The organism is Kosakonia sp. SMBL-WEM22 (assembly GCF_014490785.1).
Taxonomy (GTDB): domain Bacteria; phylum Pseudomonadota; class Gammaproteobacteria; order Enterobacterales; family Enterobacteriaceae; genus Kosakonia.
Genome location: NZ_CP051488.1, coordinates 1,553,489 through 1,609,867, shown reverse-complemented (window position 1 = coordinate 1,609,867; position 56,379 = coordinate 1,553,489). Strand labels below are relative to the sequence as shown.

The following is a 56,379-nucleotide window of genomic DNA, read 5'->3' as shown; positions in this document are numbered from 1 at the left end:
AGCAGGTTCAAGCGCCGCATCGCTGCGGGCAAAGAGTACGCGCTCACCTGCGGGATCGATAAGGTTCATCTGCGGGCAGCGCTGCGGGTTGGCATACACCTCCCCTTCGGTGCCCTGCATCAACAGGCCGCGCCCACCGATATCAGCAAAGAATTTCCCCACGCGGGTGAGGTACTCCGGGTGCGACACGCTGGAGAGGCGCAGCGCCGCCTCTTCGGCAAAGGGGGTCGCCAGCTTTGCCAGCGTATGCGCGCTGTTGCGCACGCCCATGCGCCAGCGCAGCCCCAATTGATCTTCCAGCGGTGGGCAGAGGGCGCTTACCGGAATATAGACCGGCTGATGCCCTTCCAGCTTCGCCTGCGCCTGTCCGGCAAGCGTCGTCGCTTCAATACCTAACAGGGCAAAAATGGTTTCGCTGACAACGCGGGTCGGATCTTCGCTAACGCCGTGCACCACCACCGGAAAACCCAGTTTGTTGAGCAGGATCGCCAGCAGCGGCGTCAGGTTTGCCTGCTTGCGCGCGCCGTTATAGCTCGGGATAACAACCGGCATCGGTTTCGCCACCGGCGGCGTTAGCTTCATGGTGCGATCCTGCATCGCCGCGTAGAAGCCACGCATTTCAGCCTCCCCCTCCCCTTTAATGCGCAGCGCAATCAGGATCGCGCCCATCTCCAGTTCCGGTACCTCGCCGTTGAGCATCCTCGCGTAGAGGCTGCGGGCGGTGTCAATATCAAGGTCGCGAGCGTGATTTTTCCCCCGGCCAACCTCTTTAATGATGGTGCGGTAATCCATGGACTCTCCTTGCGTGCTCACATCGTTAACGGCGCTTGCGGCGCTTCTGTTCTGGTTTCTTCACTATAACGTCAGGCATCGGCGGTTGGGAAATTGGAAATATTGGCAGTGCATCAAGCAGGCGTTTCCCATAACTCTTGGTCAATAGCCGCTTATCGTAGATCACCACTTCACCGCGACACTCATGGCTGCGGATCAGGCGCCCCACCTGCTGAATGAGGTTGAACGAGGCGCTTGGCAGGCTCTGCACTTCAAAGGGATAACGCTTAAGGCTTTTGAGCCACTCGCCTTCGGTGATCACCACCGGGCTGTCGATGGGCGGGAAGGCAATCTTATGGATATGTACCTGCGTGAGGTAATCCCCCTTCAGATCCAGCCCCTCGGCAAAGGATTGCAGGCCCACCAGCACGCTGCGCTCGCCGCCATCGATACGTTTTCGGTGCAGCTCCACCAGCCGGTAACGGGGCTGATCGCCCTGCACCAGCAGCAGCAGACGCAGGTCCGGCACGTAGGTGAGAAAGAGCTGCATCGCACGCTGGCTGGCGAAAAGCACCAGCATCCCGCGGTGCGCTTTGCTCTCCACCTGCTCACGAAACCAGGTCGCCATCTCGGCGATATGCTGCTCTTCGTTCTCCATCAGCGGCTCGTAGCGCATCTGCGGAATAGTGATCTTCCCCTGCTCGACATGGTTGAAAGGCGAGTCGAGGCTGACAAAGCGGTCGCCCGCTTTCTCTTTCAGGCCGCTCATCTCCTGCAGACGGTTGAAGCTATTGAGCGAGCGCAGGGTCGCCGAGGTGACGACGATATGCGGCACGCTGCGCCAGAGCAGTTTTTCCAGCTGGTCGCTGACACGAATGCCGACGCAGTGAAACTGCAGGTGCAACTGCCCGTCACGCACCTCGCGGGTGACCCATTTGGAGACCGGCGCGCCGGAGGCCTGCGCCATCGACGCCAGCCGCCAGAGCTTGCTCTGGCTCTCAAACATCCCCAGCGCCCGGTTCATCTGCAAAATCACCCGGTGCAGACGCACAACGTCATGGCTGCCGGTTTTCTCACTGAGATCGTTGAGAAACAGCTCCGCCAGCCCGCGCAGCATCTCGGTCAGTTTCGCTAGCCGCTGGCAGATCTCCATCACTTCATCCGGCAGTTCGCCCATTGTAAAGCGGTGCTCCGCCTCCTGCCCAGCGGGGAGGTAGAGATTGAGAATCGCATTGAGCGAAGAGATCAGCTCAAACAGCTCTTCGCAGTGGGCGTTAAGCCGCTCGGGGGTTGCCAGCGGCGGCAGGGTTTTCGGGCGAAACTGCTCCAGGCAGGTTGCGACCAGTTTGGTAAAGAGATCGAGTTGCAGCTGATACCAGCCGGCGGTGATCTCCGCTGACATCTCCAGCGCATCGCGGGCAACATCCGGCAGATGGTGGCCCTCATCAAGCACCAGCAGCAGGTTTTTCGGCTCCGGCAACACCGCTTCGCTCTCCATCGCCGCCATCACCAGCGCGTGGTTGGCAACCACCACTTCCGCTTCCTGGATCTCCCGACGCGCCACAAAGAAGGGACATTCGCGGTAGTAGTGGCAGTTGCGGTTCAGGCAGCCCGCTTTATCGGTGCTCAGGCGTCGCCAGAGATCGTCGCTGATGGCTTTATCGGTGTGATCGCGCAGGCCATCCCACTTGTAGCTGTCGAGATCGGCTTTCAGCGATGCGCAGCGCGTCTGCTCCTCTTTGTTGCCGGGCGTCAGTTCATCATCGAGAAAGGCCAGCAGATCCTGTTGATTGGGATCGCTGCTGGCGAGCGCGGCGAGATTGCGCGGGCAGACATAGCGCCCGCGGCCAAAAGCGGCGGTAAAGCGTAAATCGGGGATAATTTTGCGCAGCAGCGGCAGATCTTTACTGAAGATCTGATCCTGTAGCGCGACGTTGGCGGTGCTGACCACCAGCGTTTTCTGCTCTTCACGGGCAATCGCAATGCCCGGAATAAGGTAAGAGAGGGTTTTTCCGACCCCGGTCGGCGCTTCAATCGCCAGATGGCGGCCCTCATCGCCCGCCAGCGTTTTTGCCACGTCAGCAATCATCTGACGCTGCGGCGCGCGGGGGATAAAGTCCGGGATCTGTTGTTGCAACGCCTTATACCAGGCGGCAATTTGCGCTTTTAACGCGGCGGTAAGGGCCATTCGATAACCTGAAACACTGTATAAACGGCCACTATTGTGGCACTTTTTCACCCGCAGGGGCGAACGCTTTTTGCCGTTATGGAAGCCTGCTCGTAAATCGCGCGATAGGGTTCAACCGCTCACCAGGCTTACGGGCAGCGCTGCGCGTCAGGCAGACGATACTTTTCGCAAAGCCGATCACAAATTGGCAGATCCATTTATGAAACCGCTTCCCGACGCGTTGAACATTTATATGGTCAATGCTAGCTTTTTATCTGCATTACGCTTGTTACCGAATATCGGGCAAAACCTAAATGCAGACTGAGGGGATTGATCCGTCCCGGGCTGTATTTACGTTTTGCCCGTTTTTGTTTGCAGGAGTTGGCGATGCTGGTCAAACAAATATTAAATAATAACGTTGTCAGCGCCCTCGATGAGCACGGCTTTGAGGTAATTCTCACCGGGCGCGGCCTCGGGTTTAATACCCAAAGCGGTGACCGCGTCAATATGGACGCCATCGAGAAGATATTCCACCTGAAAGACTCCCAGCTCTCGGCCCGTTTTAAAGATCTGGTGAGCGAAGTGCCGGTGGAAATTGTCCAGTTAACGGCGGATATTGTCGCCCTCGCGCGCGAAACGCTGCCGCATAAATTGAGCGACGGGCTGTATGTCACCCTTGCCGATCACCTCCATTTTGCCCTCCAGCGCAGTGAAAAAGGCGAGAGTTTAGCCAACCCGCTGGAGTGGGAAGTGCGCCACTTCTACACCGCAGAGTACGCTCTCGGCCGCCAGGCGCTGGGGATGGTGGTGGCGCGCACCGGCACATTATTACCAGACAGCGAAGCGTGCAGTATCGCCCTGCATATTGTGAACGCCGGGCTGAACGATACGATGGGAAAAACCACGCAGATCACCCGGCTTATTTATCAGCTGCAGAATATCGTCAGATACTTTTTTACCCTGCCGCCCGATGAGCACACCCTTAATTACCAGCGCTTTATTACCCACTTAAAATTTTTCGCGCAGCGGGTGATTGCCGGGGAGGTATTAAACAACGATGACGAGGAGTTATTTGCCATGGTTGAGCGCCGCTACCAGACAACGCTGAAGTGCGTTAACGCCATCAGCGAGTTTGTCGGCAAACATTATCACCACACCATGAGCAACTCCGAGAAGCTTTATCTGACCGTGCATATCGAAAACGTGGTGCAGCGGTCGGCGTAATTCACCCGGCAGGCAGATATGCCTGCTACGTGAAAAAATGAATTCCATCCAGGCTTGTTACTGTTAAATCAGGCAAACCCCAGAGGAAACAAGGTATCGGCCATGGCCGGTGTTTGTTGATGACGCCAGAAAATCGGGCGTCTGTCTGGAGGAATGAGCATGAACTACCCGCAAACCGCGCAGAAGATCATTGCGCACATCGGCGGCAAGGAGAATATCCTGTCGCTGTTTCACTGCATCACCCGCCTGCGTTTTCTCCTTCATGACCATGACAAGGTCGACCGCGCGGCGCTGGAAGCGCTGGATGGCGTGATCGGCGTGAATATCTCCGGCGATCAGTACCAGTTGATTATCGGTAATGAGGTCGCCCCGCTCTGCGAAGCGCTGCTCGCGCAACTCCCCGGCGTCTCCTCCAGCGCCAGCAGCAGCAAACGGCGTAACCCGGTGTCGGTGGTGCTGGAGGGGTTATCGAGCATCTTCTCACCGATCATTCCGGCGATTGCCGGGGCCGGGATCCTGAAAGGGGTGCTGGCACTGATGGTCGCCATGCAGTGGCTTCAGACCAGTAATCAGACTTACCAGATCCTGCTCGCCATCAGCGATGGGGTCTTCTACTTTATGCCGCTGGCGCTGGCCTTCAGCGCCGGGAATAAGTTTGGTGCTAACCCCTATGTTGCCGTGGCACTCGCTGCTACCCTCTTCCACCCGGCGATCCAGACGCTGTTTAAATCCGGTGTGCCGGTGAGCTTTCTCGGCCTGCCGGTGCCGACGGTCAATTATGCCTCGACGGTGATCCCGATTCTGCTGGCGGTGTGGCTGTTAAGCCGGGTGGAGAAGCTGATTGACCGCATCATGCCCGGCGTGCTGAAAACGATGTTTGTCCCGCTGCTAAGCCTGGTGATTGTCGCGCCGATTACGCTGATGGTTATAGGGCCGCTGGGTATTTTCGCTGGCAATGCGCTCTCCGGCGGCATTATCTGGCTGGTGGAGAATATGGGCATCGTCGCGGGCGTGGTGGTGGGCGGCACGCTGTCGATGATTATCATTACCGGCATGCACTATGTGCTGGTGCCGATCATGATCAACAACATTAGCACCATGGGCTTCGACCCGTTCAAAATCCTCTTTTATGTCGCCAACCTCGGCCAGGCGGGTGCCGCTTTCGGCGTGTTTATCCGCGCACGTGATAAGAAGCTGAAGTCGCTGGCGCTCTCCACCAGCTTCAGCGCGATGATGGGCATCACCGAACCGGCGATGTATGGCGTCAATATCCGCTACAAACGCCCCTTTGCCGCCGCGCTGCTGGGCGGCGCGATTGGCGGCGGCTTTGCCATGGCGATGGGGGTGAAAACCTACGCCTTTGCCCTCAGCGGCTTGCCCGGCCTGCCAGCGCTGGTCGGCCCGACCTTTCTCTGGGCGGTGGTCAGTATCGCGCTCTCCTTTGTCTCCGCCGCCGTGCTGACGGTGATCCTCGGTTTTGAAGAGAAGGTGGTGGCGGGCGTCAGCCCGGTGAAGATCGCGCGCGAGGAGGAGCGGCTCTTCGCCCCGGTCAGCGGCACGCTAAAACCCCTCAATACCCTGAGCGACCCGGTCTTTGCCGATGAGATTTTCGGCAAAGGTCTGGCTATCGACCCGAGTAACGGCGAGCTGCGTTCCCCGGTCAACGGCAAGGTCGAGTCGCTGTTTGAAACCCACCACGCGCTGGCGCTGGAGAGTGACACCGGTGCCGAGATCCTCATCCACATCGGTATTGATACCGTGAAGCTCGGCGGCAAGCACTTCACCAGCCATATTGAGGCCGGACAGAACGTCGAAGTGGGCGATCTGCTGGTCAGCTTCGATCTCGCCGCCCTGCGGGCAGAGGGGATCGATCCGAGCGTGATCGTGGTAGTCACCAACAGCGAACAGTACGGCGATATCAGCCCGGTAAAAACAGATGGCGATGTCGCCAGCCGGGACGCATTTCTCACATTGACCGCAAGCGCGGCATAAGGAGCACACCAGTGGCTTATTCGAAATCATTTCCGGAAGGGTTTTTATGGGGCGGCGCAACGGCGGCCAATCAGCTTGAAGGGGCATGGAACGTCGATGGCAAAGGGCTCTCCGTCTCCGATGTCTACACCTTCGATATCAACACCCCGCGCGAGCGCTGGCTCGATCAGTGGCTCGGCATGACCCACGCGCAGGTGCGCGAAGCGCAGGATCCTGACAGCAAAAAATACTACCCGAAGCGCAAAGGCAACGACTTCTACCACCACTTCAAAGAGGACATCGCGCTGTTCGCCGGTATGGGCTTTACGTGTTTTCGTATGTCGATTGCCTGGACGCGCATCTTCCCGCGCGGCGATGAGACCACGCCCAACGAAGCAGGCCTGGCGTTTTATGATGAGGTGTTCGACACACTACGCGCGCACGGCATCGAGCCGATTGTCTCGCTCTCCCACTACGAGATGCCGCTGGCGCTGGTTACCGATTACGGCGGCTGGCCGAACCGCCAACTGGTCGATTTTTATGTCCGCTTCGCCACCACCGTCTTTACGCGCTATCGCAAAAAGGTGAAGTACTGGATGACCTTTAACGAGATCAACTGTGTGAAGCATCACCCCTATGTCAGCGTCGGGGTGATTGAGGAGGACAACCCGCATCTCGAGCAGGATAAGTACCAGGGCGCGCACCACCAGTTTGTTGCCAGCGCGCTCGCCACCAAAGCGTGCCACGCCATTATTCCCGGCTCGCAGATGGGCTGCATGATCAGCTACCAGATGCTCTATCCGCACACCTGCCACCCCGATGATTTGCAGGCCTGCGAAGAGATGCAGCGCGTCTCCCTTTTCTTCAGCGACGTGCAGGCGCGCGGTTACTACCCCGCCTACACCGATCGGATGCTGGCGGAAAAAGGGGTGACACTGCAAAAAGTGGTGGGTGATGATGAGATCCTGCGCCAGCACCCGGTCGATTTCGTCTCGTTCAGTTACTACATGTCGAGCACCGTCAGCGCCAACCCGGCATTGCATGACGGTGCAGAAGGCAACCTGATCACCGGGGGTATTCGTAACCCGCACCTCACTACCAGCGAATGGGGCTGGCAGATCGATCCGAAAGGGCTGCGGCTGGCGCTCAATCAGCTCTATGACCGCTACCAGAAGCCGCTGTTTATTGCCGAGAACGGTCTTGGCGCGGTGGATACCGTCAACCCCGATGGCTCTATTGATGACGATTACCGTATCGACTACCTGCGCCAGCACGTGGTGCAGATGCAGGAGGCGATTGCCGACGGCGTCGATCTCTTCGGTTACACCTGGTGGGGGCCGATTGATGTGGTGAGCGCCGGGACGGCGCAAATCTCCAAGCGCTACGGCTTTATCTATGTCGATCAGGATGATATGGGCAACGGCAGCCAGGCGCGCTCGCTGAAGAAAAGCTACCACTGGTATAAAAAACTGATCGCCTCCAACGGCGAAGACTTAGCGGATTAAGGAGCGGATATGTCTGTTTTTCCAAACGACTTTTTATGGGGCGGCGCGATTGCCGCCAATCAGGCAGAAGGCGCGTGGGATGAAGATGGCAAAGGGCCCTCTATCGCCGACGTGGTGCGCGGCGGGATCGCCTCCGGTAAACATGATGCGGTGATCGACCCGAACCTCTACTACGCCAGCCACCAGGCGGTCGACTTTTACCATCACTACAAAGAAGATGTGGCGCTCTTCGCCGAGATGGGATTCAAATGCTTTCGCACCTCGATTGCCTGGTCGCGCATCTTCCCGCGCGGGGATGAGACCACGCCCAACGAGGCGGGGCTGCAATTTTACGACAACCTGTTTGATGAGCTGCTGAAGTACGGCATTGAGCCAGTGATCACGCTCTCCCATTACGAAACGCCGCTGGCGCTCTACCAGGAGTATGGCGGCTGGAAAAACCGCCAGCTTATCGACTTCTTCACCCGCTACTGCGAGACGGTGTTCCGCCGTTATCAGGGTAAGGTCAAATACTGGATGACCTTTAATGAGCTGAACAACATGAACCGCATGCCGTTCGCCACCGGCGCGGTGGATGTTGACGCCAGCCCGCAGGAAATTTGGCAGGCGAACCACCATCAGTTCGTTGCCAATGCGCTGGCAAATAAGCTCTGCCACGAGATCATGCCCAATGCGCTTATCGGCTGTATGTTGTCGCTGAGCACCGTCTACCCGGCGAGCTGCAACCCGGAGGATATCTTCTCGACCATGCAGCTGCGCCGCCGCTCGCTGCTCTTTTCCGATGTGATGATGCTGGGCGAGTATCCGGCTTACGCTAAACGGCTGCTGAACGATCTGGGGGTGAAGCTGGAGACGGCAGAGGGCGATATGCAACTGCTGAAGGCGTACCCTTCTGATTACCTCGGCTTTAGCTACTACCGCAGCGTGCTGCACCAGGCGGGCGGGCAGTTCCGCGTCGATACCGGCGGCACCGCCGGGCTGGATAACCCATTCCTTGAGAAGACCGAGTGGGGCTGGCCTATCGATCCCCTTGGTTTTCGTATCGTCTGTAATGAGCTGGCGGATCGCTACCGCAAGCCGCTGTTTATCGTTGAAAACGGCTATGGCGGCGTTGATGAGGTGGAGACCAACGGCGAGATTAATGACCAGGCGCGCATCGATTATGGCCGACGCCATATTCAGGCGATGGCCGAGGCGATCGCGGATGGCTGCGAGATTATGGGCTACACCTGGTGGGGACCGATTGATATTGTCAGCGCCGGCACCGGCGAGATGAAAAAGCGCTACGGCTTTATCTATGTCGATAAAGATAATGAGGGCAACGGTACGCTCAAGCGCAGCAAGAAGCGCAGCTTTAGTTGGTATCAGCAGGTTATCGCCAGTAATGGGGAGGTGTTGTAGGCCGGATAAGCGTGTAACGCGCCATCCGGCAATCGTTGCGGCACGTTGCCTCGGTGGACGGGGTTCTGTAGGCCGGATAAGGCGTAGCCGCCATCCGGCAATGGGTCTGGCATTTGGCATTTTGTGGAACGGTTCCGTTCACCAGGCGCTGGGGAGTTTCATTAACCTCTTATGCGGTGAACGGGACAAGGGGGGAACCGCTCCCCCCTTGTCAATCCCCGCGGCCCCGCGAGGAAATCGGTGCTGCGCACTGCGCTCACCTCCCGCGTGCCTGACTGCGGCCGGCTCGACTCGACCTGCTCGCCCGTTCCTGGGCTCGCTCCCTGTCTCGGTTCGCCTCTGTCCGCCATCCATGGCGTCCAGACCTTGTCATTCACGCTTCGGTTCGCCGATTTCAGCGGGGGTCAACACCGCCGCTGTAATACCGCAGGTAAAAGCAAAAACGGTGTCGCTGGAACTGCGTTTTGGTAGGCCGGATAAGGCGTAGCCGCCATCCGGCAATTGGTGCCGCGGGGAGAATGCCGGATGGCGCGTAAACGCTTATCCGGCCTACGCCGTTTCAGCGGCACCATAAAAAAACCGCCATCCGGCGTAATGCCCGATGGCGGCTTTGGGTGCCGGATATCCTAAACTTACCCGGCCTGAACGAAAACAGATTTACGCAGAAGCGGGTTTACGCGGACGGCGACGACGCGCGCCGTTGTTTGCCGGTTTCGCTGCCCCGCCATCAAGACGGCGATTGCCCACGGGCTTCGCGGCACCGCCTTCCGATTTCGCGGCTCCGCCGTCGTTACTGCGACGCGGATGACGCGCTTTCTGCCCTTCACCTTCGCTGCGGCGCGGCGCAGACTGGCTGCGACCGCCGCCACCGCCCTGCCCGCGTCCACCGCCGCCCTGACGGCCGCCGTTCTGACCACGGCCATTCTGGATCGGCTCCGCTTTAATTGATGGATCCGGCTCATAGCCTGCAACGGCAATTCGCGGGATCTCTTTTTTCAGCAGACGCTCAATGTCGCGCAGCAGTTTGTGCTCATCGACACAGACCAGCGACAGCGCTTCGCCGGTGGCGGCAGCGCGACCGGTACGCCCGATGCGGTGTACATAATCTTCCGGCACGTTCGGCAACTCATAGTTGACGACATGCGGCAACTCTTCGATATCCAGGCCACGCGCGGCGATATCCGTTGCTACCAGCACACGAATCGAACCAGATTTAAAGTCTGCCAGCGCGCGGGTACGTGCGCCCTGGCTCTTATTACCGTGGATCGCCGCACTGGTGATGCCATCTTTGTTCAGCTGTTCGGCCAGATGGTTAGCGCCATGCTTGGTACGGGTAAAGACCAGCACCTGCTGCCAGTTACCTTCGCCAATCATCTGCGACAGCAGTTCCCGCTTGCGTTTCTTATCCACAAAGTGAACGTGCTGCGTCACCTGCTCGGAAGCGGTGTTACGGCGCGCAACTTCGATTTCCAGCGGGTTGTGCAACAGTTTTTCTGCCAGCTGTTTGATCTCATCCGAGAAGGTCGCGGAGAAGAGCAGGTTCTGGCGTTTCGCCGGCAGCTTCGCCAGCACGCGGCGAATATCGTGGATAAAGCCCATATCCAGCATACGGTCAGCTTCATCCAGCACGAGAATTTCCACGCTGTCGAGCTTCAGGGCATTTTGGTGTTCAAGATCGAGCAGACGACCCGGGGTAGCCACCAGGATGTCAACGCCGCCGCGCAGTTTCATCATCTGCGGGTTGATGCTGACGCCGCCGAAGACGACCATCGAACGAATATTGAGGTACTGGCTATACTCCTGCACGTTCTCGCCCACCTGCGCCGCGAGTTCACGGGTTGGGGTCAGGATTAGGGCGCGTACCGGACGGCGGCCTTTCGCGTGAGGCTGGCTCTGCACCAGACGTTGCAGCAGGGGCAGCGTAAAACCAGCGGTTTTACCGGTGCCGGTCTGGGCGCTGGCCATCAGATCGCGGCCTTGCAGCACCGCAGGGATCGCCTGCTGTTGAATAGGGGTCGGCTGGTGGTAACCCTGCTCCGCAACTGCGCGCAGGATATCCGGATTCAGGCCAAGGGCATCAAATGACATAACAACTCCGCACCGCCCCGACCTGTCACAGGTGTAGTTTTCGAGGAGATAATAGGTAGACTGATGACAAAAACCACAATGTCATGAAGGTGCTGAGTGTATCAGCTTTTGTGATCCGGCGCATAAAATATCCCACGTCAATGTCTCAGCAAGATATCTTCCCGCTTCATTCTCTGAAAAAGGGATAAATTTAGCCCCCCTCACATTTCCTGCGCAAAAATTGGACAACTTTTTTTCTCCGTCGTAGAGTTAATCAATCGATTGATTAATTTTATAACCCCTATGAATAACACACCGACCACCACTAAAGGCGAACAGGCCAAAAATCAGTTGATTGCCGCCGCCCTTGCGCAGTTTGGCGAGTATGGCCTGCATGCCACCACGCGGGATATCGCCGCCCAGGCCGGGCAGAATATCGCTGCAATCCCCTACTACTTCGGCTCGAAAGAGGATCTCTACCTCGCCTGCGCGCAGTGGATTGCCGACTTTATCAGTCACCATTTTCAGCCCCACGTACAGGCCGCCGAGGCGCTGTTCGCCGAGCCTGAGCCAGACCGCCCGGCTATTCGTGCGCTTATACATCGCGCCAGTAAAGAGATGCTCACGCTGCTGACCCATGATGAAACGCTCAATCTGAGCAAATTTATCTCCCGCGAGCAGCTCTCCCCAACTCGCGCATATCAGATCGTGCATGAGCAGGTGATCGACCCGATGCACCAGCATTTGACGCGCCTGCTCGCCGCCTACACTGGCCAGGATGCTGACAGCACGCAGATGGTGCTGCATGCCCACGCCTTAATCGGCGAGATCCTCGCTTTCCGCCTGGTGCGGGAAACCATTTTGCTGCGTGCAGGCTGGACGCAGTTCGACGAAGAGAAAACGGAAATGATCTTTCAAGTCATCACCTGCCATATCGATTTTATTTTGCAGGGATTAACGCACAGGAGTCCGGAGTGATGAAAAAGCGTAGCGTTGTGGTGTTACTCAGCGTATTGCTGGTGGCGATGCTCGCCGGCGGTTGGTACTGGTATCAAAGCAGGCAGGACGACAGCCTGACGCTGTATGGCAATGTTGATATCCGCACCGTGAATTTAAGTTTTCGCGTCGGCGGGCGGCTGGCGGCGCTGCAGGTGGATGAGGGCGACAGCGTAAAGGCCGGGCAGAAGCTCGGCGAAATCGACCGCGCGCCTTATGAAAATGCCTTGTTGCAGGCCAAAGCCAACGTCTCTACTGCCGAAGCCAAATATGCGTTAGCTACCGAAGGCTACCGCGCCGAGGAGATCGCCCAGGCCGCCTCTGCCGTCAGCCAGGCGCAGGCGGCGTATGATTACGCGCAGAACTTCTACCAGCGCCAGCAGGGGCTATGGAAAACAAAAGTGATTTCGGCAAACGATCTGGAGAACGCCCGCTCGTCGCGCGACCAGGCGCAGGCGACGCTGAAATCGGCACAGGATAAGCTGCGCCAGTTCCGTGCCGGTAACCGCCCGCAAGAGATCGCCCAGGCGAAAGCGGGTCTCGAACAGGCGCAGGCCGCGCTGGCTCAGGCAGAGCTTGATCTCCAGGACACCACGCTTCTCGCGCCGGGCAACGGCACGGTGCTGACCCGCGCCGTCGAGCCGGGCAGCATGCTTAACGCTGGCAGCAGCGTATTAACGCTGTCGCTGACCCGCCCGGTGTGGGTGCGCGCCTATGTCGATGAGCGCAACTTACACCAGGCACGGCCTGGCGCTGAAATTCTGCTCTACACCGATGGCCGCCCGGATAAGCCCTATCACGGCAAAATCGGCTTCGTCTCGCCGACCGCCGAATTTACCCCGAAAACCGTTGAGACCCCGGATCTGCGTACCGACCTCGTCTATCGCCTGCGCATTATCGTCACCGATGCCGATGATAACCTGCGCCAGGGCATGCCCGTGACGCTGCGCTTTGACGGCGAGGCGCGTCATGAATGAGCGGACTATTCAGCTCGACGGGCTGGTAAAAGAGTTCCCCGGCATGGAGAAACCCGCGGTGGCGCGGCTGGATTGTGAAATCCAGGCCGGTTACGTTACCGGGCTGGTCGGCCCGGACGGGGCGGGCAAAACCACACTGATGCGCATTCTGGCCGGGCTGATGAAGCAGAACGCGGGACAGGTGCGCGTACTCGGCCTCGATCCCATCGACAACGACAGCGAGCTGCACGCCGTGCTCGGCTATATGCCGCAGAAATTTGGCCTCTATGAAGATCTGACGGTGATGGAGAACCTCATCCTCTATGCCGATCTGCGCAGCGTCACCGGCGAGAAGCGCCAGCAGATGTTTACCCGCCTGCTGGAGTTTACCTCCCTCGCCCCCTTTACCGAGCGGCTGGCGGGCAAACTCTCTGGCGGCATGAAACAGAAGCTGGGGCTGGCCTGTACACTGGTCGGCGATCCAAAGGTGTTGCTGCTTGATGAGCCGGGCGTCGGGGTCGACCCCATTTCGCGGCGTGAACTGTGGCAGATGGTGCATGAACTGGCGGGCGACGGGATGCTGATCCTCTGGAGCACCTCCTATCTTGATGAAGCGGAGCAGTGCCGGGATGTGCTGCTGATGAACGAAGGCGAGCTGCTCTACCACGGCGAGCCAAAAGCGTTAACCCAGAGCATGGCCGGGCGCAGCTTTCTGCTCACCAGCCGCGATGAGAATAACCGCCGCCTGCTGCGGCGCATTCTCAGGCTGCCGCAGGTGAGCGACGGCGTGATCCAGGGGCGCTCGGTGCGCATGATCCTGAAAAAAGGGGCCGATGTGCAGGCGATTAACGCCGCGCCAGAGATGCCGCCGCTACAGATTGAGGAGACCGCCCCGCGCTTTGAAGATGCTTTTATCGACCTGCTGGGCGGTGCGGGTGCCGCCGAGTCGCCGCTGGGTGCCATTCTCCACTCAGTAAAGGGAGACGCCGAAGAGACGGTGATTGAAGCGAGATCGCTTACCAAAAAGTTTGGCGATTTCGCCGCCACCAACGAAGTCAACTTTGCCGTGAAGCGCGGCGAGATCTTTGGCCTGCTCGGCCCGAACGGCGCGGGAAAATCCACCACCTTCAAGATGATGTGCGGCCTGCTGGTGCCGACCGCCGGCCAGGCGCTGGTGCTGAATATGGATCTCAAGGTCAGCTCGGGCAAAGCGCGCCAGCGCCTCGGCTATATGGCGCAGAAGTTCTCCCTCTATGGCAACCTGACGGTGGAGCAGAACCTGCGCTTCTTCTCCGGCGTCTACGGCCTGCGCGGCAGCGCGCAGCGGGAGAAGATGGCGCGGATGAGTGAAGCGTTTGGTCTGGAAACTATTGCCCGCCACGCCACTGATCAACTGCCGCTTGGCTATAAGCAGCGCCTGGCGCTGGCCTGCTCGCTGATGCACGAGCCGGACATTCTTTTTCTCGATGAACCCACCTCCGGCGTCGATCCCCTCACCCGCCGCGAGTTCTGGCTGCATATCAACAGCATGGTGGAAAAAGGGGTGACGGTAATGGTCACCACCCACTTTATGGATGAGGCGGAGTATTGCGACCGCATCGGGCTGGTCTACCGCGGCAAGCTGATTGCCAGCGGCACGCCGGACGAGCTGAAAGCGCAAACCGCCGATGACAACCACCCGGATCCGACCATGGAGCATGCGTTTATCACGCTGATTCAGAACTGGGATAAGGAGCATAGCAATGCGCATTAACGCCCTCTCCTGGCGGCGCGTACGGGCGCTGTGCGTCAAAGAGACGCGGCAGATCGTGCGCGACCCGAGCAGTTGGCTGATTGCGGTGGTGATCCCGCTGCTGCTGCTGTTTATTTTTGGCTACGGCATCAACCTCGACTCCAGCAAGCTGCGCGTCGGCGTGCTGCTTGAGCAGCGCAGCGAAGAGGCGCTCGACTTTACCCATGCGCTCACCGGCTCGCCCTATATTGATGCCACTATTAGTAGCGATCGCCAGCAGTTGATCGAGATGATGCAGGCCGGGCGCATCCGCGGCCTGGTGGTGATTCCAGTCAACTTCGATACGCAGATGACAAGGCCTGGCGAGGTGGCACCGATTCAGGTGATCACCGACGGCAGTGAACCGAATACCGCCAACTTTGTGCAGGGCTATTTACAAGGGATCTGGCAGCTCTGGCAGGCGCAGCGCGCGGAGGATCGCGGCGAGACCTTTACCCCGCTGATCGATGTGCAGACCCGCTACTGGTTCAACCCGGCGGCCATCAGCCAGCACTTTATTATTCCCGGCGCGGTGACCATTATTATGACGGTGATTGGCGCGATCCTTACCTCGCTGGTGGTGGCGCGCGAGTGGGAGCGCGGCACCATGGAGGCACTGCTCTCCACCGAAATCACCCGCGCCGAGCTGCTGCTCTGTAAGCTTATCCCCTACTACTTTCTCGGCATGCTGGCGATGCTGCTCTGTATGCTGGTGTCGGTCTTTATTCTCGGTGTGCCCTATCGCGGCTCGCTGCTGATCCTGTTTCTCTTAAGCAGCCTGTTTCTACTCAGTACGCTCGGCATGGGGTTACTCATTTCGACCACCACGCGCAACCAGTTTAACGCCGCACAGGTGGCGCTGAACGCCGCGTTTCTGCCGTCGATTATGCTCTCCGGCTTTATCTTTCAGATCGACAGTATGCCGGCAATCATTCGGGCGGTGACCTATATCATCCCGGCGCGTTACTTCGTCAGCACGCTGCAAAGCCTCTTTCTGGCGGGCAATATTCCGCTGGTATTGACCATTAACATGCTGTTTTTGGTGGCCTCCGCCGTGATGTTTATCGGCCTGACGTGGCTGAAAACCAAACGCAGGCTGGATTAAGGAGAAGCCATGTTTCACCGTTTATGGACGCTGATCCGCAAAGAGTTGCAGTCCCTGCTGCGCGAGCCGCAAACCCGCGCCATTTTGATCCTGCCGGTAGTTTTTCAGGTACTGCTTTTCCCGTTTGCCGCCACCCTTGAGGTGACCAACGCCACTATCGCTATCTATAACGAGGATAACGGCAGACACGCGGTGGAGCTGACCCAGCGCTTTGCGCGCGCAAAGGCCTTTACCAACGTGCTGCTGCTGCACAGCCCACAGGAGGTCCGCCCGACGCTGGATACGCAAAAAGCGCTGCTGCTGGTGCGCTTCCCGGCCGATTTTTCCCGCGATCTCGACAGCGGCAAACCGGCGCAGATGCAGCTGATCCTCGACGGACGTAACTCCAACAGCGCGCAGATTGCCGCCAACTATCTTCAGCAGGTGGTTAAGGATTATCAGCAGGAGCTACTGGCCGGGCAGCCGAAGCCGAACAACAGCGAGCTGGTGGTGCGCAACTGGTATAACCCGAATCTCGATTACAAATGGTTTATCGTGCCGTCGCTGGTGGCGATGATCACCACCATTGGTGTGATGATTGTCACTTCGCTGTCGGTAGCGCGTGAGCGGGAACAGGGCACCTTCGATCAGTTATTGGTTTCGCCACTCGCCACCTGGCAGATCTTTATCGGCAAAGCGGTACCGGCGCTGATTGTCGCCGCGTTTCAGGCCACGATTGTGCTGCTGTTCGGCATTCTCGCTTATCAGATCCCGTTTGCCGGATCGCTGCTGCTCTTCTACTTCGCGATGCTGGTTTATGGTCTCTCGCTGGTCGGTTTCGGGCTGCTGATCTCATCATTTTGCGAAACGCAGCAGCAGGCGTTTATCGGGGTATTTGTCTTTATGATGCCGGCGATCCTGCTCTCGGGGTATGTTTCGCCGGTGGAGAATATGCCGGTGTGGTTGCAGGATTTAACCTGGATTAACCCGATCCGCCACTTTACCGATATCACCAAGCAGGTCTATTTGAAGGATGCCAGCCTGGAGATTATCTGGGGAAGCCTCTGGCCGCTGATAGTGATTGCCCTCTCAACGGGCACTGCGGCCTACGCCATGTTTCGTTGCCACACGGCCTAACCGCTTCTCTTTGGTTAAGAGTGAGACCATCGCCGGGCCGCCAAGGATCGCCAGCCCGGCGAGGGCAAGCAGATAGTTATTTTGCAGCACCCGCGAGAGCAGCCAGATGGCAATAAGGGATGCGCCAAAATACCAGGTGGTGGTTAGCTCCTCCAGCACATCGCCGATACCGCGCCAGCCAGCATCATGGTGGCGCTGGAAAAAGAGCATCAGCAGCACGGTGACGCCATAAAGGACACACAGCCCTAAACCTACATGCACCAGTCTGCCGCTCATCCAGCCCATTATCAGTATCGCCACAATCATCAAATGCAACATAATCTGCCAGCAACTCAGGCCTGTTGCGACACGAACACGTTGTTGCCACTTCATGGCATCTCTCCGCAAGGATTTTACTCTTGTAGAAGAGTACCCCGATCTACGGAAAATTCTGTAACCCCGGCTTTTTTTGTGACAGGGACTACAATTTATTTCTATACAGGAGAGTGATGCTGGCAGGAGATTTATGACCCAACACGCGCGACCATTTTCATTAAAAGTATTGACGATTAACACACACAAAGGCTTCACCACTTTCAACCGGCGCTTTATTCTGCCCGAGTTGCGCGATGCCGTGCGCCTGGTGAGCGCCGATATCGTCTGCCTGCAAGAGGTGATGGGCGCCCACGAAGTGCACCCGCTGCGCGTTGAGAACTGGCCCGATACCACCCACTACGAATTTATTGCCGATACCATGTGGAGCGACTTCGCTTACGGGCGCAATGCAGTCTATCCTGAAGGGCACCACGGCAATGCGGTGCTCTCCCGCTATCCGATTGAACACTACGAAAACCTCGACGTCTCAGTAGACGGCAGCGAAAAACGCGGCCTGCTCTACTGCCGGATTGTGCCGCCCGATTATGGCGGCGCGGTACATGTCCTCAGTGTTCATCTTGGACTGAAAGAGGCGCACCGCCAGGCGCAGCTCAAGATGCTGGCGGAGTGGGTCAACTCCCTGCCGGAAGGCGAGCCGGTGCTGGTGGCGGGTGATTTCAACGACTGGCGGCAAAAAGCCAACCAGCCGCTTAAAGCGCAGGCCGGGCTTGAGGAGATCTTCACCCGCGCGCACGGTCGCCCGGCGCGCACCTTCCCGGTCAGCCTGCCGTTACTGCGCCTCGACAGGATTTATGTCAAAAACGCCAGCGCCAGTGCCCCTACCGCGCTGCCGCTGCGCAACTGGCGTCATCTGTCCGATCATGCCCCCCTGAGTGCGGAGATCCATTTATGAAATGTAGCTGGCGGGACGGTAACCGCATCCAGTTGCTGGAAAATGGTGATAACTACTATCCGGCGCTCTACGATGCGATTGATCACGCGCAACAGAAAGTGATTCTCGAAACCTTTATCTGGTTTGAAGACAAAGTAGGTAAAGAGCTGCACAGCGTGCTGCTGCGCGCGGCCCAGCGCGGCGTCAGTATTGAGGTGCTGCTCGACGGCTACGGCTCGCCCGACTTGAGCGAATCGTTTGTCAGCACCCTCACCTCGGCGGGCGTCATTTTCCGCTATTACGATCCGCGCCCACCGCTGCTCGGCATGCGTACCAACGTCTTTCGCCGCATGCACCGCAAAATCGTGGTGATCGACAATACCGTCGCCTTTGTCGGCGGCATTAACTACTCGGCTGAGCACCTCTCTGATTACGGTCCCGAGGCGAAACAGGATTACGCCGTGCGCGTCGAGGGGCCGATTGTCGAAGATATTCTGCAATTTGAGCTGGAAAATCTGCCCGATAACGCCCCGGCGAAACGGTGGTGGCAGCGCCGCCGCCACCGCCCGGAGGAGAACCGTAAGCCGGGTGAAGCGCAGGCGCTATTTGTCTGGCGCGATAACGACGATCACCGCGACGATATTGAACGTCACTACCTGAAGATGCTGGCTAACGCCCGCCGGGAAGTGATTATCGCCAATGCCTACTTCTTCCCCGGCTACCGTCTTTTGCACGCGATGCGTAACGCTGCTCAACGGGGCGTGACCGTGAAGCTGATAGTGCAGGGCGAGCCGGATATGCCGATTGTCAAAGTGGGCGCAGAGTTGCTCTATAACTACCTGCTGAAAGGCGGCGTGAAGGTGTATGAGTATCGCCGTCGCCCGCTGCACGGCAAAGTGGCGCTGATGGACGATCACTGGGCGACCGTTGGCTCCAGCAACCTCGACCCATTGAGCCTGTCGCTCAATCTTGAGGCGAACCTGATCATTCACGATCGCGCATTCAACCAGACGCTGCGCGATAATTTGCAAAATATTATTGAGCAGGATTGTAAGCAGGTGGATGAGTCAATGGCACCGAAGCGCACCTGGTGGAATCTCGGAAAAAGCGTGGTGGTGTTCCACTTCTTACGCCACTTCCCGGCGCTGGTCGGCTGGTTGCCTGCCCACACGCCAAAACTGGCTGAAGTGGGGCCGCCGGTACAGCCGGAGATGGAAACCCAGGACAGAAACGAAGCACAGCACTCGGGAGCAAAACCCTGATGTCAACATCACATCCGCGCTGGCGGTTGGCTAAAAAAATCCTCACGGTGGTCTTTTTTATCGCCGTTATTGTTCTGCTGGTGCTCTACGCGCAGAAGGTGAACTGGGAAGATGTCTGGAAGGTCATTCGTGATTATAACCGCACCGCCCTGCTGAGCGCGGTGGCGCTGGTGATCATCAGCTATGTGCTATATGGCTTTTACGATCTGCTGGGCCGCGCCTACTGCGGCCACAAGTTGGCGAAGCGCCAGGTGATGCTGGTATCGTTTATCTGTTACGCCTTTAACCTGACGCTCAGTACCTGGGTTGGCGGAATTGGTATGCGCTACCGCCTCTACTCGCGGCTCGGGCTGCCGGGCAGTACGATTACGCGCATCTTCTCGCTGAGTATCACCACCAACTGGCTGGGCTATATTCTGCTCGGTGGGCTGCTCTTTACCTTTGGCGTGGTTGAGATCCCGGCGCACTGGTATATCGACGCCTCGACGCTGCGCATTGTCGGCGTGGTGTTACTGCTGATTATCGCCGTCTATCTCTGGGGCTGCGCGTTTGCGAAACGCCGCCATGTCACCATCAAAGGGCACAAGCTGGTGCTGCCATCGTGGAAATTTGCCGTGGCGCAGATGGTGATCTCCAGCGCTAACTGGATTGCGATGGGGGCGATTATCTGGATCCTGCTCGGTATGCGCGCCGACTTCTTCTTTGTGCTTGGGGTGCTGCTGGTGAGCAGTATCGCCGGGGTGATTGTGCATATCCCGGCGGGCATCGGCGTGCTGGAGGCGGTGTTTATCGCCCTGCTCGCCAGCGAGCATGTGTCGCAAGGGATTATTATCGCCGCCCTGCTCGCCTACCGCGTGCTCTACTACTTCCTGCCGCTGCTGCTGGCGCTGATTGGTTATCTGCTGCTGGAGAGCCGCGCCAAGAAGCTGCGGGCGAAAAATGAGAAGGCGATGGCGCAGCAGTGATTGTGCCGTCCCGTGAAACGGCGTAGGCCGGATAAGGCGGAGCCGCCATCCGGCAATGGGCCTGGTATGTGGCATTGGTGGAAGGGTTCCGTTCACTATGCGTTCGCGAGTTTCATTCATCTCTTATGCGGTGAACGGGACAAGGGAAGCGGCCGCGCTCCCCTTGTCAATCCCCGCGGCCCCACGAGGAAATCGGTGCTGCGCACTGCGCTCACCTCCCGCGTGCCTGACTGCGGCCGGCTCGACTCGACATCCTGTCTCGGTTCGCCTCTGTCCGCCATCCATGGCGTCCAGACCTTGTCATTCCCGCTTCAGTTCGCCGATTTCAGCGGGGACACAACCCCTCGCTGTGAAATCGCAGGTAAAAGCAATCAAGGTATCGCTGTAAGCGCGTTTTGGTAGGCCGGATAAGGCGTAGCCGCCATCCGGCAATTGTATCGCGGAAAAAATGCCGGATGGCGCGTACCGCTTATCCGGCCTACGCGGTTTCAGCAGCCATGCTCTAGCGCGACGAGCTGGACGATCCTGATGTAACTAACCACACCAACATTTGCATTACGTCGAGAAAGGCGGTCGCAGCCCCAAGCCAGATGCTGAGCGCCCCACGAGTCGCGCAGTGCTGCACCGTGACAAATTGTTGGCGGTAAAGCCCACGCGCGCTGTCGAGCAGCTCCGGGCTTTTGCGCGCGCTCAACAGGCTAAACAGCGCCACCAGAAAGAGGCTCGCGCACCATTGTGCCGCGTCGCCCGCCAGCGCCAGATTGACCGCCACGGCAAGCGCGCCGCCTGCCGCGGCCAGCAGCCAGTAAAAGCGCCCATTGCGCAGCCGATCACCGAAAAAATGCGCAAGCAGCGCGCCAAGGGCAAACATCCCGCAGGCGATACCGTAGAGCACCAGACAGAACTGCAGCGGAAAGAGGCTTGCAGCCAGCAGACCGCCGCTGATGCTGAGCAGCAGCAGCGCGCCGATGGCGTGTAGCGCCTGCATACGCTTAAACAGTATGCTGAGGGCAAAGAGAGTGATAAGCCAGAAGATCGTTAGCAGGGCGATGATCGCACTGTGTTCAGTAAACTGCGGCAGTGCCAGCAGATCGAGCACCAGCCAGCAGAGCGCCGCGCTGAGCGCCATCCCCGCCGCCAGCCACAAACAACTCTTCACCTGTAACTCAACGGGCATGACCTGCACCGGGGCTATCCAGCCAAATACTTTCACCGCTCCTCCATGAAAAAGACAAAAAAATCCCGGCCCCAGCCGGGATGGGAAATAGCATTGCTTAACGGCGGTTGCCGAAGATACGCAGCAGCATCAGGAACAGGTTGATAAAGTCGAGGTAGAGCGTTAATGCGCCCAGAATCGAGTACCTGCGCAGCTCGGCGCTGTTGCTGACATCAATCTGCTCACCGATCGCTTTCAGCTTCTGCGTGTCATAGGCGGTCAGGCCGACGAAGACAATCACACCGATATAGGTGATGACCCACATCAGCGCTTCGCTCTTCAGCCAGAAGTTAACCAGCGAGGCGAGCACAATCCCAATCAGCCCCATAAACAGCATATTGCCAAAGCCGCTGAGATCGCGTTTGGTGGTGTAGCCATAGAGGCTCATCACGCCAAACATCCCGGCGGTGACCACAAAGGTGGCGGCAATCGACTGCGAGGTGTAGACCAGCAGAATGCTGGAGAGCGTCAGGCCGGTGAGCGCCGAATAGAGCATAAACAGGCCGGTCGCCAGCGCGGGGCTCAGTTTATGGATCATGCCGGAGATGACAAACACCAGCGCCAGCTGGGCGATGATCAACCCGAAGAAGGTGATCTGACTGGAGAAGACGAAGCTCATGATAGCTTCGCTACGCGCGGCGTACCAGGCGACAAAAGCCGTTAATAGCAGACCGCAGGTCATCCAGCCATAGACCTGCGCCATATAAGTTTGCAGCCCGCTACGGCTGCCCTGCACGATGGAATCGGAACGGGGGAAACGATCCATAATCACTCCTGATTGATGGGTTAACACAGCAGTAAGGTTAACACATCAATCGGCACCCTGCGTGCTACCAGCGTTTCGCTGCCTGCTGGTCGCTGTCACGCGCTTCTACCCAGCGTTCCCCTTCCGGCGTCGCTTCGCGCTTCCAGAAGGGCGCGCGGGTTTTCAGGTAGTCCATGATAAATTGCCCGGCTTCGAAAGCGCTGCTGCGGTGCGCGCTGCCCACGCCGACAAAAACAATCTCATCCCCCGGCCAGAGCTCGCCGATGCGGTGATAGACGCTTACCCGCCCGAGCGGCCAGCGGCTGCGCGCCTCGTCGACAATCGCGGCCAGCGATTTTTCCGTCATTCCCGGATAGTGCTCAAGGGTTAAGGCGCTGACGCTGTCGCCCAGGTTGTGGTTGCGCACTTTGCCGGTAAAGGTCACGACAGCGCCATCTTCATCGCGCGCTGCCAGCCAGCTGTACTCTTCGCCGACGTTAAACGCCGCGCGGTCGACACAAATTCGCGTTTCGCTCATCTCAGCCTCCGGTCACCGGCGGGAAAAAGGCCACTTCATCGCCGCTCGCCAGCGGATGATCGAAACTGACCAGCGTCTGATTGACCGCCGCCAGCAGTTTGCCCTCCTCCAGCGCCAGCGCCCAGCGGTCGCCCTGCGCGGCAAGATGCTGGCGCAGCGCTTCAACGGAGGGGAAAAGCGTCTCAACGTTGAGGGTGTCGCAGCCCACCAGCTCGCGCACCTGCGCGAAAAACAGTACTTTAAGCATCGCTCTCTACCTTGAAAACACCCGATTTGCCGCCGCTTTTCTCTAGCAGACGCAACGGGCCAATCACCATATCTTTCTGCACCGCTTTGCACATATCGTAAATCGTCAGCGCAGCGACCGAGGCAGCGGTTAAGGCTTCCATCTCAACGCCGGTCTTGCCGCTCAGGCGGCAGACGGACTCAATGCGCACGCGGTTATGCTCCGGCTGCGCCTGAAGCAGCACTTCCACTTTGCTCAATAACAGCGGATGGCAGAGCGGGATCAGCTCCCAGGTGCGTTTCGCCGCCTGGATACCGGCGATGCGCGCAGTGGCGAAGACATCACCTTTGTGGTGGCTGCCGTCGACAATCATTGCCAGCGTCTCTGGCAGCATGGTAACAAAGGCTTCGGCGCGCGCTTCGCGCACGGTTTCCGCTTTGGCGGAGACATCCACCATATGCGCTTCGCCATCGGCGTTAATGTGGGTCAGTTGCGACATAACTTACTTCTTCAAATGGGAGTAAAAATTACACGGGCGCGTGCGCGCATCGAGCTGCGGTTCAATAATGTTTTCCCACGCGGTGCGGCACGCTTTGGTCGAGCCGGGCATGGCGAAAATCAGCGTCTGATTGGCAACGCCTGCCAGCGCACGGGATTGCAGCGTCGAGGTGCCGATCTCTTCAAAGGAGAGCATGCGAAACAGCTCGCCAAAGCCCTCAATTTCGCGGTCAAACAGCGGCAGCAGCGCTTCTGGCGTCTGGTCACCTTCGGTGAAGCCCGTCCCGCCGTTAATCAGCACCGCCTGCACCTCATCGCTTGCGATCCACGCCGACACCTGGGCGCGAATGGCGTAGCGGTTCTCTTTAACGATCGCTTTATCAACCACCTGATGTCCGGCATCGTGCGCGGCGTCGCGCAGATAGTGACCGGAGGTGTCATCCTCTTCGCCACGACGGCTGGAGACCGTCAAAATAGCAAGCCTGACCGGGATAAACTCAGCGCTGACCTGGCTCATCTCTCTCTCCTTCCGGCGTTACCCGCCGATATATGAAAGGTTTTGCGTAATGCCCGTATTGCCCTGATGCAGGAAGTGGGTCTGCTTTTTCTGGCTGAGCGCCGTGGCGATACGATCTTCAAGCCGGCCCTGCTCCTCGTCCGCCTGTAGCAGATCGCGCAGATCGACGCCGCCATCGCCAAACAGGCAGAGGTGCAGTTTGCCGGTGGAGGAGACGCGCAGGCGGTTACAGCTGGCGCAGAAATCTTTTTCATAAGGCATGATAAGCCCGATCTCGCCTTCGTAATCCGGGTGGCAGAAGACCTGCGCCGGGCCGTCGCTACGCTGGCGCAGCTGGTGGATCCAGCCGCGTTTAAGCAGCTCGTCGCGCAGCACCATGCCGGAGAGGTGATGTTTGCGGAACAGATCGCTCCCCTCCCCCGTCTCCATCAGTTCAATAAAGCGTAGCTGGATTGGCCGCCTCTGGATCCAGTCCAGGAAGGTATCGAGCTGGTGATGGTTCACGTCGCGCATCAGCACGGTATTGACCTTCACCTTCGAAAAGCCGGCGCTAAAGGCGGCGTCGATGCCCGCCATCACCTGGCGAAATTTATCCTGCCCGGTAATGGCGTGAAACTGGCGAGCGTCGAGGCTGTCGACGCTGACGTTAATCGCCGTCAGACCGGCGTCACGCCACTGGGCAACGTCGCGGGCCATGCGGTAACCATTAGTAGTCACGGCAATCTGGCGAATGGCGGCGTTTTCCCGCACCGCGGCGATGATGTCGGTGAAATCGCGGCGCAGCGACGGCTCACCGCCCGTCAGGCGCACTTTTTCCGTGCCCATCGCGCTAAAGGCGCGGGTCACACGGCGAATTTCATCGAGGCTGAGAAAGCCGTTGTTATTGACGCCGCCGGGCTTGTAGCCATCCGGCAGGCAGTAGGTGCAACGAAAATTGCACACGTCGGTAATCGACAAGCGCAAGTAATAGAACTTGCGCGCGAACGCGTCAGTCAGTTGTGAGGCCATGTACACCTTTCCAGATTCGGGAGATGCAGTCATTTCTTCCTGCACCCTGGCAGCAAGAGCTATTGCTCTGCTACGGCCAAAGCACCATATCTTGCGGCATAGATCCCTAAGACACAGGTGCAGAGGCTTGAGTGTATCCTCTTCGTCTTTCGGGCTGCATCGGCGTTGGCTGCCTTCGCGCACCCCGGTCACATAGCGATCTATGCTCCCGGGGATTTGCTCAGTTGCCGCCTTGATGCAACCCGAAATACTTTGAGGAGTGTCCTCTCCGTCTTTCGGGCTGCATCGGTGAGAAGCAAGCCAAAATCCATTGAGGAGGGTTATGTTAGGCACGCTAACATGCTCTGGCGATAGTAGCGCGATCGCCCGGCTTTCGCCATTGTGAATATCGTTATATAAATCGTTACATAGCGACATAATCGTGCACAATGGCTACAGAGTACGTGAAAATCGCATTTTTGCTTTGATATGTGTCATTTTACGCGGTGCGCGGCATCGTCTTTTAGTGGTATTTACGCTAACGTAGCGCGATAAAAAATCATAAGGAACAATTATGCGTAATCGCACCCTCGCCGACCTGGATCGCGTTGTCGCGCTCGGCGGCGGGCATGGTCTTGGGCGGGTGATGTCTTCGCTTGCCTCACTGGGATCGCGCCTCACCGGCATTGTCACCACCACCGATAACGGCGGCTCCACCGGACGGATTCGCCGCTCGGAAGGCGGCATCGCCTGGGGCGATATGCGCAACTGCCTCAATCAGTTGATTACCGAACCAAGCGTCGCCTCGGCGATGTTTGAGTACCGTTTTAGCGGCAATGGCGAACTTTCCGGCCATAACCTTGGAAACCTGATGTTAAAGGCGCTGGATCACCTCAGCGTGCGCCCGCTTGAAGCAATAAATTTAATTCGTAATTTGTTGAAGGTGGATGCCTTTTTAATCCCGATGTCCGAGCAGCCGGTCGATCTGATGGCCACTGATAGCGAAGGCAACGTGGTGTATGGCGAGGTCAATATCGACCAACTGCATGCGCCGGTGCAGGAGCTGATGCTGTCGCCGAAAGTGCCCGCCACTCGCGAAGCGGTGCAGGCAATTGCTGAAGCGGATCTGATCCTGATTGGCCCCGGCAGTTTTTACACCAGCCTGCTGCCATTACTGCTGCTGGATGAGTTAGCCCAGGCGCTGCGCCGCACGCCTGCGCCCGTGGTCTATATCGGCAACCTCGGCAAAGAGCTTAGCCCCGCCGCCGCCCGCCTGACGCTGGCGGATAAGCTCTCGATCATGGAGCAGTACATCGGTAAGCGCATTATCGACGCCGCCGTGGTGGGGCCAAAAGTAGACGCAAGTTCGGTGACTGATCGGCTGATTATTCAGGAAGAGCTGGAGGCGAGCGACATTCCCTATCGCCACGACCGTGTTTTACTGCGCAACGCATTAGAGAAAGCGGTGCAACAGCTTGGCTAACGCACGGGCGGGGCAAAATTAGCTCCGCCCGAACCTTTGCTTAATTTCTTAAGGTTGTCTTAAAAATCCCCTGTCAGCATAGCGTTATCCTCATTATGGAATTTGGCTATGCGCACGCTTTCGCTCTACCGGCCCTCTTTAAGCCGCCTCTCCCTGCTTACCCTTGCGGCGCTCTATATCGCGCTGGTGCTCAATATTGTCTTTTACCGCCAGGCGTTTCATCTGCTTCCCGTCGACTCGCTGCATAACGCGCTGGTGTTCCTTACCCTGCCGCTGGTGGCCTTTAGCGTAATCAACATTGTGCTGACGCTGGCGTCGTTTCTGCGTCTCGACCGGCTGCTGCTAAGTGTGTTTATCCTCGTCTGCGCCGCCGCGCAATACTTTATCTCTACCTTCGGCGTGATTATCGACCGCTCAATGATCACCAATATTCTCGATACCACTCCGGCGGAGAGCTTCGCCCTGCTGTCGGGAAAAATGGTGATGACCCTGGTGCTGACCGCCCTGCTGCCGGTGCTCATCGCCTGGTGGATCACGATCAAACCGGCCAGCTCCCTGCTGCGCGGCATGACGCTGCGCCTGCTCAGCATAGCGATCTCCGCGCTGATTATCGTTGCCGTGGCGGTGCCGTTTTATAAGGATTACGCCTCGCTGTTTCGCAATAACAAAGAGCTGGTGAAATCTCTCGGCCCGTCGAACGCCATTGCCGCTTCGCTCTCCTGGTATGTGCATAACCGTATGGATAACCTGCCGCTGGTGCGTATCGGCGAGGATGCGCATCAACTCCCGCAGATGAAAAGCGGCGCGCGTAAAAACCTCACCATCCTGGTGCTGGGCGAAACCTCGCGCGCCGATGACTTCTCCCTCGGCGGATACGGGCGCGAAACCAACCCGCGGCTGAAGCAGGATAATGTTATCTACTTCCCCAACACCACCTCGTGCGGCACCGCGACAGCAGTCTCTGTGCCCTGTATGTTCTCCGGCATGGGCCGCGCCCATTATGACGATCAGCTGGCGCATCACCAGGAGGGGTTACTTGATGTGGTGCAGCGCGCCGGGATTCAGGTGCTGTGGAATGAGAATGATGGCGGCTGCAAAGGGGCGTGTGACCGCGTGCCGCACCAGGATATGACGCAGCTGAACCTGGCGGATTACTGCATCAAGGGCGAGTGTCAGGATGAGATCCTGTTTCGCGATCTGGCCCGCTATATCGATCAGCTGCCGGGCGATGGGCTGATTGTGCTGCACACCATTGGCAGCCACGGCCCGACCTACTACAACCGCTATCCGGCGCAGATGAGGAAATTTACCCCGACTTGCGACACCAATGAGATTCAGACCTGCTCGCGCGAACAGCTGGTCAACACCTATGACAACACCATCGTCTATGTCGACTATATTGTTGATAAAGCGATTAAATTACTGCAATCAAAACAGGAGAGGTTTACCACCAGCTTGGTTTACCTCTCCGATCATGGCGAATCGCTGGGTGAAAATGGCGTTTACCTGCACGGGCTGCCCTACTCCATCGCGCCCGCTACGCAGAAGCATGTACCGCTGCTGATCTGGCTGTCGCCGGATTACCAGACGCGTTACGGCATTAACAGCCAGTGTGTCGCGAAAAATGCACGGGAGAAGGCCTACTCGCAGGACAACCTCTTCCCGACCATGTTGGGTATACTGGGCGTCAGCACCAAGGTCTACCATCCTGAAGACGATATCCTTACGCCGTGCCGGGAGCAGGTGAAATGAAAATTCTGGTGATTGAAGATGATGCACTGCTGCAACAGGGGTTAATTCTCGCGATGCAGAGCGAAGGCTACGCCTGCGATGGCGTCTCGACCGCCCATGAAGCGGCGCTCTGCCTGGCGGGTGGTCACTACAGCCTGATTGTGCTCGATCTTGGCCTGCCTGATGAAGATGGCCTGCATCTGCTCAACCGGCTGCGCAAAGAGAAATATACCCTGCCGGTGCTGATCCTCACCGCCCGCGATACTCTCGACGATCGCGTGGCCGGGCTTGATACCGGCGCGGATGATTACCTGGTAAAACCCTTTGCGCTCGACGAGCTTAACGCCCGCATCCGCGCGCTGCTGCGCCGGCACCATAATCAGGGCGATAACGAGATCGTTCACGGCAACCTGACCCTGAATGTCACTCGCCGCCAGGCGTGGCTGGAGGGGCAACTGCTGGAGCTGACGCCAAAAGAGTACGCGCTCTTATCGCGCCTGATGCTGAAGGCCGAAAGCCCGGTGCACCGCGAAATCCTCTATAACGATATCTACAACTGGGATAACGAGCCGTCGACCAACACGCTGGAGGTGCACATCCATAACCTGCGCGACAAGATTGGCAAGTCACGCATCCGTACCGTGCGTGGCTTCGGCTATATGCTGGTCTCGCCGCAAGAGCGGTCGGCGTGATGGCGATGTTCGACATTCGTCACTGGAGCCTGCGCCGCCGGCTGTTGCTGACCATTGGCGGCATTCTGCTCTTCTGCCAGCTGGTCAGCGTCTTCTGGCTCTGGCATGAGAGTGAAGAGCAGATCCAGCTGCTGGTGCAGACGGCGATCCACAACCACAACAACCGCAAACATATTGAGCATGAGGTACGTGAAGCCGTAGCGAGCCTGCTGGTGCCAAGCCTGCTGATCATCGGCCTGGCGTTGCTGCTCTGCATGCAAGCGGTGAAAGCGATCACCCGCCCGCTCTCGGAACTTCAGCAGGAGCTGAATAAGCGCACGCCGAACAACTTGCAGCCCATCACCCTCGATCAGAGCGTCAGCGAAGTGGAGGCGGTCACCTCAGCGATTAACGAGCTGGTCTCACGCCTGACGCTAACCCTTGACCGCGAGCGACTCTTTACCGCCGATGTCGCCCACGAGCTGCGCACACCGCTGGCCGGGCTTCGTCTGCACCTTGAACTGATGGCAAAAAGCAGCGGTATGCAGGTCGAGCCGCTGGTACAGCGTCTCGATCAGATGACGGAAAATATCGCCCAGCTGCTGCTGCTGGCGCGCGTGGGACAATCTTTCTCAGCCGGGACCTATCAACAAGTGACGTTATTAAACGATGTGCTGCTGCCGATGGAAGAGGAGCTGCGCACCATGCTGGCGGCGCGCGATCAGCGTCTGGTAATGCCGGTTGAGGGTGAAGGAGTAGCGGTAGCGGGCGATGCCACCCTGCTGCGGCTGCTGGTACGTAACCTGGTGGAGAATGCCCATCGCTACAGCCCGGTTGGCAGCACGATCACCGTGCGCCTCGAACAGGCGGAAACGCCAGTGCTGGCGGTGGAAGATGAAGGTTCTGGAATTGATGAGAGCCGTAGCGGCGAGCTAAGCAAAGCGTTTGTCAGAATGGATAGCCGTTACGGCGGTGCGGGTCTCGGTTTAAGTATCGTCACGCGTATCGCGCAGCTGCATGAGGCGCAGTTTTTCCTGCACAATCGGCTAACGCAAAAGGGGGTGCGGGCGTGGGTTAAATTCAGCGCGCCCGACCGGGGGACGATCAGTAGCTCAGCAGCCAAAAATGGGTAAAGCCGAGCACCACTGCCAGCGCGCAGGCCACGGCAAAACACTCACGAACGGTAATTTGTTGCATCACACTCTCCTCCACGAAAACTGAGGAGAGTGTGACAGGGCTATGTTAAGTCAACATTAAGAGGCGACAATAAACAGCTCGCGCAGTTGATGGAGCTGATCGCGCACCTTCGCCGCCTCTTCAAACTCCAGATTCTGCGCATGCTGCATCATCTGCCCTTCCAGCTCATGAATTTTCTGTTGCAGCGCTTTTGGCGTCAGGCCCAGCTCAGGCGCATCCGCCTGTACTGGCGAGCGGGACTTGCCGCGCCCTTTGGCTTTGGTTTTCGCCAGCCCTTCGCCAAGGGCCAGAATATCCACCACTTTCTTGTTAAGCCCCTGCGGCGTAATGCCGTGCTCTTCGTTGTAGCTCTGCTGCTTCTCGCGGCGACGCTCCGTTTCGCCAATCGCTTTCGCCATCGACGGCGTGATCTTATCCCCGTAAAGGATCGCCTTGCCGTTGACGTTACGCGCCGCACGACCAATGGTCTGGATAAGCGAACGTTCGGAGCGCAGGAAGCCCTCTTTATCCGCATCGAGAATGGCAACCAGCGACACTTCAGGCATATCCAGCCCCTCACGCAGCAAGTTGATGCCGACCAGCACATCGAACTCGCCAAGGCGCAGGTCGCGGATAATCTCCATACGCTCGACGGTGTCGATATCGGAGTGCAGATAGCGTACCTTCGCGCCGTGCTCGACCAGATATTCGGTCAAATCTTCCGCCATCCGTTTGGTCAGCGTTGTCACCAGCACGCGCTCGTTGATCTCGACGCGCTTGCGGATCTCGGAGAGCAGATCGTCGACCTGGGTCGCAACCGGACGCACTTCGATAATCGGATCCAGCAGACCGGTCGGGCGCACGACCTGATCGATCACCTCTTCGCCCGACTTCTCCAGCTCATAGTTACCCGGCGTCGCGGAGACGTAGATGGTCTGCGGAGCCAGCGCTTCAAACTCTTCAAACTTCATCGGGCGGTTATCGAGCGCTGACGGCAGGCGGAAACCATACTCCACCAGCGTCTCTTTACGCGCCCGGTCGCCGCGATACATGCCGCCGATTTGCGGAATGGTGACGTGAGATTCATCAATCACCAGCAGCCCGTCGGCGGGCAGATAGTCAAACAGCGTCGGCGGCGCTTCGCCCGGCCCGCGCCCGGAGAGGTAGCGCGAATAGTTCTCAATGCCGGAGCAGTAGCCCAGCTCGTTCATCATCTCCAGATCGAACTGGGTGCGCTGGGTAATACGCTGCTCTTCCAGCAGCTTATTGTTCTCCAGCAGAAACTTCCGCCGCTCTGCCAGCTCGACTTTGATCTCTTCCATCGCCTGCACGATGCGCTCGCGTGGCGTCACGTAGTGCGTTTTCGGGTAGATGGTAAAACGCTGGATCACCGATTCAATATGGCCGGTCAGCGGATCGAAGAGCGAAAGGCGCTCAACCTCTTCGTCGAACAGCTCAACGCGCAGTGCCAGATCGTCCGACTCCGCCGGGAAGATGTCGATCACTTCGCCGCGCACGCGGAAGGTGCCGCGCTGGAACGCCTGGTCGTTACGGGTGTACTGCAACTCCGCCAGACGGCGCAGGATCGCGCGCTGATCGATGATCATGCCATTGGTAAGGTGCAGCATCATCTTCAGGTAGAGGTCAGGATCGCCCAGACCGTAAATCGCGGAGACCGAGGCGACTACCACCACATCACGTCGCTCCAGCAGCGCTTTGGTGGCGGAGAGACGCATCTGCTCAATATGTTCGTTAACCGACGCATCCTTCTCGATAAAAGTGTCCGAGCTCGGCACATAGGCTTCCGGCTGATAGTAGTCGTAGTAGGAGACGAAATACTCTACCGCGTTATCCGGGAAGAACTCTTTCATCTCGCCGTAGAGCTGCGCCGCCAGGGTCTTGTTAGGTGCCAGCACCATCGTCGGGCGTTGCAGATCGGCAATCACATTCGCCACGGTGAACGTCTTCCCTGAACCGGTTACCCCGAGCAACGTCTGGTGCGCGAGCCCGTCTTCCAGCCCTTCCTTGAGGCGACGGATTGCTTCAGGCTGATCGCCGGAGGGGCGAAAAGCGGAATTCAGTTTGAACGGTTTACTCATGAATGGCACCTGATGAGGAGTGGGGCAGGTAAGACAGTTTACTCACCATGCGCATTTTTGCCAACCGAATATACTGGATGAAAAAACAGTAGCAGGTAAAGCGATCTCATCTACCGCAGCGCAAAACATTGCTTTGTGGCTGCGATTAGGCGATCGATAAGCGATTAAACCGTGTATTAAAGGTTATCCCCAGAACTTTTGCCCTTTTAACATTTGTCAAGGTGATGTTTGACGCTTTTATGGCAGTCGGTGACACTTTTCTTACACCCATTGCTTTTATTTAATCCTTTGATTAAAAAAGAAAATATTAAAAAGACGGGTTTCGCACCAATTCATGCGCAAGCCGCGCCGCCTCTCGCTTGCCGCACGTTTTCTAACTCTAATGCACAAGGTTATCCACAGGAATAGTGGATAACTGCCGCCAGCCCATGTACCCCGCCTCTCGCCAAACTCCTGCTAGGCGCTGAAAACGGTGCGGGAAAATTTTTTTATCGACTCTTTTTGACAATTATCGGCTAACGATGCGCAAGATCCGCATGGGATCCCTCTCACAATTTCACCACATCTTGCACCACCAGCCGCTGCGGTAAGCACTGGCAAAGTGCAGAATTTTTACCTGGGTTTGCGCGCCATCACGTTTTTTTCGCATGCTTTCTCAGTCGTCTCCGAAAAAAAACCTCTTTTTGCGTTCTGGCAAGCCTTTTGCAGTTAACCACAGTGAAAAGCAGTCATACCTGACGGAAACAAGGAGCGGATCATGTTGAGCTTACATGCGGTGAACCACTATTACGGCGACCACCATACGTTATGGGATATCGATCTGGAGTTAGCCCCGGGTCTCTGCACTTCGCTGATCGGGCTGCCAGGTATGGGAAAAACCACGCTGGTGAACTGCATAACTGGCAACCTGCCAGTGGAGAGCGGCAGCATGATCTGGCAGGATGCGGGCGCGCCACCGCGCGATCTGCTGACACTCCAGGCCGAGCACCGCAGCGCGGTTGGGATTGGCTATGTGCCGCAAGACAGGCGCATCTTCTCGCAGCTCACCGTGGAGGAGAACCTGCATGTCGCAATGCGCGCCGCCGGTGATCCAGGCCAGAGCCTGAGCCGCGAGATCTTTGATCTCTTTCCAGAGCTGTATGGGCTGCGCCAGCAGCGCGGCGCGATGTTGTCAGAGGATAACCAGCAGCAATTGTCGATGGCGCGGGCGCTGGTGACGCGCCCGCGGTTGTTGATCCTTGATGAACCGACGCGCGGGCTCGGTCAGGCATTTATCCATAAACTGGGGAACTTGATCGTGCGGCTCAATCAGGAGTTTGGTATGTCGATCTTACTGGCGGAGCAGCAGCTGTCGCTGATCCGCCGGGTGGCGGATCGTTTCTGCCTGCTGCACCGCGGGCGACGCGTCGCCGGGGGGGATATCAGGCAGTTAGATGATCCCCTGCTGGCGCACTGGCTGTCGCCGGAGTCAGTACGCTGAGATCGAGATAGTGGCCGGTTACGGCGGTTTCCGGCGCATCCGCCAGCCACGGGATCTCGCCGATCAGCGGCGCAGGCAGCAGGCGTTGCAGCGTCGCCATATACTCCTGGTGGCGTTTACCCGGCTTGACCACGTCATTGGCGATCCAGCCTGCCAGCCTCAAACCCGCCTGCTGTACCGCCTGGGCAGTTAACATTGCATGGTTAATGCAGCCAAGCTTGACGCCAACGACCAGAATCACCGGCAGGCGCTCTGCGGTAGCCCAGTCGGCAAAGGTCAGCGTCGGCGAGAGCGGCGTAAACCAGCCCCCTGCCCCTTCCACCAGCAGCCAGTCGGCCTGCTGCTCCAGCTGGCGTAAACCGGCTGACATCACTTCCGCCTCTATCGGCTGATTCAGGTCAGCGCTGACAATGTGCGGTGAGGTTGGCTCGGCAAAGGTGTACGGATTAACCGCTTGATAGGTGAGCAGCACACTGCTGTGGCGTTGCAACGCCTGCGCATCGCTGTTGCGCAGCCCGTCGGGCGTCATCTCGCTGCCGGAGGCGACCGGTTTATAGCCCGCGCTGCGCAGCCCGCGCAGGTTCGCCGCCTGCAACAATGCGCAGCTCGCCACGGTTTTACCCACTTCGGTATCGGTACCGGTTATAAAATAGCGTTCACTCACGGGTCATCACTCCCCAAAAAAGTTGATAGGTCAGCGGGAATTTGCCCTGCTGTTGCGGCCAGGCTTGCTGTAAGCGCTGCAATTTGCCGCGCGTCAGCCCCTGCTGGCGTCCGGCATGCAGATGGGTCGCGCCAATCCCTTTCAGGGATCGCAGGGCGCTGGCTGCATCGGCAAACCAGAGGGTGACAGTGTCAATGCCGCAGCGCAGCGGCCAGCCGCGCAGCGCCTGCTCAATCTCTGCTGCGGGCAGAAAACGGTTGGCATGTGGAAGAGTGTCCAGCGCGCGCCAGGCCTGGTTCAGCTCCGGTAACGAGCCATCTGCCAGCGTGGTAAAGGCGATATGCCCGCCCGGTTCGGTGACCCGGCGCAGCTCGCTCACTGCCTGGCGCAGATCGTCGCACCACTGCACGGCGAGGTTGCTCCACGCCAGCGAAAAAGCGGCATCCGCCAGCGGCAGCGCTTCGATATCCCCGGTAACGTAGCGCGCGGCGCTCTGCTGCAGGCGGGCTTCAGCCAGCATTCCGGGCGAGAGATCCAGCGCCGTAACATCGCTGCCTTGCGCGCGCCAGTAGCGGCTCATCGCCCCTGGGCCGCAGCCGGCGTCAATCACCCGCGCAGGAGTCATATCCCCCAGCTGCGCCAGCAGAGAGTTGGCGCTAAGGCGCTGTAACTCATCATGGCGCGCGTAGCTCCGGGCGGCGCGACCAAAAGCGGCGGCCACCGCCGCTTTATTCACCGCCATGCAGCGCCTCCAGCAACCTGTCGATATCTTCTGGCTGATGCGCGGCGGTCAGGGTGAGACGCAAACGCGCCGTGCCCGGCGGCACCGTTGGCGGGCGAATGGCAGTCGCAAATAGCCCCTGCTGGCGCAGGCGTTGCGCAAGATGCAGCGCGCGGCTATTGTCGCCAACAATCAGTGGCTGAATGGCGCTATGCGACTCTGTGACCGCCAGATCCAGCCCGCGCACGCCGTCACGAAACCGGTCGATCAGCGCCGCCAGCTGCGCACGCCGCGCATCGCCTTCAGCGGAGCGGATCACCTTGAGAGCGGCGCTGAGCGCCACTGCCTGCGCAGGTGGCATCGCAGTGCTGTAGATAAGATGGCGGGCGAACTGCACCAGATAGTCAGCAACCGCTTCGCTGCACAGCACCGCCGCGCCGCTGACGCCGAAACCTTTGCCGAAGGTGACCACCAGAATGTCGGGCTTCACCCCCTGCAAGTGGCAACTGCCGCGCCCCTGCTCGCCGAGCACACCGATGCCATGGGCATCATCCACCATTAGCCACGCTTTTGCGTGATGCGTGTCCTCAGCAATCGCCACAAGCGGCGCGCTGTCGCCATCCATGCTGAAAATCCCTTCGGTGACCACCAGCTGCTGCCCGCTGAGCAGTTTACTCAACAGGCTCGCCAGCTGGGCGACATCGTTATGGGCAAAACGGCGCAATTGCGCCGGGCTGAGGGCGGCCGCTTCCAGCAGCGAGGCGTGACTCAGCTTGTCGGCAACGATGCGATCCTCTTTGCCGGTGAGCGCCGCAATGGTGGCCTGATTGGCGGCAAAACCGGAGATAAAGAGCAGCGCGCGGTCGTAACCGAGCCACTGCGCCAGCTCGCGCTCAAGGCGATGATGCGCAGCCGTATGACCAACAACATGGCCCGAGCCGCCGCTGCCGACGCCATAGTGCGCCGCGCCCTGCTGCCAGGCGGCAATCACCTGCGGATGCTGGCTTAAACCGAGGTAGTCATTACTGGCGAAGTTGCAAAAACGCTCGCCCTCCAGGGTTAACCAGCGTCCGGCACCCTGCTCAACGGTGATCCGGCGGCGCAGGGCATCTGCCTCGCGGCGTTCGCTGAGCGCGGCTTCGATTCGCTGCTGCCAGCTCATAGGGTCGCCGCGTTGTAGTACTGTTCCGTGTCGGCGTGAAGCAGCTGCTGCTCAATCTCCTGCTGCTGTTCGTTATCGCCATTCAGCACCTGGGTCTGCTGCGGGTTCAGCCCCAGCTTCTGGAACAGGAGCAGATCTTTGTCCTCTTCCGGGTTCGGCGTGGTCAGCAGTTTGCAGCCGTAGAAGATGGAGTTAGCGCCCGCCATAAAGCACATCGCCTGGGTCTGCTCATTCATCTGCTCGCGCCCGGCCGAGAGGCGAACGTAGGAGGTCGGCATCATGATGCGCGCCACGGCGATAGTGCGAATAAAATCAAAGGCATCAACGTCATCGTTGTCCGCCAGCGGGGTGCCTTTCACCTTCACCAGCATGTTGATCGGCACGCTCTCCGGCGGCGTCGGCAGATTGGCGAGCTGCATCAGCAGCCCGGCGCGATCGGTGACGGTTTCGCCCAGCCCGACAATGCCGCCGGAGCAGACTTTGATCCCGGCATCGCGCACTTTATCCAGCGTGTCGAGACGCTCCTGATAGGTACGGGTGGTGATGATATTGCCGTAGAACTCCGGCGAGGTGTCGAGGTTGTGGTTGTAGTAATCAAGCCCGGCGTGGGCCAGACGCTGCGCCTGGCTCTCATTGAGGGTGCCGAGGGTCATGCAGGCTTCCAGCCCCATCGCTTTCACCCCTTCCACCATCTGCTCCAGGTAGGGCATGTCGCGGTCGTTGGGGTTTTTCCACGCCGCACCCATGCAGAAGCGCGTTGAACCGGCGAGCTTCGCTTTGCGCGCCGACTCCAGCACCTGCTCAACTTCCATCAGCCGCTCTGACTCCAGCCCGGTTTTGTAGCGCGCACTTTGCGGGCAATATTTGCAATCTTCCGGGCAGGCGCCGGTTTTGATCGACAGCAGCGTGCTGACCTGCACCTGGCGCGGATCAAAATGCTGGCGGTGGATTTGCTGCGCTTCAAAAAGCAGATCCAGCAATGGTTTTTCAAATAAAGCAGTAACTTGCGACAGTGTCCAGCGTGTGTGGTGAGCCATCTGGCCTCTCCAAAAGTGTGATTAAATCGTTATTCGGTGTAGACTCGTAAACCTAAAACTTTTTAATTTGGTTTACAAGTCGATTATGACCCAGGACGATTTAGCTTTTGATCGCAGCCATATCTGGCATCCCTATACCTCCATGACCGCTCCCCTCCCCGTCTACCCGGTCGCCTCCGCGCAGGGTTGTGAACTGCATCTCGCTAGTGGCGAGCGGCTGGTGGACGGCATGTCCTCCTGGTGGGCGGCGATCCACGGTTACGGCCATCCGGCGCTGAACGCGGCGATGAAAACGCAGATTGATACCGTCTCTCATGTGATGTTTGGCGGTATTACCCATGCGCCCGCCGTGGCGCTATGCCGCAAACTGGTGGCGATGACGCCTGAGCCGCTGGAGTGCGTGTTTCTCGCCGACTCCGGTTCGGTGGCGGTGGAGGTGGCGATGAAGATGGCGCTGCAATACTGGCAGGCGAAGGGCGAATCCCGGCAGCGCTTCCTCACCTTCCGTAACGGCTACCATGGCGACACGTTCGGTGCGATGTCAGTGTGCGATCCCGATAACTCGATGCACAGTTTGTGGAAGGGTTACCTGCCGGAAAACCTCTTTGCACCCGCACCGCAGAGCCGTTTTGATGGCGAATGGGATGAGCACGATATGGTGGCGTTTGCCCGCACTCTGGCGGCCCATCGCCATGAGATCGCCGCTGTTATTCTGGAGCCGATTGTGCAGGGCGCGGGCGGCATGCGCATCTATCATCCCGAGTGGCTCAAACGCATCCGCAAGATGTGCGATCGGGAGGGGATCCTGCTGATCGCCGATGAGATTGCCACCGGCTTTGGCCGCACCGGTAAACTCTTCGCCTGTGAGCATGCGGGTATCACGCCGGATATTCTCTGCCTTGGCAAAGCGCTGACCGGCGGCACCATGACCCTCTCGGCGACGCTCACCACCCGCCAGGTGGCGGAGACCATCAGCAACGGCGAAGCGGGCTGCTTTATGCACGGCCCAACCTTTATGGGCAACCCGCTGGCCTGCGCGGCGGCAACCGCCAGCCTGGAGATTTTGCAGCGCGGCGAGTGGCAGCCGCAGGTTGCCGCCATCGAAGCGCAGCTGAAGGCGGAGCTGGCTCCCGCCACGCAGGCTGCAAGCGTCGCGGATGTACGGGTACTCGGGGCGATTGGCGTGGTCGAGACCCGCTCGACGGTGGATATGGCGGCGTTGCAGCGCTTCTTTGTTGAGCAGGGGGTGTGGATCCGCCCGTTTGGTCGCCTTATCTATCTGATGCCGCCCTATATCATCACCCCTGAGCAGCTTTCGCGCCTGACCCAGGCGGTGAATGCCGCCGTGCTGCGCGCGGATCTCTTCGCCGACGAAGCGTAAAAGATGCACTACACTTTTGGGTTACTGACCTGAAAAATGGAGGATATATGGCAATTCTGATGGTTCTGACCTCGCATGACACCCTCGGCGATACCGGCAAGAAAACCGGTTTCTGGCTCGAAGAGTTTGCCGCACCCTGGTATATCTTTCAGGATGCAGGCGTAGAGGTGGTGCTCGCTTCTCCGGCGGGCGGCCAGCCGCCGCTCGACCCGACCAGCGATGCGCCGGATGCGCAGACGCAGGACACCGAGCGTTTCCGGAAAGATGAAAAAGCGCAGCAGGCGCTGGCAAACACTCTGCCCCTGAGCAGCATCAACATCAGCGATTATGACGCGGTCTTTTTCCCGGGCGGCCACGGCCCGCTGTGGGACCTGGCTGAGCACCCCATCTCTATCGATCTGATTGAAAAATATTGGGCCGAGGGGAAACCGGTCGCGGCGGTCTGCCACGCGCCCGGCGTGCTGCGCCATGTGAAAAAACCGGACGGCACGCCGCTGGTGCAGGGTAAACGTGTTACCGGTTTTACCAACAGCGAAGAAGAGGCGGTTGGCCTGACGAAAGTGGTGCCGTTCCTGGTTGAAGATTCACTGAAACAGGCAGGCGGGCAGTTCGAGCGCACCGATGACTGGGGCGTCTATGTGGTGACCGACGGCCATCTGGTCACCGGCCAGAACCCGGCCTCCTCTGCGGCAACCGCCGAAGAGTTGCTGAAACTGCTGCACCGCTAAGCAAGGAGGCCGCATGAAGTTACTCAGCCATAATTTTCGTGACGGCGAGAAGCTGCCGCTGCGTCACGTGTTTAACGGCATGGGCTATGAGGGCGATAATATTTCGCCCCACCTGACATGGGATGAGGTGCCTGCGGGCACCAAAAGCTTTGTCGTTACCTGCTTTGATCCTGATGCCCCCACCGGCTCCGGCTGGTGGCACTGGATTGTGGCGAACTTGCCAGCGGACACCCGCGTGCTGCCGCAGGGCGCCGGTTCCGGCAGTGCCGCGTTGCCGGAAGGGAGCGTGCAGACGCGCACCGACTTCGGCAGCGACGGGTATGGCGGCGCAGCACCGCCGAAAGGCGAAACCCACCGCTATATCTTCACCGTTCACGCGCTGGACGTGGAGAAGCTGGATGTCGACGAGAACGCCAGCGGGGCAATGGTCGGCTTTAATGTCCATTTCCACACCCTCGGCAGCGCCACTCTCACCGCCCTTTTTAGCTAAAAGCCAGGGTTTTACAGCCGATTTAACAAATCGGCTTCCCGTTTCGCTCAACTTAGTATAAAAAAGCAGGCATTACGCTATCCCCTTTAACTTGCATAGTCTGGAGCACCCCTTGAACACATCATCGGTTTCCCGTCTGGCGCTGGCGCTCGCTTTTGGCGTGACACTGACCGCCTGTAGCTCGACGCCGCCCTCTGAGCGTCCGTCTGAACAAACTGCGCCGGGCACCTCCTCGCGCCCGATCCTAAGCGTTGATGAAGCGAAAAACTTCACCGCCGATCGCTACTTCACCCCGCTGGCCGCCAACAGCGCCGCGTGGAAGCCTTACGCGATCCGCGTGCCGGAAAAAGCAGATTTTGTGGTTGGACCGGCCGGTACGGCGGGTGTCACCCACACCACCATTCAGGCTGCGGTTGACGCTGCCATCAATAAACACGCCAGCGACCGCCAGTATATTGCGGTGATGCCGGGTGAATATGAAGGCACGGTCTATGTACCGGCGGCTTCAGGCAGCGTGACCATTTACGGTACCGGTGAGAAAGCGGCGGATGTGAAGATTGGTCAGGCGATCGATTCTGAAATGGATCCGACCAGCTGGCGTCGTCTGGTCAACCCATCGGGCAAATATATGCCGGGTAAACCGGCGTGGTATATGTTTGATGCCTGCCAGCGCAGCCGCGCCGCGACCGTCGGCGTGATGTGCTCCGCAGTGGTCTGGTCGCAGAACAACGGGCTGCAACTGCAAAACCTGACCATTCAGAATACACTCGGCGACAGCGTCGATGCCGGCAACCACCAGGCGGTGGCGCTGCGCAGCGATGGCGATAAAGTGCAGATCAACAACGTCAATATCCTGGGTCGCCAGAACACCTTCTTTGTGACTAACAGCGGCGTGGATAACACCCTGCGCAGCGATCGCCAGACCCGCACGCTGGTGACCAACAGCTATCTGGAAGGCGATGTGGATATCGTTTCCGGACGCGGCGCGGTGGTGTTTGATAACACCGATTTCCGCGTGGTCAACTCGCGCACTCAGCAGGCAGGCTATGTCTTCGCACCGTCTACCCTGGCGAATCTCTATTACGGTTTCCTCGCCGTCAACAGCCGCTTTACCGCTGCGGGTAACGGTGTCGCGCAACTAGGACGCTCGCTGGATGTCGACAGCAGCACCAACGGCCAGGCTGTGATCCGCGATAGCGTGATTAACGAAGGCTTTAATGTTGCGAAACCGTGGGGCGATGCCGCCGTATCGGGCCGCGCTTATGCTGGCAATACCGGCACTGCGGATGATAAAGGCAACATCCAACGCGATTTGAACGATGCGAAGTTCAACCGCTTCTGGGAGTTCAACAACCGCGGCCTCGGCAGCAAAGTGGTTGCTGAGCCGAAGAAGTAATTCGCATCTGAAAACAAAAAACCTCGCCGCGGCGAGGTTTTTTTATGCCCGGAGATTATTCCGGTGATTACATGGCGTTAATCACTACCCACATCGGGCCTTGGCCCACGGCGTAACGCGCTTTTTCTGCCAGCAGCCCCTGCGCACCGGCAATCTCATACAGCGCGATGTGATGAGATTTCTGTCCGGCGGCAATCAGGTATTTCCCGCTGTTATCGATATTGAAGCCGCGCGGCTGGGTTTCCGTCGGCTGGAAGCCCTCTACGGCGATAACGCTGCCATCTTCCGACACGCTGAAGATGGTCAGGGTGCTGGAGGTACGGTCGCAGGCATAGAGATGGCGGCCATCCGGCGTGATATGGATATCCGCCGCCCAGCGGGTATCGGTAAAGTCCGGCGGCATCATATCCACGGTCTGCACGCACTCGGTTTTGCCGTGCGGATCGCTAAGCTGCCAGACATCGACGCTGCTGTTGAGTTCGTTAACGCAGTAGGCGAAACGCTTATTGGGGTGGAAGGCCATATGGCGCGGGCCTGCGCCCTCAACGGTGGTCACTTCCGATGGCTCCTGCGCAGTCAGCGCGCCCGTTTCACCGAGGGTAAAGAGACAGATGCGATCCTGCTTCAGAGCCGGGACAAACAGCGTGCGGTTATCCGGCGAAATATTGGCCGAGTGGCACCCTTCCAGCCCCTCTTCAAGGTGTACGGTCTCGCCCGGAATGCCATCGTTGAGGCGCACGACGCTGACGCTGCCTGCATTGTAGGAGGCGCTAAACAGGAAACGACCGCTGTGATCGGTGGAGATATGGGTCGGGCTGCCGGAGAGCGGCGCTTCCGCGGCATAGCTCAGCGCGCCATCTTCAGGGGAGATACGGTACGCGAGAACGCGAAATTCAGGGCGAACGCCAACGTAGAGGTAACGTTTATCCGGGCTGACAACCATCGGCTGCACCTGGCCTGGCACATCGACAACCTGCACCAGCGTCAGGCTGCCTTCGGAATTCAAACGCCAGACGTGGATCTGCTGACTTTCGGGGCTGGCGGTATAAACGGTCTGTTTCATGAACACTCCTTTCCTCTAATTCTTCTCTGCGTTAAGTAACCAGGATAGCCGTTTTTGCGGCGTGATGCTGAATTTCGCCCTCAGATTTTGCGCATGCGGCAACGGGGTGTACCATCCCCGGACACGAAATTTCACCTTCAACTACGGGAAACGATATGACCTCGCGCGTAATAGCACTCGATTTAGACGGTACGCTTTTAACCCCGAAGAAGACGCTTCTGCCCTCTTCCCTTGAAGCGCTAGCACGCGCAAAAGCCGCCGGGCATCTGCCCATTATCGTGACCGGTCGGCACCATGTCGCTATCCACCCTTTTTATCAGGCGCTGGCGCTGGATACACCTGCAATTTGCTGTAATGGCACCTATTTGTATGATTATCATGCAAAAAAGGTGCTCGCCGCCGATCCGCTGCCGGTTAACCAGGCGCAACAGTTGATCGCCCTGCTGGAGGAGTACCAGGTACATGGCTTGATGTATGTCGATAACGCCATGCTCTATGAAAAGCCAACCGGCCATGTGCTGCGCACCACCGCCTGGGCCGAGGCACTGCCGCCCGAGCAGCGCCCGGTCTTTCAGCAAGTTGACTCCCTGCGCGCCGCGGCCGCCGAAGTGGAAGCTATCTGGAAATTCGCTCTCACTGATGAAGATACCGGCAAACTGAAGAACTTTGCTCACCATGTTGAGCAGACATTAGGGCTGGAGTGCGAGTGGTCATGGCACGATCAGGTAGATATCGCCCGCGCCGGTAACAGCAAAGGCAAACGGCTGGCCGAATGGGTCGCCGCGCAGGGGTTGTCGATGCAGGATGTGGTGGCTTTCGGCGACAACTATAACGATATCAGTATGCTACAGGCTGCAGGCACCGGTGTGGCAATGGGCAATGCCGACGATGCGGTGAAAGCCCACGCTAATGTGGTGATTGGTGATAACACCGTCGATAGCATCGCCCAATTTATCTATCAAGAGCTGCTCTAATCAGGCGGTTATCGACACGCTTTTTATTTGGCGAGGCGCAAAACCTCGCCGCTATCTGGCTTAACGATATCGACCTGATGGCACGGCAATATAGCAGAGCAGTGCAAACCCAACAGCGCCGAAGCGGATGGGTTCAGAGTAATCAATATCGTAATTGATGTGAAAAAAGCCTTTAAGAAAAGAGGTGCCATGGATCGCAAGGCAAAACTGGATGCCAACGATGCCAAAAACGAACAGGGTGTAAAAGATATGGAGAAACCGCGAATTTCTTGTATCTACAAATACTTTTCCAATCAGCAGGACGAAAAGCACCAGCAATGACACGAGGTAATATATAACTTCGGCCACCCATGTGTTGGTATTGAAAATAACACTATCCTCTGCCATCGCCCCTTCTCCTTTGAAATGATCATATCTTACGTCTGGCAATTGCTCTTCTTCCCGCTACGCTTGAGCGGCAATTGTGCCATAAGGCATTTCCTGTGTGGAAATCAGAAGCTTATGTCATGAAAAAATGGGGAGATGAAACGGGCGCAACGCCCGTTTTCTGACTATCAGGCGGTGATCGACACGCTTTTGATTTGGGCGTAGAGCCACTGGCCGGGTTTGATACTGAGTTCATCCCGTGCCCAGGGGCTGATACGTGCCCAGAGCGTTCTTCCGCCGACGTCGAGCTGCACTTCCACCTGCCCGTCGACATCGAAACACTGCACGATTTTGGCACGCAGTATATTGCGGATACTGGTGTTCATCGGCGGCTGCAGCACCAGCGACACATCGGTGGCCTGGATGCGGATGCGCAGCGCGCTTTTCAGCGGCCGGTCGATCTTATTGACCCAGATATGCTGATCGCCCAGCGCCAGCGCGGTCATTGCATAGTGCGGATGGTGTTCCAGCACCAGCACTCTCAGCACACTGCTCTGCTGCTCTGGCGGCAGCCACGGGTTCATTACGCTGCTGCCCCACACATCTTCGAGGCTGCCAAAAGCTTTCACTTCGCCCGCTTCCAGCACCATCACTTTATCTGCCAGATGCAGGATCTCATCCAGCGAGTGGCTGACATAGAGCATCGGGATATTGATCTCCTGCGCCAGCCGTTGCAGGTAGGGGAGCAGTTCCCGCTTGCGCGGAATATCCAGCGAGGCCAGCGGCTCATCCAGCAGCATCAGCTCCGGCGCGGTCAGTAATGCGCGACCGATTGCCACACGCTGCTTCTCACCGCCGGAGAGACCACCGGGCAGCCGGTCGAGCAGCGGCTCGATGCCGAGCAGCGTCACCAGCTTGTCAAACTGCCCGGCCATCGATTTCGCCATACCGTAGCGCAGATTGCCACGCACGCTGTAGTGCGGAAAGAGGCGCGCATCCTGAAAGACATAGCCGACGCGGCGCTTTTCGGGCGGCAGGCACACCTTGCGTTCGGTATCGAAGAGCACGCGATCGTTAAGCACGATGCGCCCCTCTTCTGGCTTTGTCAGGCCGCCGATGGCGTTAATCAGTGAGGTTTTTCCCGCGCCCGAGACGCCGAAAATCGCGGTGATGCCACTGGCGGGCAGCGTTTCGGCGATACGTAACCGGTGAGTGCCCAGCGTCTGGGTGAAATTAAGCTCCAGCATCGGTTATCTCCCGGTCCGTTCACGGCTCACGCGCGCCAGCCACTCTGAAATCAGCAGTGAGATCAGCGCCAGAATAATCGAAATAATGCACAGCCGTGCGGCGGCGCTTTCGCCCCCCGGCATCTGAATTAAGGTGTACATGGCAGAGGGAATGGTGCGGGTTTCACCCGGAATATTGGAAACAAAGGTAATGGTCGCGCCAAACTCGCCGAGAGAGCGGGCAAAGGCCAGCACCGTGCCGACAATAATCCCCGGCAGGGTGAGCGGTAAGGTGATGGTAAAAAAGACGCGCCAGCGCCCGGCCCCCAGGGTACGGGCAGCCTGTTCGAGCCTGGTATCGACACTCTCCAGCGCGAGGCGAATGGCGCGCACCATCAGCGGGAAGGACATCACTGCAGCGGCTAAAACCGCGCCGCGCCAGCTGAAGGCGAAAGTGATGCCAAACCAGTCATAGAGCCACTGACCGACAATCCCACGGCGACCCATGGCGATCAGCAGCAGGTAACCGACTACTACCGGCGGCAGCACCAGCGGCAGATGGAGCACGCTGTCGAGCAAGGCTTTGCCCGGAAACGTGCGGCGCACCAGCAGCCAGGCAAAGAAGATCCCAAAGGGCAAACTGAGTAATACCGCCAGGGAAGAGACTTTAAGGCTCAGCAGAACAGCCTGCCATTCAGGATCGGTCAATATCATTCGTGCGTTGTAAATCCGTAACGTTTAAAGATTTCAGAAGCCTGCGGGCCTTTCAGATAGTCATAAAACGCGCTCACCGTTGCGTTTTTATGGCCATCAACAATCGCCAGCGGGTATTCCACTTTTTTATGCGACGCTTCCGGGAAGGTGCCCACCACTTTTACCCCTTTGCTGGCTACCGCGTCAGAGCCGTAGACAATGCCTAACGGCGCTTCGCTGCGCTCCACCAGCGCCAGCGCGCCGCGAACATCCTCCGCAGGCGCCAGTTTCGGCGAGAGGGTTTCCCAGGCGCCCAGTTTTTGCAACGCCTCTTTGGCGTAGATCCCGGCCGGAACATGATCCGGATCGCCCACCGCCAGACGGCCGCCTTTCAGCAGGCTGTTCCAGTCGGTTTTCGCATCAATCTTGATCTCGCCCTGCGCGCTGCTTTTCGGCGCAACGACCACCAGGCTGTTACCGAGCAGGGTTTCACGACTGGCGCTATCTACCGCGTTTTTCTCGACGGCGTAATCCATCCACTTCTGATCGGCAGAGATAAAGAGATCTGCCGGCGCGCCCGCTTCAATCTGGCGCGCCAGCGTAGAAGATGAGGCGAAGGAGGAGACCACCTCAACCTGCTTCTCTTTGGTGTACGCGGCGGCGATATCATGCATCGCGTTGGTCAGCGAGGCGGCGGCAAAAACGGTGATTTTACTCTCTTGCGCCACCGCCTGCCCGGCGACAGCGAGCGTCAATGTTGCGCCAACCAGCAGACGTAATCCTGTGCGTGCCATTTTTACTCCTCTCATTTTCGCTATATAAAAAAAAACATAACGATAGTATCAGAGAATGCCCGCGCGCCGGAAATACCCATCAATAATTAAAACCTACTTAACTATATCGGCAGAAAGGGAAAAGATCTTGAATGGCAGAGAGCGAAACGCCCACAACGTGGGCGTTTGGGAAGGGATTAGCGCGATTGGGTGGGGGTATTGCGGCGCTTTTCGCGGTGTCCAACGGCGGAAAAGACGTTGAACACTTCACCCAGGCCATAAATCAGGCCGAGGATGATCGCCATAACCACCGGCACCATAATCACGGCAAAAACCAGGCTTTTCAACAGCTCTAACATGGTCGTCTCCAGAAAGTGAGAATGCGGCATTCTAGCCTGAACATAGTGTAAAACACTCGCCTTTTGTGCGATTGCCTGGCACTAGGCGCGTCGGCCCTTTTCCTTCACAATAGCCCTTTTGCGAGGGAAGTGCGTTATGCAGGCTGAAATTCTCCTTACTCTTAAACTCCAGCAGCGCCTCTTCGCCGACCCGCGCCGCATCGCCTTGCTTAAGCAGATTGAGCAAACCGGCTCCATCAGCCAGGGCGCGAAGAACGCCGGGATCAGCTACAAAAGCGCGTGGGACGCCATCAATGAGATGAACCAGCTCAGTGATCAGACGCTGGTTGAGCGTGCCACCGGTGGCAGAGGTGGTGGTGGCGCAGTCGTCACGCGCTATGGGCTACGTCTTATTCAGCTCTACGACCTGCTGGGGCAGATCCAACAAAAAGCCTTTGATGTGCTGAGCGATGACGATGCTCTGCCGCTCGACAGCCTGCTGGCGGCTATCTCACGCTTCTCACTGCAAACCAGCGCCCGCAATCAGTGGTTTGGTACCGTCACCGCCCGCGACCACCAGCAGGTGCAGCAGCATGTCGAGGTGTTGCTGGCGGATGGGCAGACCCGCCTTAATGCGGCGGTCACGGCGCAAAGCGCTGAACGCTTAGGGCTGGAAGCAGGCAAAGAGGTATTGGTGCTGCTGAAAGCGCCGTGGATCAACCTGACCTGCGATGCGCAGCTCGCGGCCCAGGCGGATAACCAGATAACCGGCGCGATTCTCCATATTGCGCACGGCGAAGCGCAGAGCGAAGTGCTGATCGCCCTGCCGGATGGGCAGACGCTCTGCGCCACGGTGCCGAACCCACAAGTAGAGGATATGCAGGAACAGCAGCAGGTGACGGCATATTTTAATGCTGATCGGGTGATTCTCGCCACGTTGTGCTGAGGGCATTGACAAGCCAGACCATTGCACGTATCCCTGAGGTTCTGTGCTGCAAAACCTGGGATACATCATGTCATCATTGCAAATTTCGCAAGGTACGTTTCGTCTTAGCGACACCCGCACGCTGCATCTTGAAGATCTCCGCCTGCAGGCCGGAGAGAGCTGGGCCTTTGTCGGTGCCAACGGCAGCGGCAAATCGGCGCTGGCCCGCGCGCTGGCAGGTGAGCTAACGCTGCTTAACGGCGAGCGGCAGTGCCACTTTAGCCGCCTTACTCGCCTCTCTTTCGAGCAGCTGCAAAAGTTGGTCAGCGAAGAGTGGCAGCGCAATAACACCGATATGCTCTCGCCAGGCGAAGAGGATACCGGGCGCACTGCCGCCGATATCATCCAGGATGAGATCAAAGACCCGTCGCGCTGTGCCGAACTGGCGGCGCAGTTTGGCATAACCCATCTGCTTGAGCGGCGCTTTAAATACCTCTCGACCGGCGAAACCCGCAAAACCCTGCTCTGCCAGGCGCTGATGGCGCAGCCGGAGCTGCTTATTCTTGATGAACCGTTTGACGGGCTGGATGTGGACTCCCGCCAGCAGCTCGCCCAGCTGCTGGCACGCCTGAATGCCGATGGCTATACGCTGGTGCTGGTGCTTAACCGTTTCGATGAGATCCCGGAATTTGTGCAGCATGCGGGCGTACTGGCCGATTGCGCGCTCACGGAGACCGGCGAGAAAGAGGCTTTGCTTCAGCAGGCGCTGATTGCCCAACTGGCGCATAGCGAACAACTGAGCGGCATGGCGCTGCCGGAGCCAGATGCTGCGCCCGCCCGCGCGACGCTCGATCCCAGCGCAGCACTGATTGTGCTTAACGACGGCGTGGTCTCCTATGATGACCGCCCAATCATCAATCACCTCTGCTGGCAAGTGAATCCGGGCGAGCACTGGCAGATCACCGGCCCGAACGGCGCCGGGAAATCGACGCTGCTGAGCCTGATTACCGGCGATCATCCGCAGGGCTACAGCAACGATTTAACCCTGTTTGGCCGCCGTCGCGGCAGCGGCGAGACCATCTGGGACATCAAAAAACATATTGGCTATGTCAGCAGCAGCCTGCATCTCGATTACCGCGTTAGCACCACGGTGCGCAATGTGATCCTCTCCGGTTATTTTGACTCGATTGGCATCTACCAGGCGGTCTCCGATAAGCAGCACAAGCTGGCGCAGCAGTGGCTCGATATTCTCGGCTTTGATGACCGTACCGCCGACGCACCGTTTCACAGCCTCTCCTGGGGGCAGCAGCGGCTGGCGCTGATCGTTCGCGCGCTGGTTAAACACCCGACGCTGCTGATCCTTGACGAGCCGTTGCAGGGGCTGGATCCGCTCAATCGCCAGCTGGTACGCCGCTTTATTGATGTGCTGATTGGCGAAGGGGAAACCCAGCTGCTGTTTGTCTCCCATCACGCCGCCGACGCCCCCTCCTGTATCACCCACCGGCTGGCGTTTATTGCCGATGGCGAGAGCTACCGCTATCTCTTGACACCACAATAATTGGGGGGCTGCTTCGCCTCCTGGCTCTGTGCTGTAATAGTGTGCGCGCGTTTAAGCGTAAAAAAATAATGTTCGCTTACTGGCTTGCTGATGACCTCCCGGTTACCTGCGGCCAGTTTTTGTTATGGCAAGAAAAAAGCCCGCCGACGGACGACGGGTCAATATAAACGGGACCTTTATGACTCAATATCTCTCCCTCCCCCGCGCCCTGACGCTGGTCGCGGCGCTCTGCTTTGGTTTCAGTACGCTAAGTTTTGCCGAAGAGGCAGCACCGGACCCTAACGAAGCAAAAATTAACCAGGCCGTAGAGAACATGCAGCGCGTGAGCGTGCCTGGCCCACATAAAGTCAGTCTGGGTAACCAGGCAGTACTCAACCTCCCGGCCGGTTTTACCTATATTCCCCCGGCGCAGGCAGCGGCATTTATGCGCGAACTGGGCAACCAGGTTGATGAAAGCGCCTTTTACGGGCTGGTATTCAACGATGCGATTTCTGGATTCGTCTCTATCGAATATGACAATGCCGGTTATATCAAAGATGACGATGCCAAAGACTGGGACGCGGCCGAACTGCTGAGCAATCTGCAGGAGGGAACCAAAGAGGGCAACAAGATGCGCAGCGAGAAAGGCATTCCGCCCATCGAAGTGGTCGGCTGGGTTGAGAAGCCGAGCTATGACGCGGCAACGCATCGCCTCATCTGGTCAGCTGCAATTCGCGACATCGGCAGTAACGTCCCGCTGAAGGAGCAAGGCGTGAACTACAACACCTACCTGCTCGGTCGTGAAGGCTATCTCTCGCTGAACCTGGTGACCGATCGCGGTACTGTGGAGCAAGAGAAGCCGCTGGCGAAAACCCTGCTTAACGCTGTGACCTTTAACGACGGCAAAAAGTACAGCGACTTTAACGCCTCAACCGACAAGATCGCCGAGTATGGTCTGGCGGCGCTGATCGGCGGCCTGGCGGCGAAGAAACTCGGTCTGCTGGCGATTATCGGCGTGACGCTACTGAAGTTCTGGAAACTGGCGCTGATTGCCCTGGCCGGCGCGGGCGTTGGCATCAAGAAGCTGCTGTTCCGCAAAAAGAACGACAAATCTAAGATCGTCGAATAAGCATGAAGCTGCTGTTTCTGCTGTTTAAAGGTGCGACCCTCGGCAAGCTGCTGCTTTCCGGGGGGACGATGTTGCTGTCGGTGGCGACCTATGCGCTGGCCTTCGGCTGGCCCTACGCCACCGGGTTGGTTGCGCTGCTCTTTTGTCATGAGCTGGGCCACTATCTTGCGGCGCGCCAGCGTAACTTGCCGGTGGGTCTGCCGATGTTTATCCCTTTCGTCGGTGCCTGGGTGGCGCTGAAAGAGGCGTTTCCCGATGCCGAGACGGAAGCATGGGTCGGGATTGCCGGTCCTCTGCTCGGCTCGCTCGCCGCGCTCGGCTGCTACTATCTGGCGGAGTACCTCGACAGTTCGATGCTGATGGCGGTGGCTTACGCCGGTTTTTTCCTCAATCTTTTTAACCTGATCCCGATTCCGCCCCTTGATGGCGGGCGCATTACCGTCGCCATTTCACGCAAGATTTGGTACCTCGGTATCCCGCTACTACTTGGTTTCTTTTATCTCCATCCTAGCCCGCTGCTGCTGATTGTCTGCCTGCTGGCGGCTTCGCAAATCTGGGCGCGGCGCAAAGAAACACCCAATTTAACCGCACTCACCCCTGGCAAACGTCTGGAATATACCCTTTTGTACTTTGGGCTGATTGCCTGGCTCTCCCTGATGACCTATAACCTCCACGGGGCGCTGGCCAGCTTTCGCTGACCTCCTCTGCGTCACTGCAGCGCAGTGACGTCATTTTCAGACTAATCATACTCGTCGGCGCAGCCCGGTAAATACGCGGCTGTCCCGGCGTTGATGCGGCATTGCGGGCGGTTAGAAAATCAGTGTAAACGATTCCACTATTTTATCCCATGTCACACTTTTAGCCGCTCTGTTATGCTAAGGTTAATTCATATCAAATGCTTGATGGAGTCAAATATGCGAGTTCTGGTTACTGGTGGTAGCGGTTACATAGGAAGCCACACATGTGTGCAACTGCTGCAAAACGGTCACGACGTTATCATTCTCGACAACCTCTGCAACAGTAAGCGCAGCGTGCTTAACCAGATTGAGCGCTTTGGCGGTAAACGGGCTCTCTTCGTCGAGGGCGATATTCGTGATGAAGCGCTGCTGGCCGAGATCCTGCACGATCACGCCATTGAAGCGGTGATCCACTTCGCCGGGCTGAAGGCCGTCGGCGAATCCGTTGCCAAACCGCTGGAGTATTACGACAACAACGTCAACGGCACGCTGCGCCTGATTAACGCCATGCGCGCCGCCAATGTGAAGAACTTTATCTTTAGCTCCTCGGCAACCGTCTATGGCGATCAGCCGAAAATTCCGTATGCCGAAAGCTTCCCGACCGGTACGCCACAAAGCCCATACGGTAAAAGCAAACTGATGGTTGAGCAGATACTCACCGACCTGCAGAAAGCGCAGCCGGAGTGGAGCATTGCGCTGCTGCGCTACTTCAACCCGGTAGGCGCGCATCCGTCAGGCGATATGGGTGAAGATCCGCAGGGGATTCCAAACAACTTAATGCCCTATATCGCCCAGGTGGCGGTGGGCCGTCGCGAATCGCTGGCGGTGTTCGGCAATGATTACCCGACAGAAGATGGCACCGGCGTGCGCGACTATATCCACGTGATGGATCTGGCCGACGGCCACGTGGCCGCCATGCAGCAGCTCGCAGGCAAACCGGGCGTGCATATTTACAACCTCGGTGCCGGCGTCGGCAGCAGCGTGCTTGATGTAATTAACGCCTTCAGCAAAGCCTGCGGCAAACAAATTGCCTGGCACTTCGCGCCGCGCCGTGACGGCGATCTCCCGGCCTACTGGGCAGACGCCACCAAAGCCGACAAAGAGCTGAACTGGCGCGTAACACGCACCCTTGATGAAATGGCAGAAGATACCTGGCGCTGGCAGTCACGCCATCCGCAGGGCTATCCCGATTAACAGGAGTGGTAATGTCGCAATTTAACCCGGTCGATCACCCGCATCGCCGCTACAATCCGCTGACGGATCAGTGGATTCTGGTCTCTCCGCACCGTGCAAAACGCCCCTGGCAAGGGGCGCAGGAGACGCCGTCTAAACAGACGCTCCCTGCGCACGATCCGGACTGTTTCCTCTGTCCGGACAATATCCGTGTCACCGGGGATAAAAACCCCGACTACACCAGCACCTATGTCTTTACCAATGACTTTGCGGCGCTGATGACCGACACGCCGGATGCGCCAGAGAGTAACGACCCGCTGATGCGCAGCCAGAGCGCGCGTGGCACCAGCCGGGTTATCTGCTTCTCGCCGGACCACAGCAAAACGCTGCCAGAGCTGAGCGTTGAGGCGCTGGAAGAGGTGGTAAAAACCTGGCAGCAGCAGACCGCTGAGCTGGGGAAAACCTACCCGTGGATCCAGGTTTTTGAGAACAAAGGCGCGGCGATGGGCTGCTCCAACCCGCATCCGCACGGACAAGTGTGGGCCAACAGCTTCCTGCCGAATGAAGCCGAGCGCGAAGATCGCCTACAAAAAGCCTACTTTGCCGAACACCACTCGCCGATGCTGGTGGATTATGTGCAGCGCGAGCTGAAAGATGGCAGCCGCACGGTAGTTGAAACCGAGCACTGGCTGGCGGTAGTTCCCTACTGGGCCGCCTGGCCGTTTGAAACGCTGCTGCTACCGAAAGCCGCCGTACAGCGCATTACCGAGTTAACCGACGCACAGCGCAGCGATCTGGCGCTGGCGCTGAAAAAACTGACCAGCCGCTACGACAACCTGTTCCAGTGCTCCTTCCCCTACTCGATGGGCTGGCACGGCGCGCCATTTAATGGCGAAGAGAACGCACACTGGCAGCTGCACGCGCACTTCTATCCGCCGCTGTTGCGCTCCGCAACGGTGCGTAAATTTATGGTCGGCTACGAGATGCTCGGCGAAACCCAGCGCGATCTCACGGCGGAACAAGCGGCCGAACGCCTGCGCGCGGTCAGTGATATCCATTTTCGCGAATCCGGAGAATAACAATGAGCCTGAAAGAGAGAACAGACGCGCTGTTTGCTGAGACATTCGGCTACCCTGCCACCCACACCATCCAGGCCCCGGGCCGCGTCAACCTGATTGGCGAACATACCGATTACAACGACGGTTTTGTGCTGCCCTGCGCTATCGATTACCAGACGGTGATCAGCTGCAAAGCGCGCGATGATCGCACTGTACGCGTGGTAGCTGCGGATTATGACAACCAGCGCGATGAGTTTTCGCTGGACGCGCCGATTGTGGCGCACGACAGCCAGCAGTGGTCCAACTATGTGCGCGGCGTGGTGAAACATCTGCAACAGCGCGATGCCAGCTTCGGCGGGGCAGATCTGGTGATCAGCGGCAATGTGCCGCAGGGTGCGGGCTTAAGCTCCTCTGCCTCACTGGAAGTGGCGGTTGGTACCGTCTTCCAGCAGCTCTACCATCTGCCGCTTGACGGGGCGCAGATTGCGCTCAACGGCCAGGAAGCGGAGAACCAGTTTGTCGGTTGTAACTGCGGCATTATGGATCAGTTGATCTCTGCGCTTGGCAAGAAAGGCAGCGCGCTGCTGATCGACTGCCGCTCGCTCGGCACCAAAGCGGTCTCCATGCCGGAAGGCGTGGCGATTGTCATTATCAACAGCAACTTTAAACGCACGCTGGTGGGCAGCGAATACAACACCCGCCGCCAGCAGTGTGAAACCGGCGCGCGCTTCTTTCAGCAAAAAGCGCTGCGTGATGTCAGCCTCGAACAGTTCAACACCGTGGCGAATGAGCTTGATCCGCTGGTCGCGAAACGTGTACGCCATGTGCTGACCGAGAACGCCCGCACCGTGGAAGCGGCCGCCGCGCTGGAGAGAGGCGATCTGCAACGCATGGGCGAACTGATGGCAGAATCCCACGCCTCTATGCGCGACGATTTCGAAATCACCGTGCCGCAAATCGACACGCTGGTGGAGATCGTGAAAGCGACCATCGGTAATAAAGGTGGCGTGCGCATGACCGGCGGTGGCTTCGGCGGCTGCGTCGTTGCGCTGGTACCGGAAGCGCTGGTGCCAGAGGTCAAACAGGCGGTCGAGAGCCAGTACGAAGCGAAAACCGGCATCAAAGAGACCTTCTACGTATGTAAACCTTCTCAGGGGGCAGGACAGTGCTGATTGAAACGCCTGCGGTAGCACCCGATGGGCTACCGGTACGACTGATCACCCTGCGCAACGGCGCGGGGATGGTGGTGAGCTTAATGGACTGGGGCGCGACGCTGCTCTCTGCGCGTGTACCGATGAAAGATGGCAGCGTGCGCGAAGCGCTGCTCGGCTGCGCGACGCCGGAGCACTACTGGGAACAGACCGCCTATCTCGGTGCGTCTATTGGCCGGTATGCGAACCGCATTGCGAAGAGCCGCTTTACCCTTAATGGCGAGACCTGGTCGCTGACCCCAAGCCAGGGCGAAAACCAGCTGCATGGCGGCCCGGAAGGGTTCGATAAACGCCGCTGGCGTATTGAGCGCCAGAACGACAGCGAAGCGCTTTTCTCCCTCACCTCGCCGGATGGCGATCAGGGTTATCCTGGCACGGTAAACGCCACGGCCTATTTCCATCTTGGTGAAGATAACCGCATTACGATTGAGTACCGCGCGACCACCGACAAGCCCTGCCCGGTCAACCTGACCAATCACGCCTATTTCAACCTTGATGGCGCGCAGGGCGATGTCCGCAACCATACGCTGCAGCTGCTGGCCGATGCCTATCTGCCGGTGGATGAGATGGGCATTCCGACCGGCGATCTGAAAAAGGTAGCGCTGACCAGTTTTGATTTCCGTACGCCAAAAACTGTGGCCGAGGAGTTCCTCAGCGATGAGGATCAGCGTGTGGTGAAGGGTTACGATCACGCCTTTTTACTGCAGGCGCAGGGGGATGTGAATACGCCTGCGGCGCACCTGTGGTCGACGGATAAGCAGCTGCAAATGTCGGTCTATACCACCGCACCTGCGCTGCAGTTCTACTCCGGTAACTACCTGGAAGGAACACCTGCGCGCGGCGGGAAAAGCTACAGCGCATGGCAGGGGCTGGCGCTGGAGAGCGAGTTTTTGCCCGACAGCCCGAACCGCCCGGACTTCCCACAGCCGGATTGTACGCTGCAACCTGGCGACGAGTATGTCAGCCGGACGGAGTATCACTTTATTCCGCTCTGAGCGTAAGCCCTCCTCCCGGAGGGCTTTTTTTTGCCCTTTTTGCGGAAATATACGCCACTTATCCTCAAAACAATAACCCTCGATTCACAAGCGGCTTACACTCTGCGCCTATTTTCGCTATGGTTAAGGGTAATCGTTGCCGGGCAGTGCGCTTCGGCAATACAATGAGAATCGTTATCATTAAATCAGGCTCACAGGAGTAAGTGTATGGCTGTTACTAAGCTGGTTCTGGTTCGTCATGGCGAAAGCCAGTGGAACAACGAAAACCGCTTCACCGGTTGGTACGATGTTGATCTGTCAGAGAAAGGCGTTGGCGAAGCGAAAGCGGCAGGCAAACTGCTGAAAGCTGAAGGCTACGCGTTTGATTTTGCTTATACCTCTGTGCTGAAACGTGCCATCCACACGCTGTGGAACGTTCTGGACGAACTGGATCAGGCATGGTTGCCGGTTGAGAAGAGCTGGAAACTGAACGAACGTCACTATGGTGCGCTGCAGGGTCTGAACAAAGCAGAAACCGCTGAAAAATATGGCGACGATCAGGTTAAACAGTGGCGTCGCGGCTTCGCCGTTACCCCGCCGGCGCTGACCAAAGATGATGAGCGTTTCCCGGGCCACGATCCGCGCTACGCGAAACTGACCGAACAAGAGCTGCCGCTGACCGAAAGCCTGGCGCTGACCATCGATCGCGTGATCCCTTACTGGAATGAAACCA

General features: G+C 58.3%; 53 protein-coding genes and 1 riboswitch (2 of these 54 only partly in view). Of the genes, 31 read left to right on the top strand and 22 right to left on the bottom strand.

Going from position 1 to position 56,379, the window contains the following annotated elements; all coding sequences use genetic code 11:
* Together ybiB and dinG are read right to left on the bottom strand one after the other, a co-directional pair.
* Nucleotides 1-792 carry the 5' portion of a DNA-binding protein YbiB gene (gene ybiB, locus HF650_RS07695; RefSeq protein ID WP_187801861.1) on the bottom strand. It extends 177 nt beyond the left edge of the window, so 792 of the gene's 969 nt are visible here — the first part of the coding sequence; the start codon lies at nt 790-792; the stop codon falls past the left edge of the window.
* 25 nt (nt 793-817) lie between these two features.
* A complete protein-coding gene (gene dinG, locus HF650_RS07690) occupies nt 818-2,959 on the bottom strand; it encodes an ATP-dependent DNA helicase DinG (protein ID WP_187801860.1) in 2,142 nt (713 codons plus the stop codon).
* 366 nt (nt 2,960-3,325) lie between these two features.
* Here dinG and HF650_RS07685 point away from each other — a divergent pair, with 366 nt between their 5' ends.
* From HF650_RS07685 to HF650_RS07670, 4 genes are all read left to right on the top strand, one after another.
* On the top strand, nt 3,326-4,162 hold the full coding sequence (locus HF650_RS07685; RefSeq protein WP_187801859.1) for a PRD domain-containing protein: 837 nt from the start codon (nt 3,326-3,328) through the stop codon (nt 4,160-4,162).
* A 159-nt stretch (nt 4,163-4,321) separates the two neighbouring features.
* On the top strand, nt 4,322-6,154 hold the full coding sequence (locus HF650_RS07680) for a beta-glucoside-specific PTS transporter subunit IIABC (protein WP_187801858.1): 1,833 nt from the start codon (nt 4,322-4,324) through the stop codon (nt 6,152-6,154).
* Nucleotides 6,155-6,165: 11 nt separating this feature from the next.
* On the top strand, nt 6,166-7,638 hold the full coding sequence (gene ascB, locus HF650_RS07675) for a 6-phospho-beta-glucosidase (protein WP_187801857.1): 1,473 nt from the start codon (nt 6,166-6,168) through the stop codon (nt 7,636-7,638).
* A 9-nt stretch (nt 7,639-7,647) separates the two neighbouring features.
* A complete protein-coding gene (locus tag HF650_RS07670; RefSeq protein ID WP_187801856.1) occupies nt 7,648-9,039 on the top strand; it encodes a family 1 glycosylhydrolase in 1,392 nt (463 codons plus the stop codon).
* Nucleotides 9,040-9,696: 657 nt separating this feature from the next.
* Here HF650_RS07670 and rhlE read toward each other — a convergent pair.
* On the bottom strand, nt 9,697-11,127 hold the full coding sequence (rhlE, locus tag HF650_RS07665) for an ATP-dependent RNA helicase RhlE (protein ID WP_187801855.1): 1,431 nt from the start codon (nt 11,125-11,127) through the stop codon (nt 9,697-9,699).
* Nucleotides 11,128-11,409: 282 nt separating this feature from the next.
* Here rhlE and cecR point away from each other — a divergent pair, with 282 nt between their 5' ends.
* Genes cecR through HF650_RS07640 form a run of 5 tightly spaced genes read left to right on the top strand, consistent with a single transcriptional unit; the run spans nt 11,410 to nt 17,050 of the window.
* Complete coding sequence (cecR, locus tag HF650_RS07660) at nt 11,410-12,084, top strand: transcriptional regulator CecR (protein WP_187801854.1); 675 nt, start codon at nt 11,410-11,412, stop codon at nt 12,082-12,084.
* Nucleotides 12,084-13,079, top strand: coding sequence for a secretion protein HlyD (gene hlyD, locus HF650_RS07655; RefSeq protein ID WP_187801853.1), 996 nt, complete (start codon nt 12,084-12,086; stop codon nt 13,077-13,079). The genes cecR and hlyD overlap by 1 nt, the downstream gene beginning before the upstream one ends.
* A complete protein-coding gene (locus tag HF650_RS07650; protein WP_187801852.1) occupies nt 13,072-14,811 on the top strand; it encodes an ATP-binding cassette domain-containing protein in 1,740 nt (579 codons plus the stop codon). The genes hlyD and HF650_RS07650 overlap by 8 nt, the downstream gene beginning before the upstream one ends.
* Nucleotides 14,801-15,934, top strand: a complete 1,134-nt coding sequence (locus tag HF650_RS07645) for an ABC transporter permease (protein ID WP_187801851.1) — start codon at nt 14,801-14,803, stop codon at nt 15,932-15,934. Before HF650_RS07650 ends, HF650_RS07645 begins: the two co-directional genes overlap by 11 nt.
* Nucleotides 15,935-15,943: 9 nt before the next feature.
* Complete coding sequence (locus HF650_RS07640) at nt 15,944-17,050, top strand: ABC transporter permease (RefSeq protein WP_187801850.1); 1,107 nt, start codon at nt 15,944-15,946, stop codon at nt 17,048-17,050.
* Here the strand turns inward: HF650_RS07640 and HF650_RS07635 are convergent.
* On the bottom strand, nt 17,003-17,422 hold the full coding sequence (locus tag HF650_RS07635) for a YbhQ family protein (RefSeq protein WP_187801849.1): 420 nt from the start codon (nt 17,420-17,422) through the stop codon (nt 17,003-17,005). The two genes, HF650_RS07640 and HF650_RS07635, sit on opposite strands and share 48 nt — an antisense overlap.
* 133 nt (nt 17,423-17,555) lie before the next feature.
* On the opposite strand from HF650_RS07635, the gene HF650_RS07630 reads away from it, so the two are divergent.
* Genes HF650_RS07630 through HF650_RS07620 form a run of 3 tightly spaced genes read left to right on the top strand, consistent with a single transcriptional unit; the run spans nt 17,556 to nt 20,523 of the window.
* Nucleotides 17,556-18,317 (top strand): endonuclease/exonuclease/phosphatase family protein, encoded by a 762-nt coding sequence (locus HF650_RS07630; protein WP_042714957.1) that lies wholly within the window; start codon nt 17,556-17,558, stop codon nt 18,315-18,317.
* A complete protein-coding gene (gene clsB, locus HF650_RS07625) occupies nt 18,314-19,558 on the top strand; it encodes a cardiolipin synthase ClsB (protein ID WP_187801848.1) in 1,245 nt (414 codons plus the stop codon). Before HF650_RS07630 ends, clsB begins: the two co-directional genes overlap by 4 nt.
* The gene (locus tag HF650_RS07620; RefSeq protein WP_187801847.1) at nt 19,558-20,523 is read left to right on the top strand and encodes a lysylphosphatidylglycerol synthase domain-containing protein; all 966 of its coding nucleotides are present in this window, start codon (nt 19,558-19,560) and stop codon (nt 20,521-20,523) included. Before clsB ends, HF650_RS07620 begins: the two co-directional genes overlap by 1 nt.
* A 502-nt stretch (nt 20,524-21,025) precedes the next feature.
* On the opposite strand, the gene HF650_RS07615 is transcribed toward HF650_RS07620, so the two are convergent.
* The 7 genes from HF650_RS07615 to moaA form a co-directional block, all read right to left on the bottom strand.
* On the bottom strand, nt 21,026-21,736 hold the full coding sequence (locus HF650_RS07615; RefSeq protein WP_187801846.1) for a hypothetical protein: 711 nt from the start codon (nt 21,734-21,736) through the stop codon (nt 21,026-21,028).
* 61 nt (nt 21,737-21,797) lie between these two features.
* On the bottom strand, nt 21,798-22,505 hold the full coding sequence (locus tag HF650_RS07610; protein ID WP_187801845.1) for a Bax inhibitor-1/YccA family protein: 708 nt from the start codon (nt 22,503-22,505) through the stop codon (nt 21,798-21,800).
* Between the two features lie 64 nt (nt 22,506-22,569).
* The gene (moaE, locus tag HF650_RS07605; protein WP_054803702.1) at nt 22,570-23,022 is read right to left on the bottom strand and encodes a molybdopterin synthase catalytic subunit MoaE; all 453 of its coding nucleotides are present in this window, start codon (nt 23,020-23,022) and stop codon (nt 22,570-22,572) included.
* A gap of 1 nt (nt 23,023) precedes the next feature.
* Nucleotides 23,024-23,269 carry a molybdopterin synthase sulfur carrier subunit gene (gene moaD / locus HF650_RS07600; protein WP_054803703.1) on the bottom strand — a complete coding sequence of 82 codons (246 nt, stop codon included), beginning with the start codon at nt 23,267-23,269 and terminating at the stop codon, nt 23,024-23,026.
* Nucleotides 23,262-23,747, bottom strand: coding sequence for a cyclic pyranopterin monophosphate synthase MoaC (moaC, locus tag HF650_RS07595; protein WP_187801844.1), 486 nt, complete (start codon nt 23,745-23,747; stop codon nt 23,262-23,264). Before moaC ends, moaD begins: the two co-directional genes overlap by 8 nt.
* Nucleotides 23,748-23,750: 3 nt before the next feature.
* On the bottom strand, nt 23,751-24,263 hold the full coding sequence (moaB, locus tag HF650_RS07590; RefSeq protein WP_187801843.1) for a molybdenum cofactor biosynthesis protein B: 513 nt from the start codon (nt 24,261-24,263) through the stop codon (nt 23,751-23,753).
* An 18-nt stretch (nt 24,264-24,281) separates the two neighbouring features.
* Nucleotides 24,282-25,271 (bottom strand): GTP 3',8-cyclase MoaA, encoded by a 990-nt coding sequence (gene moaA / locus HF650_RS07585; RefSeq protein ID WP_187801842.1) that lies wholly within the window; start codon nt 25,269-25,271, stop codon nt 24,282-24,284.
* Nucleotides 25,259-25,417, bottom strand: a riboswitch (molybdenum cofactor riboswitch). (Overlaps the previous gene by 13 nt.)
* Nucleotides 25,418-25,824: 407 nt before the next feature.
* Here moaA and yvcK point away from each other — a divergent pair.
* The 4 genes from yvcK to pmrB all read left to right on the top strand — a co-directional run bounded on the left by yvcK (nt 25,825) and on the right by pmrB (nt 30,268).
* The gene (yvcK, locus tag HF650_RS07580) at nt 25,825-26,733 is read left to right on the top strand and encodes a uridine diphosphate-N-acetylglucosamine-binding protein YvcK (protein ID WP_187801841.1); all 909 of its coding nucleotides are present in this window, start codon (nt 25,825-25,827) and stop codon (nt 26,731-26,733) included.
* A 108-nt stretch (nt 26,734-26,841) separates the two neighbouring features.
* Nucleotides 26,842-28,485 (top strand): phosphoethanolamine transferase EptA, encoded by a 1,644-nt coding sequence (gene eptA / locus HF650_RS07575; RefSeq protein ID WP_187801840.1) that lies wholly within the window; start codon nt 26,842-26,844, stop codon nt 28,483-28,485.
* Nucleotides 28,482-29,156: a two-component system response regulator PmrA gene (gene pmrA / locus HF650_RS07570; protein ID WP_187801839.1), complete on the top strand. Its 675-nt coding sequence runs from the start codon at nt 28,482-28,484 to the stop codon at nt 29,154-29,156. Before eptA ends, pmrA begins: the two co-directional genes overlap by 4 nt.
* Entirely contained in the window at nt 29,156-30,268 is a 1,113-nt protein-coding gene (gene pmrB / locus HF650_RS07565) for a two-component system sensor histidine kinase PmrB (protein ID WP_187801838.1), read from the top strand. The genes pmrA and pmrB overlap by 1 nt, the downstream gene beginning before the upstream one ends.
* Before the next feature lie 120 nt (nt 30,269-30,388).
* Here the strand turns inward: pmrB and uvrB are convergent, their stop codons facing one another.
* Nucleotides 30,389-32,410, bottom strand: coding sequence for an excinuclease ABC subunit UvrB (gene uvrB / locus HF650_RS07560; RefSeq protein ID WP_187801837.1), 2,022 nt, complete (start codon nt 32,408-32,410; stop codon nt 30,389-30,391).
* A 757-nt stretch (nt 32,411-33,167) separates the two neighbouring features.
* Between uvrB and HF650_RS07555 the strand changes: the two genes are divergently transcribed.
* Nucleotides 33,168-33,890, top strand: a complete 723-nt coding sequence (locus tag HF650_RS07555) for an ATP-binding cassette domain-containing protein (RefSeq protein WP_187801836.1) — start codon at nt 33,168-33,170, stop codon at nt 33,888-33,890.
* On the opposite strand, the gene bioD is transcribed toward HF650_RS07555, so the two are convergent.
* From bioD to bioB, 4 genes are read right to left on the bottom strand one after another with little or no spacing between them, the layout of a single operon-like run.
* Entirely contained in the window at nt 33,832-34,554 is a 723-nt protein-coding gene (gene bioD, locus HF650_RS07550; protein ID WP_187801835.1) for a dethiobiotin synthase, read from the bottom strand. The two genes, HF650_RS07555 and bioD, sit on opposite strands and share 59 nt — an antisense overlap.
* On the bottom strand, nt 34,547-35,296 hold the full coding sequence (gene bioC / locus HF650_RS07545) for a malonyl-ACP O-methyltransferase BioC (protein ID WP_187801834.1): 750 nt from the start codon (nt 35,294-35,296) through the stop codon (nt 34,547-34,549). Before bioC ends, bioD begins: the two co-directional genes overlap by 8 nt.
* Nucleotides 35,283-36,437: an 8-amino-7-oxononanoate synthase gene (gene bioF / locus HF650_RS07540; RefSeq protein ID WP_187801833.1), complete on the bottom strand. Its 1,155-nt coding sequence runs from the start codon at nt 36,435-36,437 to the stop codon at nt 35,283-35,285. The genes bioC and bioF overlap by 14 nt, the downstream gene beginning before the upstream one ends.
* Nucleotides 36,434-37,474: a biotin synthase BioB gene (bioB, locus tag HF650_RS07535; RefSeq protein WP_023479503.1), complete on the bottom strand. Its 1,041-nt coding sequence runs from the start codon at nt 37,472-37,474 to the stop codon at nt 36,434-36,436. The genes bioF and bioB overlap by 4 nt, the downstream gene beginning before the upstream one ends.
* An 85-nt stretch (nt 37,475-37,559) precedes the next feature.
* On the opposite strand from bioB, the gene bioA reads away from it, so the two are divergent.
* The 4 genes from bioA (at nt 37,560) to HF650_RS07515 (ending at nt 41,469) form a co-directional block, all read left to right on the top strand.
* The gene (bioA, locus tag HF650_RS07530; protein ID WP_187801832.1) at nt 37,560-38,855 is read left to right on the top strand and encodes an adenosylmethionine--8-amino-7-oxononanoate transaminase; all 1,296 of its coding nucleotides are present in this window, start codon (nt 37,560-37,562) and stop codon (nt 38,853-38,855) included.
* Nucleotides 38,856-38,902: 47 nt separating this feature from the next.
* Nucleotides 38,903-39,583 carry a type 1 glutamine amidotransferase domain-containing protein gene (locus tag HF650_RS07525; protein ID WP_187801831.1) on the top strand — a complete coding sequence of 227 codons (681 nt, stop codon included), beginning with the start codon at nt 38,903-38,905 and terminating at the stop codon, nt 39,581-39,583.
* A gap of 13 nt (nt 39,584-39,596) precedes the next feature.
* Nucleotides 39,597-40,073 (top strand): kinase inhibitor, encoded by a 477-nt coding sequence (locus HF650_RS07520; RefSeq protein ID WP_187801830.1) that lies wholly within the window; start codon nt 39,597-39,599, stop codon nt 40,071-40,073.
* Nucleotides 40,074-40,185: 112 nt separating this feature from the next.
* Nucleotides 40,186-41,469, top strand: a complete 1,284-nt coding sequence (locus HF650_RS07515) for a putative acyl-CoA thioester hydrolase (protein ID WP_187801829.1) — start codon at nt 40,186-40,188, stop codon at nt 41,467-41,469.
* Between the two features lie 67 nt (nt 41,470-41,536).
* Here HF650_RS07515 and pgl read toward each other — a convergent pair whose 3' ends face one another.
* Nucleotides 41,537-42,532 carry a 6-phosphogluconolactonase gene (gene pgl / locus HF650_RS07510; RefSeq protein WP_187801828.1) on the bottom strand — a complete coding sequence of 332 codons (996 nt, stop codon included), beginning with the start codon at nt 42,530-42,532 and terminating at the stop codon, nt 41,537-41,539.
* A 155-nt stretch (nt 42,533-42,687) separates the two neighbouring features.
* Here pgl and HF650_RS07505 point away from each other — a divergent pair, with 155 nt between their 5' ends.
* Nucleotides 42,688-43,506: a pyridoxal phosphatase gene (locus HF650_RS07505; protein ID WP_187801827.1), complete on the top strand. Its 819-nt coding sequence runs from the start codon at nt 42,688-42,690 to the stop codon at nt 43,504-43,506.
* Nucleotides 43,507-43,566: 60 nt separating this feature from the next.
* Here HF650_RS07505 and HF650_RS07500 read toward each other — a convergent pair whose 3' ends face one another.
* The 5 genes from HF650_RS07500 to HF650_RS07480 all read right to left on the bottom strand — a co-directional run bounded on the left by HF650_RS07500 (nt 43,567) and on the right by HF650_RS07480 (nt 46,923).
* On the bottom strand, nt 43,567-43,893 hold the full coding sequence (locus HF650_RS07500) for a hypothetical protein (RefSeq protein WP_187801826.1): 327 nt from the start codon (nt 43,891-43,893) through the stop codon (nt 43,567-43,569).
* Nucleotides 43,894-44,060: 167 nt separating this feature from the next.
* The gene (modC, locus tag HF650_RS07495) at nt 44,061-45,119 is read right to left on the bottom strand and encodes a molybdenum ABC transporter ATP-binding protein ModC (protein ID WP_187801825.1); all 1,059 of its coding nucleotides are present in this window, start codon (nt 45,117-45,119) and stop codon (nt 44,061-44,063) included.
* 3 nt (nt 45,120-45,122) lie between these two features.
* The gene (modB, locus tag HF650_RS07490; protein ID WP_187801824.1) at nt 45,123-45,812 is read right to left on the bottom strand and encodes a molybdate ABC transporter permease subunit; all 690 of its coding nucleotides are present in this window, start codon (nt 45,810-45,812) and stop codon (nt 45,123-45,125) included.
* Entirely contained in the window at nt 45,809-46,585 is a 777-nt protein-coding gene (modA, locus tag HF650_RS07485) for a molybdate ABC transporter substrate-binding protein (RefSeq protein WP_187801823.1), read from the bottom strand. Before modA ends, modB begins: the two co-directional genes overlap by 4 nt.
* Nucleotides 46,586-46,761: 176 nt before the next feature.
* Nucleotides 46,762-46,923 carry an AcrZ family multidrug efflux pump-associated protein gene (locus HF650_RS07480; RefSeq protein ID WP_187801822.1) on the bottom strand — a complete coding sequence of 54 codons (162 nt, stop codon included), beginning with the start codon at nt 46,921-46,923 and terminating at the stop codon, nt 46,762-46,764.
* A 136-nt stretch (nt 46,924-47,059) separates the two neighbouring features.
* On the opposite strand from HF650_RS07480, the gene modE reads away from it, so the two are divergent.
* The 9 genes from modE to gpmA all read left to right on the top strand — a co-directional run.
* Nucleotides 47,060-47,848, top strand: a complete 789-nt coding sequence (gene modE / locus HF650_RS07475; protein ID WP_187801821.1) for a molybdenum-dependent transcriptional regulator — start codon at nt 47,060-47,062, stop codon at nt 47,846-47,848.
* 67 nt (nt 47,849-47,915) lie between these two features.
* Nucleotides 47,916-49,385 carry a molybdate ABC transporter ATP-binding protein ModF gene (modF, locus tag HF650_RS07470; RefSeq protein WP_187801820.1) on the top strand — a complete coding sequence of 490 codons (1,470 nt, stop codon included), beginning with the start codon at nt 47,916-47,918 and terminating at the stop codon, nt 49,383-49,385.
* 178 nt (nt 49,386-49,563) lie between these two features.
* Nucleotides 49,564-50,493, top strand: a complete 930-nt coding sequence (locus HF650_RS07465) for a DUF2167 domain-containing protein (protein WP_187801819.1) — start codon at nt 49,564-49,566, stop codon at nt 50,491-50,493.
* Between the two features lie 2 nt (nt 50,494-50,495).
* Complete coding sequence (locus HF650_RS07460) at nt 50,496-51,191, top strand: site-2 protease family protein (protein ID WP_223284283.1); 696 nt, start codon at nt 50,496-50,498, stop codon at nt 51,189-51,191.
* 216 nt (nt 51,192-51,407) lie between these two features.
* Complete coding sequence (gene galE, locus HF650_RS07455; RefSeq protein WP_023479508.1) at nt 51,408-52,424, top strand: UDP-glucose 4-epimerase GalE; 1,017 nt, start codon at nt 51,408-51,410, stop codon at nt 52,422-52,424.
* A gap of 11 nt (nt 52,425-52,435) precedes the next feature.
* Nucleotides 52,436-53,482, top strand: a complete 1,047-nt coding sequence (galT, locus tag HF650_RS07450; RefSeq protein ID WP_187801818.1) for a galactose-1-phosphate uridylyltransferase — start codon at nt 52,436-52,438, stop codon at nt 53,480-53,482.
* A 2-nt stretch (nt 53,483-53,484) separates the two neighbouring features.
* The gene (galK, locus tag HF650_RS07445) at nt 53,485-54,633 is read left to right on the top strand and encodes a galactokinase (protein ID WP_187801817.1); all 1,149 of its coding nucleotides are present in this window, start codon (nt 53,485-53,487) and stop codon (nt 54,631-54,633) included.
* The gene (gene galM, locus HF650_RS07440) at nt 54,627-55,667 is read left to right on the top strand and encodes a galactose-1-epimerase (protein WP_187801816.1); all 1,041 of its coding nucleotides are present in this window, start codon (nt 54,627-54,629) and stop codon (nt 55,665-55,667) included. Before galK ends, galM begins: the two co-directional genes overlap by 7 nt.
* A gap of 207 nt (nt 55,668-55,874) precedes the next feature.
* Nucleotides 55,875-56,379, top strand: partial view of a 2,3-diphosphoglycerate-dependent phosphoglycerate mutase gene (gene gpmA / locus HF650_RS07435; protein WP_023479514.1) — the 5' portion only. The gene runs 248 nt beyond the window's last position; 505 of the gene's 753 nt are visible here — the first part of the coding sequence; the start codon lies at nt 55,875-55,877; its stop codon lies off the right edge, out of view.

What these genes read in the sequence shown, in the direction of transcription:
- dinG (WP_187801860.1), bottom strand. Translation starts at nt 2,959, where the DNA reads ATGGCCCTTACCGCCGCGTTAAAAGCGCAAATTGCCGCCTGGTATAAG.
- HF650_RS07685 (WP_187801859.1), top strand. Translation starts at nt 3,326, where the DNA reads ATGCTGGTCAAACAAATATTAAATAATAACGTTGTCAGCGCCCTCGAT.
- HF650_RS07680 (WP_187801858.1), top strand. Translation starts at nt 4,322, where the DNA reads ATGAACTACCCGCAAACCGCGCAGAAGATCATTGCGCACATCGGCGGC.
- HF650_RS07670 (WP_187801856.1), top strand. Translation starts at nt 7,648, where the DNA reads ATGTCTGTTTTTCCAAACGACTTTTTATGGGGCGGCGCGATTGCCGCC.
- rhlE (WP_187801855.1), bottom strand. Translation starts at nt 11,127, where the DNA reads ATGTCATTTGATGCCCTTGGCCTGAATCCGGATATCCTGCGCGCAGTT.
- cecR (WP_187801854.1), top strand. Translation starts at nt 11,410, where the DNA reads ATGAATAACACACCGACCACCACTAAAGGCGAACAGGCCAAAAATCAG.
- hlyD (WP_187801853.1), top strand. Translation starts at nt 12,084, where the DNA reads ATGAAAAAGCGTAGCGTTGTGGTGTTACTCAGCGTATTGCTGGTGGCG.
- HF650_RS07650 (WP_187801852.1), top strand. Translation starts at nt 13,072, where the DNA reads ATGAATGAGCGGACTATTCAGCTCGACGGGCTGGTAAAAGAGTTCCCC.
- HF650_RS07645 (WP_187801851.1), top strand. Translation starts at nt 14,801, where the DNA reads ATGCGCATTAACGCCCTCTCCTGGCGGCGCGTACGGGCGCTGTGCGTC.
- HF650_RS07640 (WP_187801850.1), top strand. Translation starts at nt 15,944, where the DNA reads ATGTTTCACCGTTTATGGACGCTGATCCGCAAAGAGTTGCAGTCCCTG.
- HF650_RS07635 (WP_187801849.1), bottom strand. Translation starts at nt 17,422, where the DNA reads ATGAAGTGGCAACAACGTGTTCGTGTCGCAACAGGCCTGAGTTGCTGG.
- HF650_RS07630 (WP_042714957.1), top strand. Translation starts at nt 17,556, where the DNA reads ATGACCCAACACGCGCGACCATTTTCATTAAAAGTATTGACGATTAAC.
- clsB (WP_187801848.1), top strand. Translation starts at nt 18,314, where the DNA reads ATGAAATGTAGCTGGCGGGACGGTAACCGCATCCAGTTGCTGGAAAAT.
- HF650_RS07620 (WP_187801847.1), top strand. Translation starts at nt 19,558, where the DNA reads ATGTCAACATCACATCCGCGCTGGCGGTTGGCTAAAAAAATCCTCACG.
- HF650_RS07610 (WP_187801845.1), bottom strand. Translation starts at nt 22,505, where the DNA reads ATGGATCGTTTCCCCCGTTCCGATTCCATCGTGCAGGGCAGCCGTAGC.
- moaE (WP_054803702.1), bottom strand. Translation starts at nt 23,022, where the DNA reads ATGAGCGAAACGCGAATTTGTGTCGACCGCGCGGCGTTTAACGTCGGC.
- moaD (WP_054803703.1), bottom strand. Translation starts at nt 23,269, where the DNA reads ATGCTTAAAGTACTGTTTTTCGCGCAGGTGCGCGAGCTGGTGGGCTGC.
- moaC (WP_187801844.1), bottom strand. Translation starts at nt 23,747, where the DNA reads ATGTCGCAACTGACCCACATTAACGCCGATGGCGAAGCGCATATGGTG.
- moaB (WP_187801843.1), bottom strand. Translation starts at nt 24,263, where the DNA reads ATGAGCCAGGTCAGCGCTGAGTTTATCCCGGTCAGGCTTGCTATTTTG.
- moaA (WP_187801842.1), bottom strand. Translation starts at nt 25,271, where the DNA reads ATGGCCTCACAACTGACTGACGCGTTCGCGCGCAAGTTCTATTACTTG.
- yvcK (WP_187801841.1), top strand. Translation starts at nt 25,825, where the DNA reads ATGCGTAATCGCACCCTCGCCGACCTGGATCGCGTTGTCGCGCTCGGC.
- eptA (WP_187801840.1), top strand. Translation starts at nt 26,842, where the DNA reads ATGCGCACGCTTTCGCTCTACCGGCCCTCTTTAAGCCGCCTCTCCCTG.
- pmrA (WP_187801839.1), top strand. Translation starts at nt 28,482, where the DNA reads ATGAAAATTCTGGTGATTGAAGATGATGCACTGCTGCAACAGGGGTTA.
- pmrB (WP_187801838.1), top strand. Translation starts at nt 29,156, where the DNA reads ATGGCGATGTTCGACATTCGTCACTGGAGCCTGCGCCGCCGGCTGTTG.
- uvrB (WP_187801837.1), bottom strand. Translation starts at nt 32,410, where the DNA reads ATGAGTAAACCGTTCAAACTGAATTCCGCTTTTCGCCCCTCCGGCGAT.
- HF650_RS07555 (WP_187801836.1), top strand. Translation starts at nt 33,168, where the DNA reads ATGTTGAGCTTACATGCGGTGAACCACTATTACGGCGACCACCATACG.
- bioC (WP_187801834.1), bottom strand. Translation starts at nt 35,296, where the DNA reads ATGGCGGTGAATAAAGCGGCGGTGGCCGCCGCTTTTGGTCGCGCCGCC.
- bioF (WP_187801833.1), bottom strand. Translation starts at nt 36,437, where the DNA reads ATGAGCTGGCAGCAGCGAATCGAAGCCGCGCTCAGCGAACGCCGCGAG.
- bioB (WP_023479503.1), bottom strand. Translation starts at nt 37,474, where the DNA reads ATGGCTCACCACACACGCTGGACACTGTCGCAAGTTACTGCTTTATTT.
- bioA (WP_187801832.1), top strand. Translation starts at nt 37,560, where the DNA reads ATGACCCAGGACGATTTAGCTTTTGATCGCAGCCATATCTGGCATCCC.
- HF650_RS07525 (WP_187801831.1), top strand. Translation starts at nt 38,903, where the DNA reads ATGGCAATTCTGATGGTTCTGACCTCGCATGACACCCTCGGCGATACC.
- HF650_RS07520 (WP_187801830.1), top strand. Translation starts at nt 39,597, where the DNA reads ATGAAGTTACTCAGCCATAATTTTCGTGACGGCGAGAAGCTGCCGCTG.
- pgl (WP_187801828.1), bottom strand. Translation starts at nt 42,532, where the DNA reads ATGAAACAGACCGTTTATACCGCCAGCCCCGAAAGTCAGCAGATCCAC.
- HF650_RS07505 (WP_187801827.1), top strand. Translation starts at nt 42,688, where the DNA reads ATGACCTCGCGCGTAATAGCACTCGATTTAGACGGTACGCTTTTAACC.
- HF650_RS07500 (WP_187801826.1), bottom strand. Translation starts at nt 43,893, where the DNA reads ATGGCAGAGGATAGTGTTATTTTCAATACCAACACATGGGTGGCCGAA.
- modC (WP_187801825.1), bottom strand. Translation starts at nt 45,119, where the DNA reads ATGCTGGAGCTTAATTTCACCCAGACGCTGGGCACTCACCGGTTACGT.
- modB (WP_187801824.1), bottom strand. Translation starts at nt 45,812, where the DNA reads ATGATATTGACCGATCCTGAATGGCAGGCTGTTCTGCTGAGCCTTAAA.
- modA (WP_187801823.1), bottom strand. Translation starts at nt 46,585, where the DNA reads ATGGCACGCACAGGATTACGTCTGCTGGTTGGCGCAACATTGACGCTC.
- HF650_RS07480 (WP_187801822.1), bottom strand. Translation starts at nt 46,923, where the DNA reads ATGTTAGAGCTGTTGAAAAGCCTGGTTTTTGCCGTGATTATGGTGCCG.
- modE (WP_187801821.1), top strand. Translation starts at nt 47,060, where the DNA reads ATGCAGGCTGAAATTCTCCTTACTCTTAAACTCCAGCAGCGCCTCTTC.
- modF (WP_187801820.1), top strand. Translation starts at nt 47,916, where the DNA reads ATGTCATCATTGCAAATTTCGCAAGGTACGTTTCGTCTTAGCGACACC.
- HF650_RS07465 (WP_187801819.1), top strand. Translation starts at nt 49,564, where the DNA reads ATGACTCAATATCTCTCCCTCCCCCGCGCCCTGACGCTGGTCGCGGCG.
- HF650_RS07460 (WP_223284283.1), top strand. Translation starts at nt 50,496, where the DNA reads ATGAAGCTGCTGTTTCTGCTGTTTAAAGGTGCGACCCTCGGCAAGCTG.
- galE (WP_023479508.1), top strand. Translation starts at nt 51,408, where the DNA reads ATGCGAGTTCTGGTTACTGGTGGTAGCGGTTACATAGGAAGCCACACA.
- galT (WP_187801818.1), top strand. Translation starts at nt 52,436, where the DNA reads ATGTCGCAATTTAACCCGGTCGATCACCCGCATCGCCGCTACAATCCG.
- galK (WP_187801817.1), top strand. Translation starts at nt 53,485, where the DNA reads ATGAGCCTGAAAGAGAGAACAGACGCGCTGTTTGCTGAGACATTCGGC.